At 65.4% G+C, this 50,528-nt stretch carries 73 protein-coding genes and 2 pseudogenes (2 of these 75 cut by a window edge); 31 read left to right on the forward strand and 44 right to left on the reverse strand.

The window, feature by feature from the left end:
- The 6 genes in view from ACWPMZ_RS08335 to ACWPMZ_RS08360 are tightly spaced (at most 19 nt apart) and all read right to left on the reverse strand, a layout consistent with a single transcriptional unit that may run on beyond the window.
- A protein-coding gene (locus ACWPMZ_RS08335) for a portal protein (RefSeq protein WP_455703541.1) crosses the window boundary here: on the reverse strand, positions 1 to 1,177 show its 5' portion. The gene continues 779 nt to the left of window position 1, outside the view; 1,177 of the gene's 1,956 nt are visible here — the first part of the coding sequence; the start codon lies at positions 1,175 to 1,177; the stop codon falls past the left edge of the window.
- Entirely contained in the window at positions 1,170 to 1,475 is a 306-nt protein-coding gene (locus ACWPMZ_RS08340) for a hypothetical protein (protein WP_455703542.1), read from the reverse strand. The genes ACWPMZ_RS08335 and ACWPMZ_RS08340 overlap by 8 nt, the downstream gene beginning before the upstream one ends.
- Entirely contained in the window at positions 1,475 to 1,903 is a 429-nt protein-coding gene (locus ACWPMZ_RS08345; protein WP_455703543.1) for a phage tail fiber protein, read from the reverse strand. The genes ACWPMZ_RS08340 and ACWPMZ_RS08345 overlap by 1 nt, the downstream gene beginning before the upstream one ends.
- Positions 1,900 to 2,265, reverse strand: coding sequence for a hypothetical protein (locus ACWPMZ_RS08350; protein ID WP_455703544.1), 366 nt, complete (start codon positions 2,263 to 2,265; stop codon positions 1,900 to 1,902). Before ACWPMZ_RS08350 ends, ACWPMZ_RS08345 begins: the two co-directional genes overlap by 4 nt.
- Position 2,266: 1 nt before the next feature.
- Complete coding sequence (locus tag ACWPMZ_RS08355; RefSeq protein WP_455703545.1) at positions 2,267 to 3,493, reverse strand: PBSX family phage terminase large subunit; 1,227 nt, start codon at positions 3,491 to 3,493, stop codon at positions 2,267 to 2,269.
- A gap of 19 nt (positions 3,494 to 3,512) precedes the next feature.
- The gene (locus ACWPMZ_RS08360; protein WP_455703546.1) at positions 3,513 to 3,911 is read right to left on the reverse strand and encodes a terminase small subunit-like protein; all 399 of its coding nucleotides are present in this window, start codon (positions 3,909 to 3,911) and stop codon (positions 3,513 to 3,515) included.
- Between the two features lie 252 nt (positions 3,912 to 4,163).
- On the opposite strand from ACWPMZ_RS08360, the gene ACWPMZ_RS08365 reads away from it, so the two are divergent.
- Positions 4,164 to 4,340 carry a hypothetical protein gene (locus tag ACWPMZ_RS08365; RefSeq protein WP_455703547.1) on the forward strand — a complete coding sequence of 59 codons (177 nt, stop codon included), beginning with the start codon at positions 4,164 to 4,166 and terminating at the stop codon, positions 4,338 to 4,340.
- A gap of 6 nt (positions 4,341 to 4,346) precedes the next feature.
- Entirely contained in the window at positions 4,347 to 4,541 is a 195-nt protein-coding gene (locus tag ACWPMZ_RS08370) for a helix-turn-helix domain-containing protein (protein ID WP_455703548.1), read from the forward strand.
- Here the strand turns inward: ACWPMZ_RS08370 and ACWPMZ_RS08375 are convergent.
- Positions 4,522 to 4,716, reverse strand: coding sequence for a hypothetical protein (locus ACWPMZ_RS08375; protein ID WP_455703549.1), 195 nt, complete (start codon positions 4,714 to 4,716; stop codon positions 4,522 to 4,524). The genes ACWPMZ_RS08370 and ACWPMZ_RS08375 overlap by 20 nt on opposite strands.
- A 225-nt stretch (positions 4,717 to 4,941) precedes the next feature.
- On the opposite strand from ACWPMZ_RS08375, the gene ACWPMZ_RS08380 reads away from it, so the two are divergent.
- From ACWPMZ_RS08380 to ACWPMZ_RS08390, 3 genes are read left to right on the forward strand one after another with little or no spacing between them, the layout of a single operon-like run.
- On the forward strand, positions 4,942 to 5,106 hold the full coding sequence (locus ACWPMZ_RS08380) for a hypothetical protein (protein WP_455703550.1): 165 nt from the start codon (positions 4,942 to 4,944) through the stop codon (positions 5,104 to 5,106).
- A gap of 12 nt (positions 5,107 to 5,118) precedes the next feature.
- Positions 5,119 to 5,268, forward strand: coding sequence for a hypothetical protein (locus ACWPMZ_RS08385; protein WP_455703551.1), 150 nt, complete (start codon positions 5,119 to 5,121; stop codon positions 5,266 to 5,268).
- Positions 5,258 to 5,452, forward strand: a complete 195-nt coding sequence (locus ACWPMZ_RS08390) for a helix-turn-helix domain-containing protein (protein WP_455703552.1) — start codon at positions 5,258 to 5,260, stop codon at positions 5,450 to 5,452. The genes ACWPMZ_RS08385 and ACWPMZ_RS08390 overlap by 11 nt, the downstream gene beginning before the upstream one ends.
- A gap of 28 nt (positions 5,453 to 5,480) precedes the next feature.
- On the opposite strand, the gene ACWPMZ_RS08395 is transcribed toward ACWPMZ_RS08390, so the two are convergent.
- The 16 genes and pseudogenes from ACWPMZ_RS08395 to ACWPMZ_RS08470 form a co-directional block, all read right to left on the reverse strand.
- Positions 5,481 to 5,723 (reverse strand): hypothetical protein, encoded by a 243-nt coding sequence (locus tag ACWPMZ_RS08395; protein ID WP_455703553.1) that lies wholly within the window; start codon positions 5,721 to 5,723, stop codon positions 5,481 to 5,483.
- A gap of 169 nt (positions 5,724 to 5,892) precedes the next feature.
- Positions 5,893 to 6,597, reverse strand: coding sequence for a hypothetical protein (locus ACWPMZ_RS08400; protein WP_455703554.1), 705 nt, complete (start codon positions 6,595 to 6,597; stop codon positions 5,893 to 5,895).
- The gene (locus ACWPMZ_RS08405) at positions 6,590 to 6,793 is read right to left on the reverse strand and encodes a hypothetical protein (RefSeq protein ID WP_455703555.1); all 204 of its coding nucleotides are present in this window, start codon (positions 6,791 to 6,793) and stop codon (positions 6,590 to 6,592) included. Before ACWPMZ_RS08405 ends, ACWPMZ_RS08400 begins: the two co-directional genes overlap by 8 nt.
- The gene (locus tag ACWPMZ_RS08410) at positions 6,777 to 7,118 is read right to left on the reverse strand and encodes a hypothetical protein (protein ID WP_455703556.1); all 342 of its coding nucleotides are present in this window, start codon (positions 7,116 to 7,118) and stop codon (positions 6,777 to 6,779) included. Before ACWPMZ_RS08410 ends, ACWPMZ_RS08405 begins: the two co-directional genes overlap by 17 nt.
- 4 nt (positions 7,119 to 7,122) lie before the next feature.
- Positions 7,123 to 7,677 carry a hypothetical protein gene (locus ACWPMZ_RS08415; protein ID WP_455703557.1) on the reverse strand — a complete coding sequence of 185 codons (555 nt, stop codon included), beginning with the start codon at positions 7,675 to 7,677 and terminating at the stop codon, positions 7,123 to 7,125.
- 44 nt (positions 7,678 to 7,721) lie between these two features.
- Complete coding sequence (locus ACWPMZ_RS08420; protein WP_455703558.1) at positions 7,722 to 8,165, reverse strand: hypothetical protein; 444 nt, start codon at positions 8,163 to 8,165, stop codon at positions 7,722 to 7,724.
- A complete protein-coding gene (locus ACWPMZ_RS08425) occupies positions 8,162 to 8,821 on the reverse strand; it encodes a hypothetical protein (protein ID WP_455703559.1) in 660 nt (219 codons plus the stop codon). The genes ACWPMZ_RS08420 and ACWPMZ_RS08425 overlap by 4 nt, the downstream gene beginning before the upstream one ends.
- A gap of 18 nt (positions 8,822 to 8,839) precedes the next feature.
- Positions 8,840 to 8,965 (reverse strand): hypothetical protein, encoded by a 126-nt coding sequence (locus tag ACWPMZ_RS08430; RefSeq protein ID WP_455703560.1) that lies wholly within the window; start codon positions 8,963 to 8,965, stop codon positions 8,840 to 8,842.
- Positions 8,962 to 9,402 carry a hypothetical protein gene (locus tag ACWPMZ_RS08435; protein ID WP_455703561.1) on the reverse strand — a complete coding sequence of 147 codons (441 nt, stop codon included), beginning with the start codon at positions 9,400 to 9,402 and terminating at the stop codon, positions 8,962 to 8,964. The genes ACWPMZ_RS08430 and ACWPMZ_RS08435 overlap by 4 nt, the downstream gene beginning before the upstream one ends.
- Entirely contained in the window at positions 9,399 to 9,686 is a 288-nt protein-coding gene (locus ACWPMZ_RS08440; RefSeq protein WP_455703562.1) for a hypothetical protein, read from the reverse strand. The genes ACWPMZ_RS08435 and ACWPMZ_RS08440 overlap by 4 nt, the downstream gene beginning before the upstream one ends.
- 275 nt (positions 9,687 to 9,961) lie before the next feature.
- A pseudogene (gene ssb, locus ACWPMZ_RS08445) lies at positions 9,962 to 10,354 on the reverse strand (single-stranded DNA-binding protein); the annotation flags it as partial.
- A 1-nt stretch (position 10,355) separates the two neighbouring features.
- Positions 10,356 to 11,267 (reverse strand): ERF family protein, encoded by a 912-nt coding sequence (locus ACWPMZ_RS08450; protein ID WP_455703563.1) that lies wholly within the window; start codon positions 11,265 to 11,267, stop codon positions 10,356 to 10,358.
- Positions 11,268 to 11,292: 25 nt separating this feature from the next.
- Entirely contained in the window at positions 11,293 to 11,430 is a 138-nt protein-coding gene (locus tag ACWPMZ_RS08455) for a hypothetical protein (RefSeq protein ID WP_455703564.1), read from the reverse strand.
- Complete coding sequence (locus ACWPMZ_RS08460; RefSeq protein WP_455703565.1) at positions 11,427 to 11,822, reverse strand: hypothetical protein; 396 nt, start codon at positions 11,820 to 11,822, stop codon at positions 11,427 to 11,429. The genes ACWPMZ_RS08455 and ACWPMZ_RS08460 overlap by 4 nt, the downstream gene beginning before the upstream one ends.
- Before the next feature lie 10 nt (positions 11,823 to 11,832).
- The gene (locus tag ACWPMZ_RS08465) at positions 11,833 to 12,045 is read right to left on the reverse strand and encodes a hypothetical protein (RefSeq protein ID WP_455703566.1); all 213 of its coding nucleotides are present in this window, start codon (positions 12,043 to 12,045) and stop codon (positions 11,833 to 11,835) included.
- Positions 12,046 to 12,171 (reverse strand): hypothetical protein, encoded by a 126-nt coding sequence (locus ACWPMZ_RS08470; protein ID WP_455703567.1) that lies wholly within the window; start codon positions 12,169 to 12,171, stop codon positions 12,046 to 12,048.
- 134 nt (positions 12,172 to 12,305) lie between these two features.
- Here ACWPMZ_RS08470 and ACWPMZ_RS08475 point away from each other — a divergent pair, with 134 nt between their 5' ends.
- Positions 12,306 to 12,503, forward strand: a complete 198-nt coding sequence (locus ACWPMZ_RS08475) for a hypothetical protein (RefSeq protein ID WP_455703568.1) — start codon at positions 12,306 to 12,308, stop codon at positions 12,501 to 12,503.
- Here ACWPMZ_RS08475 and ACWPMZ_RS08480 read toward each other — a convergent pair.
- Complete coding sequence (locus ACWPMZ_RS08480; RefSeq protein ID WP_455703569.1) at positions 12,500 to 12,691, reverse strand: hypothetical protein; 192 nt, start codon at positions 12,689 to 12,691, stop codon at positions 12,500 to 12,502. The two genes, ACWPMZ_RS08475 and ACWPMZ_RS08480, sit on opposite strands and share 4 nt — an antisense overlap.
- Before the next feature lie 54 nt (positions 12,692 to 12,745).
- On the opposite strand from ACWPMZ_RS08480, the gene ACWPMZ_RS08485 reads away from it, so the two are divergent.
- The 16 genes and pseudogenes from ACWPMZ_RS08485 to ACWPMZ_RS08560 all read left to right on the forward strand — a co-directional run bounded on the left by ACWPMZ_RS08485 (position 12,746) and on the right by ACWPMZ_RS08560 (position 21,870).
- Complete coding sequence (locus ACWPMZ_RS08485; protein WP_455703570.1) at positions 12,746 to 13,090, forward strand: helix-turn-helix domain-containing protein; 345 nt, start codon at positions 12,746 to 12,748, stop codon at positions 13,088 to 13,090.
- A 119-nt stretch (positions 13,091 to 13,209) separates the two neighbouring features.
- Positions 13,210 to 13,554 (forward strand): hypothetical protein, encoded by a 345-nt coding sequence (locus ACWPMZ_RS08490; protein WP_455703571.1) that lies wholly within the window; start codon positions 13,210 to 13,212, stop codon positions 13,552 to 13,554.
- Entirely contained in the window at positions 13,551 to 14,039 is a 489-nt protein-coding gene (locus ACWPMZ_RS08495) for a hypothetical protein (protein ID WP_455703572.1), read from the forward strand. The genes ACWPMZ_RS08490 and ACWPMZ_RS08495 overlap by 4 nt, the downstream gene beginning before the upstream one ends.
- A 58-nt stretch (positions 14,040 to 14,097) precedes the next feature.
- On the forward strand, positions 14,098 to 14,769 hold the full coding sequence (locus tag ACWPMZ_RS08500) for a DNA cytosine methyltransferase (RefSeq protein WP_455703573.1): 672 nt from the start codon (positions 14,098 to 14,100) through the stop codon (positions 14,767 to 14,769).
- Positions 14,766 to 15,077 (forward strand): hypothetical protein, encoded by a 312-nt coding sequence (locus ACWPMZ_RS08505; protein WP_455703574.1) that lies wholly within the window; start codon positions 14,766 to 14,768, stop codon positions 15,075 to 15,077. Before ACWPMZ_RS08500 ends, ACWPMZ_RS08505 begins: the two co-directional genes overlap by 4 nt.
- Entirely contained in the window at positions 15,070 to 15,273 is a 204-nt protein-coding gene (locus tag ACWPMZ_RS08510; protein WP_455703575.1) for a hypothetical protein, read from the forward strand. Before ACWPMZ_RS08505 ends, ACWPMZ_RS08510 begins: the two co-directional genes overlap by 8 nt.
- Positions 15,274 to 15,433: 160 nt before the next feature.
- The gene (locus ACWPMZ_RS08515; RefSeq protein WP_455703576.1) at positions 15,434 to 15,709 is read left to right on the forward strand and encodes a hypothetical protein; all 276 of its coding nucleotides are present in this window, start codon (positions 15,434 to 15,436) and stop codon (positions 15,707 to 15,709) included.
- Between the two features lie 130 nt (positions 15,710 to 15,839).
- Positions 15,840 to 16,187 (forward strand): HNH endonuclease signature motif containing protein, encoded by a 348-nt coding sequence (locus ACWPMZ_RS08520; protein ID WP_455703577.1) that lies wholly within the window; start codon positions 15,840 to 15,842, stop codon positions 16,185 to 16,187.
- The gene (locus tag ACWPMZ_RS08525) at positions 16,177 to 16,836 is read left to right on the forward strand and encodes a hypothetical protein (RefSeq protein WP_455703578.1); all 660 of its coding nucleotides are present in this window, start codon (positions 16,177 to 16,179) and stop codon (positions 16,834 to 16,836) included. Before ACWPMZ_RS08520 ends, ACWPMZ_RS08525 begins: the two co-directional genes overlap by 11 nt.
- A 20-nt stretch (positions 16,837 to 16,856) precedes the next feature.
- Positions 16,857 to 17,012, forward strand: a complete 156-nt coding sequence (locus tag ACWPMZ_RS08530; protein ID WP_455703579.1) for a hypothetical protein — start codon at positions 16,857 to 16,859, stop codon at positions 17,010 to 17,012.
- A 258-nt stretch (positions 17,013 to 17,270) separates the two neighbouring features.
- Positions 17,271 to 17,417 (forward strand): annotated as a pseudogene (locus ACWPMZ_RS08535) (helix-turn-helix domain-containing protein); the annotation flags it as partial.
- Between the two features lie 17 nt (positions 17,418 to 17,434).
- Positions 17,435 to 18,472, forward strand: coding sequence for a tyrosine-type recombinase/integrase (locus ACWPMZ_RS08540; RefSeq protein ID WP_455703580.1), 1,038 nt, complete (start codon positions 17,435 to 17,437; stop codon positions 18,470 to 18,472).
- 190 nt (positions 18,473 to 18,662) lie between these two features.
- A complete protein-coding gene (locus ACWPMZ_RS08545) occupies positions 18,663 to 19,004 on the forward strand; it encodes a GIY-YIG nuclease family protein (RefSeq protein ID WP_455703581.1) in 342 nt (113 codons plus the stop codon).
- Positions 19,005 to 19,232: 228 nt separating this feature from the next.
- Positions 19,233 to 20,705 (forward strand): amidophosphoribosyltransferase, encoded by a 1,473-nt coding sequence (gene purF / locus ACWPMZ_RS08550; RefSeq protein ID WP_455703582.1) that lies wholly within the window; start codon positions 19,233 to 19,235, stop codon positions 20,703 to 20,705.
- Positions 20,705 to 21,427, forward strand: a complete 723-nt coding sequence (locus ACWPMZ_RS08555; protein WP_455703583.1) for an SDR family NAD(P)-dependent oxidoreductase — start codon at positions 20,705 to 20,707, stop codon at positions 21,425 to 21,427. Before purF ends, ACWPMZ_RS08555 begins: the two co-directional genes overlap by 1 nt.
- Before the next feature lie 95 nt (positions 21,428 to 21,522).
- The gene (locus ACWPMZ_RS08560) at positions 21,523 to 21,870 is read left to right on the forward strand and encodes a PilZ domain-containing protein (RefSeq protein WP_455703584.1); all 348 of its coding nucleotides are present in this window, start codon (positions 21,523 to 21,525) and stop codon (positions 21,868 to 21,870) included.
- On the opposite strand, the gene ACWPMZ_RS08565 is transcribed toward ACWPMZ_RS08560, so the two are convergent.
- Genes ACWPMZ_RS08565 through ACWPMZ_RS08575 form a run of 3 tightly spaced genes read right to left on the reverse strand, consistent with a single transcriptional unit; the run spans position 21,858 to position 25,671 of the window.
- Positions 21,858 to 23,042: a serine hydrolase domain-containing protein gene (locus tag ACWPMZ_RS08565; RefSeq protein WP_455703585.1), complete on the reverse strand. Its 1,185-nt coding sequence runs from the start codon at positions 23,040 to 23,042 to the stop codon at positions 21,858 to 21,860. The genes ACWPMZ_RS08560 and ACWPMZ_RS08565 overlap by 13 nt on opposite strands.
- A complete protein-coding gene (locus tag ACWPMZ_RS08570) occupies positions 23,039 to 24,277 on the reverse strand; it encodes a class I SAM-dependent methyltransferase (protein ID WP_455703586.1) in 1,239 nt (412 codons plus the stop codon). The genes ACWPMZ_RS08565 and ACWPMZ_RS08570 overlap by 4 nt, the downstream gene beginning before the upstream one ends.
- A 38-nt stretch (positions 24,278 to 24,315) precedes the next feature.
- Complete coding sequence (locus ACWPMZ_RS08575) at positions 24,316 to 25,671, reverse strand: cryptochrome/photolyase family protein (protein WP_455703587.1); 1,356 nt, start codon at positions 25,669 to 25,671, stop codon at positions 24,316 to 24,318.
- A gap of 20 nt (positions 25,672 to 25,691) precedes the next feature.
- Here ACWPMZ_RS08575 and ACWPMZ_RS08580 point away from each other — a divergent pair, with 20 nt between their 5' ends.
- Complete coding sequence (locus ACWPMZ_RS08580) at positions 25,692 to 26,504, forward strand: phosphatase PAP2 family protein (protein ID WP_455703588.1); 813 nt, start codon at positions 25,692 to 25,694, stop codon at positions 26,502 to 26,504.
- On the opposite strand, the gene ACWPMZ_RS08585 is transcribed toward ACWPMZ_RS08580, so the two are convergent.
- The 3 genes from ACWPMZ_RS08585 to ACWPMZ_RS08595 all read right to left on the reverse strand — a co-directional run bounded on the left by ACWPMZ_RS08585 (position 26,470) and on the right by ACWPMZ_RS08595 (position 30,676).
- The gene (locus tag ACWPMZ_RS08585; RefSeq protein WP_455703589.1) at positions 26,470 to 27,417 is read right to left on the reverse strand and encodes a metal-dependent hydrolase; all 948 of its coding nucleotides are present in this window, start codon (positions 27,415 to 27,417) and stop codon (positions 26,470 to 26,472) included. The genes ACWPMZ_RS08580 and ACWPMZ_RS08585 overlap by 35 nt on opposite strands.
- 161 nt (positions 27,418 to 27,578) lie before the next feature.
- Positions 27,579 to 28,676 (reverse strand): 2-oxoacid:ferredoxin oxidoreductase subunit beta, encoded by a 1,098-nt coding sequence (locus tag ACWPMZ_RS08590; protein WP_455703590.1) that lies wholly within the window; start codon positions 28,674 to 28,676, stop codon positions 27,579 to 27,581.
- Entirely contained in the window at positions 28,673 to 30,676 is a 2,004-nt protein-coding gene (locus tag ACWPMZ_RS08595) for a 2-oxoacid:acceptor oxidoreductase subunit alpha (protein ID WP_455703591.1), read from the reverse strand. The genes ACWPMZ_RS08590 and ACWPMZ_RS08595 overlap by 4 nt, the downstream gene beginning before the upstream one ends.
- A gap of 159 nt (positions 30,677 to 30,835) precedes the next feature.
- Between ACWPMZ_RS08595 and ACWPMZ_RS08600 the strand changes: the two genes are divergently transcribed.
- Together ACWPMZ_RS08600 and ACWPMZ_RS08605 are read left to right on the forward strand one after the other, a co-directional pair.
- Positions 30,836 to 31,774, forward strand: a complete 939-nt coding sequence (locus ACWPMZ_RS08600) for an alpha/beta hydrolase (protein ID WP_455703592.1) — start codon at positions 30,836 to 30,838, stop codon at positions 31,772 to 31,774.
- Positions 31,771 to 32,253 carry an RNA pyrophosphohydrolase gene (locus tag ACWPMZ_RS08605; RefSeq protein WP_455703593.1) on the forward strand — a complete coding sequence of 161 codons (483 nt, stop codon included), beginning with the start codon at positions 31,771 to 31,773 and terminating at the stop codon, positions 32,251 to 32,253. The genes ACWPMZ_RS08600 and ACWPMZ_RS08605 overlap by 4 nt, the downstream gene beginning before the upstream one ends.
- 3 nt (positions 32,254 to 32,256) lie before the next feature.
- Here ACWPMZ_RS08605 and ACWPMZ_RS08610 read toward each other — a convergent pair whose 3' ends face one another.
- From ACWPMZ_RS08610 to guaB, 4 genes are all read right to left on the reverse strand, one after another.
- Entirely contained in the window at positions 32,257 to 32,760 is a 504-nt protein-coding gene (locus ACWPMZ_RS08610) for a tetratricopeptide repeat protein (protein ID WP_455703594.1), read from the reverse strand.
- Between the two features lie 59 nt (positions 32,761 to 32,819).
- Positions 32,820 to 34,001, reverse strand: coding sequence for an RsmB/NOP family class I SAM-dependent RNA methyltransferase (locus ACWPMZ_RS08615; protein ID WP_455703595.1), 1,182 nt, complete (start codon positions 33,999 to 34,001; stop codon positions 32,820 to 32,822).
- 106 nt (positions 34,002 to 34,107) lie between these two features.
- The gene (locus ACWPMZ_RS08620; RefSeq protein ID WP_455703596.1) at positions 34,108 to 34,428 is read right to left on the reverse strand and encodes a hypothetical protein; all 321 of its coding nucleotides are present in this window, start codon (positions 34,426 to 34,428) and stop codon (positions 34,108 to 34,110) included.
- Between the two features lie 57 nt (positions 34,429 to 34,485).
- Positions 34,486 to 35,937 (reverse strand): IMP dehydrogenase, encoded by a 1,452-nt coding sequence (guaB, locus tag ACWPMZ_RS08625; protein ID WP_455703597.1) that lies wholly within the window; start codon positions 35,935 to 35,937, stop codon positions 34,486 to 34,488.
- 106 nt (positions 35,938 to 36,043) lie between these two features.
- Between guaB and ACWPMZ_RS08630 the strand changes: the two genes are divergently transcribed.
- The gene (locus tag ACWPMZ_RS08630; protein WP_455703598.1) at positions 36,044 to 36,391 is read left to right on the forward strand and encodes a DUF2200 domain-containing protein; all 348 of its coding nucleotides are present in this window, start codon (positions 36,044 to 36,046) and stop codon (positions 36,389 to 36,391) included.
- Between the two features lie 8 nt (positions 36,392 to 36,399).
- On the opposite strand, the gene ACWPMZ_RS08635 is transcribed toward ACWPMZ_RS08630, so the two are convergent.
- Positions 36,400 to 36,747 (reverse strand): hypothetical protein, encoded by a 348-nt coding sequence (locus ACWPMZ_RS08635; RefSeq protein ID WP_455703599.1) that lies wholly within the window; start codon positions 36,745 to 36,747, stop codon positions 36,400 to 36,402.
- Positions 36,748 to 36,827: 80 nt separating this feature from the next.
- Positions 36,828 to 37,583 (reverse strand): 3-hydroxybutyrate dehydrogenase, encoded by a 756-nt coding sequence (locus ACWPMZ_RS08640; protein WP_455703600.1) that lies wholly within the window; start codon positions 37,581 to 37,583, stop codon positions 36,828 to 36,830.
- 92 nt (positions 37,584 to 37,675) lie between these two features.
- Between ACWPMZ_RS08640 and ypfJ the strand changes: the two genes are divergently transcribed.
- The gene (ypfJ, locus tag ACWPMZ_RS08645; RefSeq protein ID WP_455703601.1) at positions 37,676 to 38,524 is read left to right on the forward strand and encodes a KPN_02809 family neutral zinc metallopeptidase; all 849 of its coding nucleotides are present in this window, start codon (positions 37,676 to 37,678) and stop codon (positions 38,522 to 38,524) included.
- 99 nt (positions 38,525 to 38,623) lie between these two features.
- Here ypfJ and ACWPMZ_RS08650 read toward each other — a convergent pair whose 3' ends face one another.
- Both ACWPMZ_RS08650 and ACWPMZ_RS08655 read right to left on the reverse strand, forming a co-directional pair.
- Entirely contained in the window at positions 38,624 to 40,219 is a 1,596-nt protein-coding gene (locus ACWPMZ_RS08650; protein ID WP_455703602.1) for a M56 family metallopeptidase, read from the reverse strand.
- Positions 40,216 to 40,605 (reverse strand): BlaI/MecI/CopY family transcriptional regulator, encoded by a 390-nt coding sequence (locus ACWPMZ_RS08655; protein WP_455703603.1) that lies wholly within the window; start codon positions 40,603 to 40,605, stop codon positions 40,216 to 40,218. The genes ACWPMZ_RS08650 and ACWPMZ_RS08655 overlap by 4 nt, the downstream gene beginning before the upstream one ends.
- A gap of 114 nt (positions 40,606 to 40,719) precedes the next feature.
- Here ACWPMZ_RS08655 and ACWPMZ_RS08660 point away from each other — a divergent pair, with 114 nt between their 5' ends.
- The 4 genes from ACWPMZ_RS08660 to ACWPMZ_RS08675 all read left to right on the forward strand — a co-directional run bounded on the left by ACWPMZ_RS08660 (position 40,720) and on the right by ACWPMZ_RS08675 (position 44,162).
- Positions 40,720 to 41,886, forward strand: coding sequence for an alpha-hydroxy acid oxidase (locus tag ACWPMZ_RS08660; protein WP_455703604.1), 1,167 nt, complete (start codon positions 40,720 to 40,722; stop codon positions 41,884 to 41,886).
- A 13-nt stretch (positions 41,887 to 41,899) separates the two neighbouring features.
- On the forward strand, positions 41,900 to 42,532 hold the full coding sequence (locus tag ACWPMZ_RS08665) for a peptidylprolyl isomerase (protein ID WP_455703605.1): 633 nt from the start codon (positions 41,900 to 41,902) through the stop codon (positions 42,530 to 42,532).
- Complete coding sequence (locus ACWPMZ_RS08670) at positions 42,529 to 43,521, forward strand: winged helix-turn-helix domain-containing protein (RefSeq protein WP_455703606.1); 993 nt, start codon at positions 42,529 to 42,531, stop codon at positions 43,519 to 43,521. The genes ACWPMZ_RS08665 and ACWPMZ_RS08670 overlap by 4 nt, the downstream gene beginning before the upstream one ends.
- Positions 43,522 to 43,610: 89 nt before the next feature.
- Positions 43,611 to 44,162: a hypothetical protein gene (locus tag ACWPMZ_RS08675; RefSeq protein ID WP_455703607.1), complete on the forward strand. Its 552-nt coding sequence runs from the start codon at positions 43,611 to 43,613 to the stop codon at positions 44,160 to 44,162.
- On the opposite strand, the gene ACWPMZ_RS08680 is transcribed toward ACWPMZ_RS08675, so the two are convergent.
- The 6 genes from ACWPMZ_RS08680 to sdhC form a co-directional block, all read right to left on the reverse strand.
- Positions 44,159 to 45,022 carry a glycoside hydrolase gene (locus ACWPMZ_RS08680; RefSeq protein WP_455703608.1) on the reverse strand — a complete coding sequence of 288 codons (864 nt, stop codon included), beginning with the start codon at positions 45,020 to 45,022 and terminating at the stop codon, positions 44,159 to 44,161. The genes ACWPMZ_RS08675 and ACWPMZ_RS08680 overlap by 4 nt on opposite strands.
- Before the next feature lie 2 nt (positions 45,023 to 45,024).
- Entirely contained in the window at positions 45,025 to 45,984 is a 960-nt protein-coding gene (locus tag ACWPMZ_RS08685) for a C13 family peptidase (protein WP_455703609.1), read from the reverse strand.
- An 87-nt stretch (positions 45,985 to 46,071) separates the two neighbouring features.
- Positions 46,072 to 48,015: a PAS domain-containing protein gene (locus ACWPMZ_RS08690; protein WP_455704183.1), complete on the reverse strand. Its 1,944-nt coding sequence runs from the start codon at positions 48,013 to 48,015 to the stop codon at positions 46,072 to 46,074.
- Positions 48,016 to 48,242: 227 nt separating this feature from the next.
- Entirely contained in the window at positions 48,243 to 50,054 is a 1,812-nt protein-coding gene (gene sdhA, locus ACWPMZ_RS08695) for a succinate dehydrogenase flavoprotein subunit (protein WP_455703610.1), read from the reverse strand.
- Positions 50,054 to 50,443 (reverse strand): succinate dehydrogenase, hydrophobic membrane anchor protein, encoded by a 390-nt coding sequence (gene sdhD, locus ACWPMZ_RS08700; RefSeq protein ID WP_455703611.1) that lies wholly within the window; start codon positions 50,441 to 50,443, stop codon positions 50,054 to 50,056. The genes sdhA and sdhD overlap by 1 nt, the downstream gene beginning before the upstream one ends.
- Positions 50,436 to 50,528, reverse strand: partial view of a succinate dehydrogenase, cytochrome b556 subunit gene (gene sdhC / locus ACWPMZ_RS08705; protein ID WP_455703612.1) — the 3' end only. It continues 303 nt past the right edge of the window; 93 of the gene's 396 nt are visible here — the last part of the coding sequence; its start codon lies off the right edge, out of view — the gene reads right to left on this strand; it ends in the stop codon at positions 50,436 to 50,438. Before sdhC ends, sdhD begins: the two co-directional genes overlap by 8 nt.

The raw sequence follows: 50,528 nt of genomic DNA on the forward strand, positions 1-50,528 counted from the left end.
CCTCGACCATGCCGCCCTGCTGCTGGGCAAGGATGGCGCGCCCGCTCATGTCGTTCTCGTTCTTGCCTGCGAGTGCCGCGTTGGCGCCCAGCAGGTCGATCTCGTTTTTCGCTTCCTGCAACAGTTGTAGGTTGGCCGCCGCCATGTCGTTGGTCGGCAGGATCTCGAACTCGCCATCCTCGGCAAGCACGATGCCGTCGGGCTTCGCCATCTCGCGGCGAATTTCCTCAGGGTCTTCCGCCACCGTGCGCGAAGCGCGGACCTGCCGCATGGTAATCAGGTGCAGGCCCTTCGACCGGCGTTTGTTCACCTCGTCCTGCGGGCTGATAAGCACCCTGACGGCGCCATAGCGGTTGTTATCGCGGTCGATGTAGAGCGAACGGGCCTTGAGCGGGTTTTCCGGCTTGCCGTCTTCGTCCACGAAGGGCGATGGCGCCTTGGGCTCCAGATAGCCGCCGTAGGTGAACACGCAGCGCATCCACTGGCCGCGCTCCTTGTGGTAAAGCTCGATGGCCCTGAACCGCTTGCGCGAATAGTCCGCCCACAGGTTGTCCTTGGGCTTGTCGTCGTATGTCTCGAAGTCCTTGGCCTGGGCAATGGTGGACTCCACCACCTCCTTGGGCCAGCCCTTTTCCTCGGCAACGTCGGCGTCGTACCACGTCACGATGCCCATGTAGCGGGCGTCATCGAAGTCGGTGCGGCTCGATGCCGGGTCGTGAAAGAACCGATCCCACGGGATATGGGCAAGCATCGGGTCGTAACCCTCGCGCCCCTGCTGCACACCGACGAACACGATGCCCGTGCCCTCGATCAACAGGTTGTCCCATGCAGCCGAGCGAATGTCGTCCCACTCGGCATCGTCGCACACGAAGCGGATCGCATCGGTTGCAGCGTCGGCCGCGTCCTCGTCCTTGGGCGTGCGGGGAAAGGCCTTGGGATCCTTGCGCTGTTGGCGCTCAAGGCCGCTCAGAAAGTCGATCTTGCGCTGAATACGGTTGTAGGTGACGACGGGCTGCTTGCGGCGCTCAAGGGCCTGCACCTCGTCCGGCGTCCACTGCTTGCCGTCGTAATAGTCGCGGTCGCGTTCAGCCTTGATGCGGGCCTCGCGCGTCGATTGCTCGCTTTCCTCGAACATGCGAACCAGCGGCCCAACGTCCGCATTGACGGCCTCAGTCATAGTCGCGCTCCGTTCTGTCGCAGTTCGGATCGCGGACGTGAGCCCGAACCGTGGCAACCAGCGTCTCGCCAGACGCCAGGACAGCGGTGCCCGTGATGATGTGCGTGCCGGCAGTGTTGAACGTGCCGAACACGGTAGCGGTCGTGCCGCTTACAACCGGGGTGTCGAAGCTGACGTTCTGTGCTGACACCGTAAAGCTGTTGACCACGTTCAGGCCAGCGGCGGCCCCGTGCTTGAACGTCAGCTTGCGGACCTCGCCCTTGACCAGCGAGGCATCGTTTGGGCGATACGCGGCCATCAGTCGGCGGTCACGCTGAGTTCGCCCACCGGGATCAGGGGAGCGAAGTTGACCTGCATGGGAATGCTGTCGTTAAGGGCGCCTTTGAAAAGCAGGGTGCCCGCGCCGGTCTCATCCAGGCCAATGCCGAAATGCGTTAGCGTCTGGGGTGAACCAAGAGCGGTGCAGATGCCGAACTCCAGAGTTGCGGCGTTCGTCACCTCGCTCCCGCTGATCGTCCACCCGGCGTCACTGCGAGCCACGGTCTGCCGGGTATAGCCGGTGTAGCTCGTTTCGCTTGTCGTCTGACTGCCGGATTCGCCCGGATCGGCGGTATGCAGCGACACGAAGAACTCGGTGGCCGCGTTTATCGCGGTGCGCGCCGTGTCCTGAACGTCCTGGAATATGTCCTTTAGCTCGGCGACTTCGGTAACATTGGTGGCGCTCATTGCTTCACTCCAAGGAACACCAGCTCGTAGGCGTGGGCGTTGAACTCGACCGGGCCATCCACGTCGAAACAGAGGGGCATCACGGTCATGTCGAAGTTGATTGGGTTGCCCGCGAGCCGCAGGTCGGCGGTGGGCGTGAAAGTCAGTCCCGTTGTGCCGCCCGTGTGGGCGTTGACGAACAGTGTGGTGGTCGGGCCAAACGTGAGCGACGATGCGCCCCCCGTCAGGTAATATGCGCCGCCGCTGCCCTCGACCGTGAATGTAAGCGACGTTGTGCCACCCAACTCGGTCGGCGTGGCAACGATGAAGCTGACCGACACCGATGCCAGCGGATCGGCCGCCAGCGGTGAAAATCCTAGCATGTCAGGCGGTCTTCCATGATCCGCCCTCCGTCTCCCGCTTCCGGTCCCAGCGGTCGCGGGGCTTGGTCGCTGCCTGCACCTTCGGCTTGTAACCAGTGCGCCGCAGCTCCTCTAAGGCGTAGCGCAGCGCGTCGATGGTGTGGTTGTTCTTGTCGTCCAGCACCGGCAGTATCTCGCCAGTGTGTTCGTCCACCTTGTAGGCGTAGAGCGTAAGCTCCTCGATGACCTTTGTGCAGCGCGGATGCACCACGATGTCGAAGCTGCGCAGGAACTCTACGCCGTCCTCGATGCTGCCTTGGCCCTTGATCGCGGCGGTAATCCTGTAGCCCTGCCGCTTCATGTAGCTGACCGTCTCAGGCCGGGCGCTGTCCGCCCTTATAAGCCACTTGCGCGAGCCTTCGATGGTGTCGAACAGCGTAGGCAGGTGGTCGATCTCGCAACCGACCTGCCAAGCTTCCCGGTCGACGTAGAGCGTCCGCCCTTCCACATGGCAGCGCACCAGCACCGTGGGATCGATGGCAAAGCCCCAATCCGCACCGAACCTGTGAACCGCGTTGGCAGCGGGCTCGAACTCCTCGACCTTCCAGTTGCGAAACACCCGCGCCTCGCTGTTGAGCGAGTAATGGCCTTCCCACACATGCAGGAACTTGTCCGGGTCGCGGCGCCTGTCGTCTTCCAGGTCGGCGCGCAGCTCGGCAGGCAGCTTTGTGTTGTCGTTGTAGTTTACTTCGATGACCACGCTGTCGACCGGCGGCTCAGGCCCGCGCAGCAGAGCGTCCACCGGGTCGCTCGGCTTGTTGGGGTTCCAGCTAAACCAAAGCTCGGACCCGGCCTTGCGGATTGTCGGCCGCAGCAGGTCGAGCGAGCGCTGGCTTAGGCTCTGCGCCTCCTCGACCCATGCAACGTCGAAGCCCTCCAGCGACTTGATGCTGTCGGCCGTGTGGTTCTGCATCCCCTGGAACATGATAACGCCGCCGCCGGGCGTCTTGATCTCGGCTTCCAGCACCGTGAACAGGTGCGAGACACCGAGCGACTTGATCTTGTCTTCCACGAGCAGCTTGACGCTGTTCTTGAGCGACTTCTGCACCTCGCGGACACAGGCAGCTCGAAACCCTGGCTGCGATGTCGCCCTGATGACCAGCATCTCGGCAAAGGCGTGGGACTTGCCCGATCCGCGTCCGCCGTGCGCGCCCTTGTAGCGCTTCTGCGCCCACAGAGGCTTGAACACCTCCGCGATCTTGTGCGGCTTACGATCCGAAGGTGATGTCCCAGCCCTTGAAGGCAATGGGGTTGTCGTCGTCGTCGCCGCCAACGTGTTTCACCTTGTCGCTGTATTTGCCCTTGAGCTTGCCGGCCATCCACTTGCGCGTGTCGATCTGGAGCTTGCGCTCGTTCACGTCCTCCGCAGCCTTGAGCGTGGTCTTGTCCGCAATCGCCAGGCAGTCATCGAACAGCGCGTCGGCCTGCAATTCCCTCGCGTGCGCGTACTGTTCCGAGAACGTCTTATCCAATGACAGCCAACGGCAGACTGTGCTTGTCGCCGGCATGTCGGGATCCGTGCAAATGGCCCTCAGGCTTTCGCCGTCCGCCAGGCGCTCGCAAATGCTGTCAGCGATCTCCTGGGTGAAGGCGCTTGGCCTACCCATCGCTCTGCATCTCAGCCAGCGCATCCAGTGCCTCGCCTATGCAGGCAAAGCCCATTGCATCGGCACGGGCGCGCAGTTCGGCGTAGGCTTCGATCTTGTCGGTGTCGGTCATTTACCTAGCCCCCATCTTGTCGAGACAGCCGCAAAAAATGCGACGAACCGTTGAAAATAGTTGTTGCCAATGCGGACCAATGGTCCTATCTATGGTGCATCAGCAAGGGGCCAGTGGCCCACCACGAAAGGGAAAACGAAATGACCTTCACCGCCACCCAGATTCGCCTTCCGGCCAATGTCTCGGTTCGTCCCGGCCAGATCATCCGCTTCAACGCGCTCGGCCACTTCCTCCGCGTTGAGGACTATGTTTCCAACGGCCTCGGCACGCTCTACAAGGCCAACAATGACGGCACGTTCAGCCGGTTCTTCTTCTGAGGTTCCATGACCGCCAGTGAGTTAAAATCCATTCGCGAAAGGGCCGGGCTTACACAGTCCGGCCTTGCCGCTTTGCTCCGCCTGTCAGACAGCCGCACGATCCGCCGTTACGAGGATGGCAGCCGCGAGATTAGCGGGCCTGTCGCAATGCTCCTTGAAATGCTCGATGCGGGCGAACTGCCTAAGCGCTTCCGCCCATAGCTTGCAGACAGCCGCCGCAGATGCCGCTGCATCCGTTCTCGACGTACTCCTGGAACATCATGGCTATGTTAAGCGCCATCTGGTCGTCGTCGGCGTAGGTGCAGGCCATTTGCAGGCAGGCAAGCCTTATCGCCTCGTCGTGGTCGAGTTGGGCAACTGCCGTTGGCTCGTCCATTCGTCCGCTTCCTTGTCTGCGATCTCGATAAGGCGGGACTCGCGACGGTCTGGCTTTACCTGTGCGCGGTAGTGACGAAGGCTTCCGGCCATTGGGTTGCGGCTCACAGATGCCTCCAAAAAAAATCGACCTAAGGCGCATTTTTCCTATTGACGACGTGACATTCTGGCCCTAAATGTAGTTCATCAACTGGCCCACGGGCCAACCTGACAAGGGAGAATGAAAATGACCGAAGCCACCATCGTTCGCTACGAAGTCACCAACCGCATCAGCGGCAAGACCACTTCGTTCAAGACCGGCACCGCCGCCACCAACGCCTGCGACCGTATGGACCGCGCCTATGGCGCCGTTGTCTGCACCCGCCGCGCCATCTGGTCCGATCAAATCTAAGGAGAGAAACCGATGCTTGATAAACCAGCTACCGAGCGCGAGGCCGACAAAGCTATCGCCCACCTCAAGAGGGCGATTGACGCCGCCGAGAACTCAAATCAGTATGGCGAGGATGCGGTCGTCGAAGCCGCAATGGCCATAGGGTTCAAACGTGACGCCTAGCGAACTTAAAGCCACTCGCAAGCGCTACGGGTTGTCAGTTGAGGAACTGGCAGCCCTGTTGCGCATCAGCTCCCGCCGCACCGTTATGCGTTGGGAAGCCGGTGAAGTGCCTATCAGCGGCCCAGCGTCGATTGTCCTGGAACTGATGGACAACGACGAATTGCCAAACCGCTTCTGGCCCTGAATTTACGCTCCCCGAGTACGAGGAGAGGCTACTTTCCCTCGGGCCGCTTATCCAATCCGCTGGTCGCGAACAGTTCAGCCACATCATCAATGTGCAGACAGTCGCACATGCACGCATAATCGGTCGCACTTTGAATGACGGCGATGCTACCGTTGCAGTAATCGTTGCCCGGCGTGGCGCTGTGTAGGGCGCCGAAGGAAACGATACGGCCACCTTCAAGCTTTACGATCTTGTCGCCATTGTGAGCCTCGCGGCCATTCCGGTAGTGCATGATTGCTCCTTTCGAGCGTGAATTACGCTCCCCGACCACGCAGCGCTTGGATCGCTCCCGAAGGCGATTCCTGACTTGGCAAGCGGGGGTCGGGGAGGTCCGACGGGAAGGGAGTTAACCCGCCGGATGTGGAAACGCCCGCTCACCGTCTCCGGCTGCGGGCGCAATTCTAACCATATAACGTGTGCGCGTTATCACGTCCCCCATCATAAGTCAACCCCCTTTTGTTCCCATTCGAATCACGATACGTTCCCAGCGCATCGAGGGCCTTGAGGTTGATCTCCAGGATCATTCGCTCAACGCCGGTAGCAGTGCCATCTAGCAGGTTGTCGAGCCACCACGGGCCGCAGTCGGGATGCTCTGCAAGAACGAGCTGGTGGAACCACGAGCCGTAGCCATTGGCATCGAGGAACGCGACCTGCCCACGCATCTTGTGGTAGGCCGCGACCTGAGCGTCCGTCTCGGTAATCACGGTGGCGCCGCGCGGGTTGTCGTTGAGTGCCGAACGGAACCCCTGCCGGTATGCCTTACGCCAAGCTGATTGCAGGCGAACGGCTACGTCGTAGCGCTCCTTCCCCCGCGTGTCGTCCAGAGGATCGCGCAACAGGCCGGCAGCGTATGCCCGGCCCAGCGCTTCGCTGGCGTGCTGCCCGTATTTCTCGAACCTCGCCATCGCACGCTCATTGCCGCGAATGATGCTTGGCCCCTGCCCGGCGCGCGATAGCCGCCCGCTTGCTGTCCGCTTACCGCTCTTGCGTTTGCCCCGTGCCATAACCCCGATCCCCTGTGCTGAAACTAGTTGCAGCTTGTTAGAAATTAGGCCCCCAATTTCTAACAAGCACTCGCCCCCATTTGCCTTCTGTTCGTCATTCATTCCCCACCACCCCCTTAACCGCAATGATGTCGCCACAACTGCCGTCGTGGATGAAATTGAGATGGTCCCGCTCGTAGATGACCCGCGTGTCCACGAACCCGCAGCGCAGCGCGATGTAGCCCCGCCAGCCCACTGGTGGCTTGCGCTTGCCGCTGATGCGCTGGAAGCCGGGCGGTAGGTCATCGTCCTGCGGCAATCCGTTCGGCCGCCTCACGCTTGATGCGCTCAATCTCGCCCTCCTGCGGTGTCCAGCGGTTCTCGATGCGCCGCTCCCTCGGGATGCGCTCGGCCGGCAGTGTCGCCCGGCGCCAGTTGATGCGCTGGTCGGCCATCTCCCGGATCTTCGGCACGATCTGGCCGTGATGGGTGCAGACCTTGCGTGCCTCGGTTGCCGCGTCCCGCAGGATGTCGAGCGGGATGTCCGTCAGCGATCCGGCGGCCACGGTCAGCCATTCCTCGGCGGCCTCGCTGCCCATGCCGGCCGGGCGGACCAACGCCAGGTTTGCCGCCAGCGTCGTCACCACGTCAGCCGGGCGGGCAGGCTCCAGTGAGGCGGGCAAGTGCGCCTGCCGCTGCGCTCGCTGTGCTGGAAGATTTGCGGTTGTCATTTCGCTTGTAGGTCCCTTCATCGTCTCGGCGCCTCAGCCAGTTTCGCCATGCGGCGTCCCAATCGTTTTTCAGGGCGGATTTGCCGGTCGCGCCCTTGGCCCAATCCCGAAACCGGGCCAGCTCCCGCTCGATTGCGCCCTCCGGCCAACGGGCAACGATTGCGGCGACTTCGGCGGGAAGCGGCTTGGGCTGCCAATCCAACGGCAAGCGGTGCCCCTTACGTGCGCGGGGTTGTATTTCCGGGTGGGTATGGGTGGGGTAAGGGGGGGTTTGGGGGGGAAAGGGGCGGGAAAGGGAGGGGGCCAGCTCGTCTGTCCCGTCTTCGTCCCGTGACTGTCCCGTGACTGTCCCGCAGTCATCCTCGGCCCGCGCCCTCTGGCGGCGCTTGCGGTCGCGTTCATTCGCACGGCGGGCCTCGATGGCTTCGTCGCGCTCCTCGATGGCCTTCAAGGCGATCAGGACGGCCTCCATCGGCGCCCCCGCCTCGCTCATGGCCTGGACTAGTTCTGATGCCCTCATGCCGCCTCTCCAATTTCTGGCGGCTTTCCATCTACAGCATGAGAAGCACCCAAGGCAGGGCCGGGTGCTGTGGAAAACTCGGGGAAAAACTGGACGACAATCCGCCCACCCTTGACGGGCTCCTCGAAGAAATAGTGGGGCGCGAACCGCCGGTCATCGACCTTGAGCGCGTCTGCGATCCCATCCCGCAAATGCTTGAACGCGCCTATCATCCCGTCATCGTCCCGGTGGCGGCGGTCAGGCGGGAAGAAAGACACCTTGAGGGGAATCTTGCCCTCGCCCGCTGCTATAACCTCGCGCGCCAAGGGCGGCAGCGCGGCCCATGCCAGCACAGCCCCGGTTTCCCGGTCTGACTTGATCGCGGGCTGATAGGTCCGCCAGTGCGTCCGGCGCTTGGCGTTGGGCGTGACGCGCTTGTCAGGCCACGGGAGGATAATCACGCGGCCCTCCGGGAATGCTCGCAGCCGATGTCGCTCCGTGCGCCGCAGTGCGGGCAGATGGTGCGGTTGACCCGCAGGGTCTCGATGCGCTCCCACTTAGCCTGACTCGCGGCGGCGGAACGCACTTGGCGCTCAGGCAGCGAACCCCGGCTAGGGAGGATGTGGCTCTCGACCGAAACGTCAAAGACCACGGACGGCGCGCCGATTGCCCTGCGCCAGCGCGCCATCTCGGCCTCGTGCCGCTCAAGGATCATCGTGCGCGCCTCGGCCGCCTTGATGCGCTTGGTGCGGATCAGGTACATGTAGTCATCGCGCAATTCCGGCGGGCACCACGCCAGCTTCGTCGCACGGCTGCGGGCGCCTGCCAGCTTGCGGCCCTCGGGGGTTACAGCGGCGAGCCCCTTTTCCCAGATGCGGTCCCTGATGGCCCTTTCGCGGCGAGCCTTCACAGCCTGCGGCAACTTCCCAATGGCCCGCGCCTGTTCGCGCAGTCTTTCGCGCTGCTCGGGGTCCATCATGCGGCGCTTTTGCCCGGCGCGAATGTTCGCCGCGTGTTCGGCGGTCATGCAGTGCTTGGCGTAGTGGCGCTTGCAATATCCAGAGGCGTTCCCCCGCCCCAGCGTGGTCTCGCAGCCTTCGTGCGCGCAGACGTTCATGTTACCCCTCCCCTGTGTCTATGTGTGCCGGCGGACGTGCGCGGCGATGTAGATTTTGCCCTCGCGGCGGGCGCGTTTGCGGGCGGCTAGATTGCGCTCCAGGACGAGCTTGAAGCGGTAGATTTGGATCATCCGGCGGATCATGCTGCCTCCGCCTCTTGGCGTAGGGTCGCCACGTCCACGCCGAGCCGGGCCGAAAGCTTCTCACACGCGAAGTCCACAAAGGACGCGCGTTGGTCTTCAGTCATGCTGGCAAAGCTGATGGAGTCGTAATCGTAGTCGATCACCTCGCCGGTCTTGCGAGAGACAATCGGGGTAGCCAGTCCAGCCTCGCGCTTGAGCCAGCGGTGCAGCGACTTCGTTGTCACCGGCCCGTCGAAGGCGTCGGCCAAGTTGTCGAGGGCGATCTTGAGCATCACCCAATACCAGGCGAGGCGGCGGATATTGCCGGATGTGCGCTTGATCTCGATGCGGACAGTCTGCCCGTTGCCGATGGCCTTCATGGCATCCTCGGACGCGCCGTTCAGCGGGCGCAGGTTGCCGAGGACCGTGCGGAACAGTAGGGGTTCGGTGTCGCTCATAGCGCCCCCGCGTCGATCCCGTAGGACCGATATTGCCAGGCCTTCCCTGCGAACTCGTCGCTGCCATGGCGGTGCAATTCCATGTGGCAGAAGCCATCCATGGGCACGACAAACTCATGGTCGCGGCGCCAGCGCTGTTCCGGGTGCCGCTGCAACGGATGGTGGACCACCGTGGCGGGCTTTCCGCAGCCGCAGGCGCACGGGTAGGCGTCCATCAGCCAGATATGGAACCGCCTCTCACGCGCTGTGGGTGTGGGGTTATACTTGGGCTTGATGCGGGCCATCAGTCTTTGCTCCAAGGGTGAGGCGGCTTCCTGCCGGATTGCAGGCCTGCCGCCGCCGATCCCCTCGCTATTCCCCCAATTCACCGGGCAATCCCCGTGGCCCACCCCAACCGGATTCACTCGCGCGCCGCATGAGTTCATGGGGACGGCGCGCAACTGCATTGGGGGCGTCTTCGCGGTTACGGAGCGACCGCAAACCGAAGGAGAAGGGGTGGGCCTGTTCATTAGAACGGGATGTCGTCGTCGAGGTTGTCAGCGACGTTCCCGGCGGGCGTATCGCTGTAGGACTGCTGGCGCTCACCGCGCCCATCGCCCTGGGGTCCGTCGAGCATGGTCAGGACACCGCCGATGCCACCGACGTTGACCTCTGTGCTGTATCGATCGTTGCCGCTCTGATCCTGCCATTTGCGGGTGCGAAGCTGGCCCTCGATGTAGACCTTGCTGCCCTTGCGCAGGAACCGCTCGGCCACGCCTACCAGCCCATCACTGGACAGGGTGACTTGATGCCACTCGGTGCGCTCCTTGCGCTCGCCGGTCTGCTTGTCCTTCCAGTTTTCGGACGTGGCGAGACGCAGGTTGCAGACGCGCCCGCCGTTCTGGAAGGATTTGACCTCTGGGTCGGCGCCTAAATTGCCGATGAGAATTACCTTGTTGACGCTACCTGCCATGTCACTTGCCTCCCTGTGGTTCAGCAGCCCGGCCACCGCGCAACGCGATCAGGTCACGGGCACGCTGTTCGAGCGAAAAGATGGATTGAAATTCCTCGGGAGCGGGCGGCCCGCCTTCGAGGTAGTGGGGCGCGTGTTCGCCAGCGACCTGGACGAACTCGGCATATTCCGGCGAGGTCAGGTAGCTTTCGAGGTCATCCATCGCGCCCTCGTCGCCAATGCGGCGAAGCTCGGCAGCGTGAGCCGTCAGCCCCTTGTGGAGCGCCGCCTTGCCCGAATAGAACTTGCCCCACGGCTCCTTGCGCGCATCGTGCTTGGGGCTGTCAGGGCCAATCGCGCTCTCCCTAGCTGTATCCCTGACAACCCCAACCTCGACTTCGGGCGTTGACGCATCTGCGTCGTTGTCGCCCTCGGTCGGGATCGCAAACGCCATGAAGGCGGCGTATTTGTAGGCGGCAGACATGGCCTTGTTGGTGGCCTTATCGCTGCGGTCCATGGCCTCGCCATAGGTGCGGACGGTGTGGACAGAGCCATCATCGGCGGACACGAAGTCGAACTCCGCAGTCACCGTGACGTAGAACATGGGGTCGCCCTTCTTGCTGACCCGCTCGATGCTTTCGCGATCGATGATGCGGGGCAGGACGCAAAGGCCGTGCTTCGCCAGCAGCGGTGCCAGGGCATTGTAAACCGCGTCGATCCCGCGAAACTTGTAGCGGTCGAAGCTGTTCTCGCTGTCCTTGCCGATGCCGGTGTGTGCAAGTTCGCCCTGCACGGCGGCAATCTTGGCATAGACGCCCGCGTTAGCGATGCCCGCTGTGCCGGAGACTGCTTGCAGGCTCCGCTCCGTAGGAGGGGCAGCGCGGGCCGCGTCAGCGGCAACGCCCCCCTTCAACTCCTTCAACTGAGTAGCCATCAAAAAACTCCCCTTTCGTATTGGTTCAGAACAGCATCCACACCACCGCCATCCCGATCAGCAGGACAGCAGCAGCGAGGCAGGCAATGGAGATTTTGGCCCCGCGCGTGTCGCCACGGACACCAGCGTGCCAGTCGATCTCGTCGTCGTAGGGGGCGGTCATGCTGCCCTCCCAACCGGGAACGCGACCACGATGGATTTGAGGTCATCGTCCTCGCAGGGGGCAATCACAGGCCCCATCGGGCTGTCTTCGCGGTGCGCAGCCATCTTGCGGGCGGCGAACTTTTCGGCCCACTCGCAAATCTCGTCGTGATTGATCTCAGACGGCATCGAGACGATTGCCCGCCCATCGGGAAGCAACAGGCTCAGCAGTTCGTCGGGAATGACACCGATCATCTTGATGAGCGAAGCGGCCGACATGGCGGTCTCGCCCCGCGCATACTGGCCGATGACCGAGACGCTGAGGCCGGTCTCCAGGTGGATGACCTTCTGCGTCACGCCCTTGGTCGCGGCGAGGCGGAAAACCGTCTGCTGCTGACGCAGGAGCGCCTGCACTATCCCGCATTCAGCGTTCATGATCCTGCGCCTCCCTCGCGCTAGTCAGGATGTCGTGGCCCACACGTCCCTCGCCCCCGGCATCGCCCACCCCTCCCGCGAAGCCGGGGGCAATTTCGAGACCGTCGCAGCCATCGCCGCTCGGATCGTCGCTAGGTGCCAGCAGCACAGCGATGCCGATCAGGAGCGAGATGCTGCCCACGATGATGAGATGCGGATCCATTCAGGCTCTCCCGCCGATGATTGGGTTGTCGTTGGCGGGCACGAAATGCCGCTGTCCGCAGAAGCGGGTGAGCCAGACAGGTTCGTAGCTGAGCGCCAGAAGGGCGACGTCGCGCGGGCGGATCATGCCACGTCCCCGCACATGCCTACCGAAGCGCTAATAATCCCCGGTAAGCGCTTGCAAGTTACGTGCTTTATGTTGCACCCTTCCACTTGGGGGAGGGACGCGGCTTGCCGATTGTATACTTGGAGCAATTGCCCTTGGTCGCACTCGACGGCGAAGGGGTCACGATCATTGCCAGGTCCGGCGATCAAATCAGCCGATTCCGCGTGTCCCGAAGCTGGTGGCGCAAATACCTTGAGCGCGAAATCAGACGCCTCGCTGAATACGAGATCATCGAACGCGCCGAGCGAGGCCGCATCCTGCCCTTCAAGAAGGAAGGCAACGGGCACCACTAAGCCGCCCGCGCCGCAGCGGCGATCAGCTCGTCAGCCGTCGTCAGGTCAGCCGCGATCAGCTTCTGCCAGTATTCCGATGGAATGCTGTTGCGCTGCTGCCATGAGCGGACCGCGTGTATAGTCTTGTCCGTCAGCGTGGCGATCCGCCCCGCTCCGGCGTCCCTAACGATGTCGCTGTGAGTTCGCATAACGGTGTTATGCAATATGCGTCACAGGAATGCAAGCGCCTTTTGCATAACAGAATGCATTATTCCCGGCACATGTCCGATCCCGCCGAGAGACTTCGTATCGCCCGCCTGCGAGCTGGCTACAGCACCGCGAAGGAAGCCGCCGAAGCGATGGGCTTCCCGGTGTCCACCTACCTCGCGCATGAGAACGGCAGTCGAGGCTACCCGGCCAAGAAAGCGTTCACCTACGCGCGCAAGTTCAAGGTGCGAGAGCAGTGGCTGCTATACGGCGTCGGCCCCGGCCCAGGTGAGACCGATGATCCGAAGGCGGAAGTTGTGAACATCTGGGATCGTCTGCCTGCCTTGGAGCGTGCAGAGGCGCTAGGCTATCTCAGGGGCCTCGCTCGCGGGCGAGATTGACCACACGATTCGCGTAATCTGGAAAAATCTTCTCGGCATTATGCATTTTGCGTTGACTTAGCGTAACGCAATCTGCATAACCGTCTCAACAGCCCGATTGTCGGGCAGGAGTTGAGACGATGGCCCACAAGCTGCCGATTGCCGACATCCGGTTCATCCAGGAGTTTCATGCCTACTGCCTGACGCGGGGCGATGATGCCTATGACTTCCAGGACACCACGAACTGCGCGACGTGCCAGTTCCTGAGGGGCACCGGAAGAGCAGTCGAACCTGATGTAGACTACGGTGGCTGGAAAGCGTCGGTGGACGCAGAACGCAACGCATTCCCCGGCGGCGAGGACTTCAACAAAATCCTTGGGGGTGAGGACTACTGGGTCGAATGCAGTGATGGCTGGACCTTCTCCGCCCTCGCCACCCGTCTCGAAGCCCTGCTTGCCGATGCTCCGGCTGTGGTGTCGGCATGACCCCTCCAGACTCTCCCCAAGCTACTGACCGGGGCAATCAGGGCGATGCCTTGCAGGCCCAGGCTACCGCTGCTGACGCAGTGGAGCCCGTCCCGGTCTCCAGCAAAGCCGGTATCGCTATCGCGCCGGGCACTCCGCTGCCGTGGTCGCTCGAAACGAGCGATGTCTGGCCGTTCGATCTGCACATTGTCGGTCCCGGCATCGACCTTCGCCGCATTGCTCACAGTAGCCGCGCCAATACGATTGAGGATGTCCGAGACGCGGTGGGGTTCGGCCGGGAGGACGTGAGCAAAGTGAGGCAGATGGTCGAGGCGCAAGAAGCCGACGCCGCCTACATCGTCCGTGCCTGCAATGCATTCCCTGAGCTGGTCGAGGCTCTGGAGCGGTGCCAGAATTTCATCGCGAACACTGAGGGCGAAATTGGCGACACCCTTGAGTGCGGTGAACTCGCCCGCGCCGCCCTCGCAAAGGCACGCGGTCAATGAGCGCCGCCGAACGCATCACCCCCTCTGCCCCGGCAGACGGTATCGTGGGACGCGGCCAATGAGGCTGCTCGACCTCTTCTGCTGCGCGGGCGGCGCTGGCATGGGCTATCATCAGGCCGGCTTCGAGGTTGTGGGCGTCGATATTCGGCCACAGCCGCGCTATCCGTTCGAGTTCATTCAGGCCGATTGCCTGACGCTGGACCCAACCTTTGTCGCCAGCTTTGACGTAATCCACGCGAGCCCGCCGTGTCAGGCGCACACGGCGCTTAAGGCCATGCCGGATGCGCGGGTCCACGCCGACCTAATACCAGCTACCCGCGCAATGCTTCGCGATAGCGGCCTGCCCTATGTAATTGAGAACGTGGTTGGCGCACCACTATGCGACGCGATAATGCTTTGCGGCACGATGTTTGGGCTGGGCGCGCAAGGCTGCGAGCTGCACCGCCATCGGCTGTTTGAGAGCAATATCGCACTGGAGCAGCCTGTCTGCCAGCACGAAGGCGGGCCTGTCGTGGGGGTCTATGGCGGCCATGCCCGCAAGCGCTCCGCAAAGCACGGCGGCCGGGGAACGCGGGACATCTGGGAGGGCGGGCATAAAGCGGCTGCATCTGCCGCAATGGGCATCGATTGGATGACGCTTGGCGAAATGAGCGAAGCGATACCGCCAGCATACACCGAGTGGCTTGGCGGGCACCTGGCTTGGCATGTCCAGCAGCGGAGGGCGGCATGAACCGCCCTGCCACCTTCACCCCCTCTGCCCCGGCAGACGACGCCCTGCATGTGCGCCTGATCGCCAGCCTGGTGCTGGAAGGCAATGTGTCCGGCCTGCCTCGCGTCGATCACCAGTTCTACGACTTCGGGGAGTGGATCCAGGCAGCGCAATACGTCGCTGACACGGGCGACACCTCCGAGTTTGCCCACATGCTCGCCACCGAGCGCGGCTTCGACCGCTGGATGCGTCTGTCCGATGCCGTGAAGGATCGCTGGATTTCGTTCGGGGACTGGCTGGCTGCTCACAAGGAGACTGCGCATGTCTGAGTTACCGCAGAACACTGCCTGGCAGCGATATGCTGCTGACTTCAACGCAATGACCGATGCGGAGATCGCAGAAGAAGCCGAACAGGCACGCGCTTTGCTCGAGGAGCAGGAGGATTGGCTTGAGGCCGTCGCTTCTTGGGAGGCCGCCGGCAAGCCCCGCTCAACCGCCCTCGCCAAGCTGGGAGAGCAGCCATGATCCCCGTCCGCGTCGTCACGGACTTGGACCCCGCAGAAGCCCTGCTTGATGCCCTCAGGTTCGCAGCAGCCAACCGTGCCCGTCTCGATGCCGAATGGGATGCCCTGCCTGATTGCAGGCCCTGGAGGCTTGCTGACCATATTGCTGGAAGGAAATTGCCGTGAGCGCGCATACGCCGGGGCCGTGGTTGCTTGGGCAAGGCGGGGGAGATGGAGCAACCTTAGCCGCTTACACAACGAACGAAGAAGGCCGTGCAGGAGCCATTGTCGCAAACTGTGGCGGTTTCAGGTTCGTTGTTCGCGGCTATGAAGAATGTCGCGCCAATGCCCGCCTGATAGCCGCCAGCCCTACGCTCTATGAGTATGCCCGTAAGCGGGCGGCAGCGGGTGACGATGAGGCGCAGCAGATCGTGGAGGCCATCCATGCCTCGCGCTGAACGTCCGACCGCCGACCTCACAGACACTTGGGGCCGACGCAATCGCTCGCTGCCGGACCGGGATTGTCTATCCTGCGGAACGACCTTCCGCCCCCTGCGAGCAACCTCGCGCTACTGCTCACGGCCTTGCATGTGGGCCAACAACGGCAAGCACCAGATCAAACAGTTGGCCGTATGGTGGACAACCCAAAAGGGCTACATCGAGGGACGCGTTCTCACTGCGCAAGGCGAGCGGCGGGTCAAGCAACATCGCTTCATCATTGAACTCCATCTTGGGCGCTTGCTCCGTGAGGATGAGGACGTTCACCATCTGAACGGGAACAAATCGGACAACCGCATCGAGAACTTGCAGGTTCTCACTCACTCCGAACACTCGCAGATCACGAACAACGAGCGGTGGTCCCGAGCCGCCATTTCCAAAGCTCGCGGTGCGCCCACCCCCTCCATCTCGTCACAGGAGAACAACGATGGCGAGTGAACCCAATGGGGCGCTGGTGGACGGTCTGGCAATGCTCGAACGGCATGGCATACTGCCCGACGCTCTGGCCGCTCGCTTGCCAGAAGACGCGCAACAAGCCTGGTATCTCCTGACCTCGATGTATTCACATCGGGGCGACGGCATCCCAACCCAATACACCTATCCGCAGGTGATCCGTGACGCAGCCAAGGCGCTCGTTGGGGCCGCCCTCCGCTCCACTGATACCGAAGGGCTGTTGCGTGAAGACTTCCAGGCGCGAGTTGCCGACTGGATGGGCAGGTGCTTCCCGCCCAAGGTGTGCAACGACAGGCTGGAGCGGCGCGATAGGCTGGTAGAGGAAGCACTGGAGCTTGCGCAGACCTTACCGGACTTCACGGCCGATCGGGCGCACGCCCTCGTCGAGTACGTTTTCGGCCGGCCTGTCGGCGTGACCGAGCAGGAGATCGGGGGCGTGTCCGTCACCCTTGCGGCGCTCTGTGTCGCCGAAGGGGTGGACCAGCAGCATTGGGCTGAAACCGAGCTGGCCCGCATCGACGCGCCCGAGACGATCCAGAAGATACGCGCCAAGCAGGCCGCGAAACCCACTGGCTCGGCCTTGCCGGTCGCCCATCTTTCCACCCATCCAAAGGGAGCCGGTGGCGGCCAATAATCGCCCCGGTAGCTATTCGCATGACTGAAGCATTCCACATTGTAGCGCTGGCTTGGTTGGCCGCTCTCGCAGCCATTTGGTCGAGCAAGGGCTGGATCAACATTGCTATCAAAGTGGCCGCCGCTGGAAGCGCCGCCTGGGCCGCTATCGTCGTTGCGCTGGATTACGTCGCATGACCGCTTATTCATCCGCACAGCCAAAGCCAGAGGGTAGGGTTCCGTCTACATCGGCCACGTTCCTGGTCAAAACACCCGCCGGCCGGACGGTCATGTCGCTCAACACGAAGGATGCGGCGGTGCAGTTCCGCGATCGGCAGCAGGCCAAGCTCGGCATCCCGCTCCATGTGACGCGCCAGATTATCTACGAACGGAAGGTGGCATGAACGCTGAACGGATAGCCTATCTCCGCACCCTCCTTGAACGGGAGAGGGATGGATGACCCGCCTGCTCACCGCGGAACAGGTCTGCGAGCACTTCGGCGTTCCCAGCACTCGCACCTTGCGCACGATGCGCGCTCAGGGGCTTGCAGCGGTGCGCCTGGGTAAGTCATATCTATTCGACGCGGCCGACGTAGCAGCGTTCATCGAGGCCAAGAAAGAATGCCCCGCCCAAACACAGGCCCCCGCCTCAAGTGGATCGAGGCGCGCGGCGTCTACTACATCCTCGAGTACGAACGCGGCGCCAAGCGCGTCCGTTCGACGGGCACAGCAGATCAGCGCGAAGCTGAGGCAGTCCTCGCCGCGCACATCGGCGACCGTCACAGGGATCGGGCAGGCCCGCGAGAACCGGGCGAAGTGACCGTGGCAGACGCTCTTGCCTTCTACGCGGAAGAGCGGGCCCCGATGACTGCAGATCCGCACCGCATCTCCTACGCGATCGATGCGCTTCTGCCGTTCTTCGGGGAGATCAGGCTCGGCCAGATCAACCAAGCGATGTGCGAGCGCTATGGCAAGCAGCGGGCCAAGAAGCCCGGCACTGTGCGCAAGGAGCTGGGCACGCTGTCGACAGCCATCAACTTCATGCACAAGGCGGGGAAGTTGACCACGCCTGTTGCCGTTACGCTGCCGGCCAAGCCGGAGAGCAAGGATCGGTGGCTGACCCAGGCCGAGGCGGCGCGGCTGCTGTCAGCCGCTCGCAACGCTCCGAAGGCTCGCAGCTACCTGCCGCTGTTCATCCTGATCGCCCTCTACTCAGGCGCGCGGAAAGAGGCGATCCTGAGCCTGCGATGGCCCCAAGTCGACCTCGAGCGTGGCCGCATCGATTTTCAGGGAGAGCGAGAGCGGACGAAGAAGGGCCGGGCTCACATCCCGATCCCGGACAAGCTGGCTCGCTTCCTGCGCTACGCATGGAATCGTCGCTCGAGCGATACAGGCACCGTCCTGCACATCGACGGGGCGCCGATAAAGCGGGTCGACAAGGGCTTCCGCGATGCGGTCAAGCGCGCCGGCCTGAGCGGAGTCTCGCCGCACACTCTGCGGCACACCTGCGGCACCTGGCTCGCACAGAAGGGCGTGGACCTGCATCAGATCGGCGGATGGCTGGGCCACACCGATGCGCGGACCACCGAGATTTACCGCCACCACTCACCCGACTTCATGGAAGAAGCGCGCCGGGCCGCGAACAGGGGGCGCAAGTGACTTTGCGTTTCCGCTTTGAGCACGTTTCCGCTATGGTTCAGCCATGCCAAGAACCAATCACGGACCCCGCCTCGTCTTCCTCAAACCGCGGGGCAAATACTACATCGTTTGGTATGTGCTTGGCTGCAAGAGGGTGCGAACGACTGGCACTGCTGACCCCGAAAAGGCTGAGCGAGTATTTCGGGATTTCATGGATTCAAGACCCGACCTGCCGCCCGAACGTAGGCATGTCGAACCCGCCTATGACGAAGTCGGACCAGTCAGGAAGGCGCGCGAAAGCTTCGTCTACTTTGTTCAAGCTGAGACAGGGCAGATCAAGATTGGTCTGGCTGACAACGTGGACAGACGTTTCGCCGTTCTTCGGAGTCATTCGCCTGTCCCTCTGCGCTTGCTCGCGACCAAACAGGGCAACCACGAACAGGAATGGTTCTACCATCAGATCTTCCATCGGCACCGGTTGCACGGGGAATGGTTTGACCCTCACCAGTCGATCCTCGACGAGATCGCCGCGATCAGCCAAAAGGCCGGGTAACGGAAACAAGTTTCCGCTACGAGCGTCAGTTCCCGTCACGTTCCGCGAGAAACTACCCGTAAACGCAGCCAAATACGGCGAGCGAGCCGTGGCGATCAGTCTTCGGGAGGCAGGGGCCGGAGGTTCGAATCCTCTCTCCCCGACCACATCTTTCTGCCGCAACGCACTTGTCATAGGGGCGCGCAATCGCCATTGGGGCTGCGCGCCCGGCAACCCTTGCGGAACAGGATGAACCTCACCCACCCCTTCCTCGATCCGGATGGCGACAAGCTGCGCGAAGAGTGCGGCGTTTTCGGCATCATCGGCGCGCCAGAGGCGGCCGCGGCGACTGCGCTTGGCCTTCACGCCCTGCAGCATCGCGGCCAGGAAGCCGTGGGAATCACCAGCTTCGACGGGCAGGAGTTCTTCACCCGTCGCGGCCTTGGCCACGTGGCCGAGAATTTCGCTTCGGGCGAATCCATCGCGGAGCTGCCCGGCATCATGGCGGCTGGCCACGTACGGTATTCCACGACCGGCGGCGCCGGCCTGCGCAATGTCCAGCCGCTCTACGCCGATCTCGCGAGCGGCGGTTTCGCCGTGGCGCACAACGGCAACATTTCCAACGCAGGCCATCTGCGCCAGGAACTGGTCAACAAGGGGGCCATCTTCCAGTCGACCAGCGACACCGAGGTGATCATTCACCTCGTCGCGACCAGCCGCTATCCGACCATGCTGGACAAGCTGATCGACGCGCTGCGCCTGGTCGAGGGTGCTTATTCACTCATCGTCATGACTCCGCGCGGCATGGTCGTCTGCCGCGATCCGCTGGGAATTCGCCCGCTGGTCATGGGCAAGCTGGGCGATGCGACCGTATTCGCCAGCGAGACGGTCGCACTGGACGTCGTAGGTGCGGATTTCGTACGCCAAATCGAACCGGGCGAGTTCGTCGAGGTCGATTTCGACGGCCGCCTCAGGAGCCATCGGCCCTTCGGCGTGCAACCGTCGCGCCCGTGCATCTTCGAGCACGTCTATTTCAGCCGTCCGGATTCGATCTTCAACGATCGCTCGGTCTACCGGTCCCGCCGCGAGATCGGCGTCGAGCTGGCGAAGGAGGAACCGGTCGAAGCGGACTTGGTCGTCCCGGTGCCCGACAGCGGCGTTCCCGCGGCGATCGGGTACAGCCAGGAATCAGGCATCCCGTTCGAACTGGGGATCATTCGCAGCCACTATGTCGGCCGGACGTTCATTCAGCCGAGCGACGGCGCACGGCATTCGAGCGTCAAGCGCAAACACAACGCCAACCGTGCACTGGTCGAAGGCAAGCGCATCGTGCTGATCGACGATTCTATCGTGCGCGGCACCACCAGCCTGCAGATCGTGCAGATGATGCGCGACGCCGGCGCGCGCGAAGTTCACTTCCGGGTCGCCAGCCCGCCCACCGGGCACGGCTGCTATTACGGGGTCGATACGCCCGAACGTTCGAAGCTGCTTGCCGGCCGGATGGACGTGAAGGCCATGTGCGAGTTCATCCAGGCGGACAGCCTTGCGTTCGTCTCGATCGACGGTTTGTACCGCGCCGTCGGACTGACCGGGCGCAACGATGCGAGCCCGCAGTACTGTGATGCCTGCTTCACCGGCGACTATCCGACCAGCCTGACCGATCTTGCCGAACGGCACCGGGGCGATGCGCAGCTGATCCTGCCGGTCAACAAGGTCGCCTGATGTCCGAGGGCAAACCTCTTACCGGGCGCGTCGCGCTCGTGACAGGCGCGAGCCGCGGGATCGGCGCCGCGACGGCGCGCAAGCTCGCGGCCGAGGGTGCCCATGTCGTGCTGACAGCGCGGACGGTGCGTGACCTGGAAGCCGTTGAGGAAGCTATCCACGAGGCAGGCGGCACCGCCACGATCGCGCCGATGGACCTTGCCGAGAGCGATTCGATCGCGCGCCTGGCCAATGCCGTCTCGGAACGGTGGGACAAGCTGGACGTGCTCGTGATCAACGCCGCCATGCTGCCCCAGCTCACCCCGGTCACCCAGATCGACCAGAAGCAATTCAACCAGGCGCTGACGCTCAACGTTCTCGCCACCCAGGCACTGCTGGCCAATTTCGACCCGCTGCTGAAGCGATCGGACGCCGGCCGGGTGTTCGGCCTGACGAGCTCCGTCGGCACGGAAGCCCGGGCATACTGGGCGGCATACGGATCCAGCAAGGCGGCTTTCGACAATCTCCTCTCTGCCTACGCGCAGGAAGTGGAGAGGATCAGCGATGTTCGCGTTGCAATTGTCGATCCCGGCGCCACTCGCACGAAAATGCGCGAGCGTGCCTACCCCGGGGAAGACCCTCAGTCGGTAAAATCGCCCGAAGTCGTGGCGGAAAAGATCTTCGCGCTCGTCGCAGGCGAATTTGCCACCGGCGCACGCATTCGCCTGGAAATTGCGCCTTAACCATCTTCGCTAGCGAAACGGTAAGTAACTTCGGCAATGGTCCTCGATGCACGGCGCCTCTGCCGTGTGGGGGCATCGCCAGAGGGATAGGCGCGATGAGCTTGCATAATGTTGTCGGTCGCTATGAAATTGCCGCGCAGGAAGACCGCAGCGCGCCACGGACCAAACTCCTCATTCCGGCGCAGCTGCGCCAGTCGGGGGGGCGTGCCTTCCAGACGGTGGTTCACGACCTGTCGCTATCGGGATTCTCCGCCACGTCGGTCAGCCGCATGCACATCGGCACGGTCTGCTGGCTAACCTTGCCGGGCCTGGAAGCCTTGCAGGCCGAAGTCGTCTGGTGGGAAGACAACCTGGCCGGGTGCGCCTTCGCCAAGCTCCTTAGCCCTATCGTTCACGACAACATCCTGGCCCGTTATCGCGGGGACGGAACCTACCGCGGCTGATTCTCGGCCGCGACGGACGCGGCCACCTGGGCAAGCATCGCCGTCCGCGGGCGCGTCAGATCGCTGCCCGCGGGCCTTGGCCAGTTCGACAGGATGACGATCACCAGCTTCTGCGCGGGGAAGATCGTGATCGACTGCCCGAAGATGCCGACCGCACCGTAGTTGCCGCCGGGATACGTCCACCACTGATAGCCGTATCCGAAGCCTTCGCCGAAATCGGCATGGGGTCTGGTCGCCTGCGCGAACCATTCCGGACCGACACTGTCGCCGCCACCGCCCAACACGAACTGCCCGACGCGCGCGTAGTCTCCGAGCGTCATCGACAGGCAGCACCCCCCGACATTTCCGCCAGCCACTTCCGTCTGCCAGAACACGCTTCCGGCAAGACCCGCGGGATCGACGATCTTGCGCTTGGCGTAGGCGGCCAGCGTTTCGCCGGTCGCTTCCTCAACCAGGGCGCCGACAAGGTTCGTTTCGCCGGTTTTGTAGACCCACTTCTCTCCGGCCGGAGCTTCGCGCGGCAGGCGCTTCATGTAGGTCACGATTTGCGACAGGCCGGGCTCCGGCGCGATCGCAAACTCCTGCGCGACATCGCTCTTTGGGTCGGAATAATCCTCGTTCCATTTCACGCCCGACTTCATCGTCAGAAGCTGCTCGACCGTCACGTCGTCGTAAGCGCTTCCCGCAAGGCCGGGGATGTAACGCGAGACCGGATCATTCAGGCTGGTGATCTTCCCGTCTTTCAGGGCTGCGCCGGCAAGCGTCGACGTAAGGCTCTTGGCCATCGAGAAGCTGGTCCAGCGCTGCGTCGGCCCGAACCCCAGGCCATAGCGCTCGTACCGTACGCGGCCGTCTTGCAGGACCATGACGCCGGCGACGTTCCCCCGGTCCATCGCCGCGTCGAGCAACTCCGCCGCCGCTGCGGGTAGCGGCTTTCCTTGCTCCAGCACATCGGGGCGGGGGGACGGGGAAATCTCGATCCCGGGGAAGAAGTCTTCCATACGGCGAAAGCGGTCCGCTCTGGTCGCGTCGTCCCAGAAAAGCACCTCGGTCGACTGGCGCATGAGCGCCTCGGCCCCGCCCGGAGGAGACGTGCGCTGCACGTCCGGCGTCGATGCGCAGCCCACCAGGCCCAAAGCCAAAACGAGACCGCGCAGGGCTCGGCCGATCATGCGCGGCCCTTCACCAATGTGACCTGGCTCACCGTGATGCCGCCTCCACGAAACCCGCCTTCGCAGTATTGCAGATAGAAGCGCCACAGGTTGCGGAAGCGCTCGTCGAAATCGCTCGGCAGACGCCGCTCATCGGCAGCCCGGTCGAAGTTTTCCCGCCAGATGCGCAGCGTTTCGGCATAATCGAGGGGGAAGTCTTCCTGCTCCTCCCAGCTAAGCCCCCTCGCCTCCGCCAGCGCGCGGAATTCGCTCGTCTTGATCAGCAGTCCGCCGGGGAAGACGTAGGCCTGGATGAAGTCCGCGTTGCGGGCATAGGCTTCGAACAGGCTGTCCTTCATCGCGATGTACTGGATCGCGGCGCGACCGCCCGGCTTCAGGTTGCGGGCAACGCAATTCATGAAGTCCGGCCAGTATTCCCGGCCCAGCGCCTCCACCATCTCGACGCTTACGATGGCATCGTACTGGCCCGCGGTGTCCCTATAGTCCTGCTTGCGGAAGTCGACGCCGGGGAAACGTTGGCGACACCACGCGAGTTGCTCGTCCGACAGGCTGATCCCGGTGACCCTGGCGCCGTGCTGTGCGAAATGGCCGCTCAGCCCGCCCCACCCGCAACCGATCTCGAGGACCGAACCGGCCGCTCCCACTCTCTCGGCCAGCCTTGCCCATTTCCGGTGCTGCGCGGCCTCCAGCCCGTCGCCTGCGAGGCGATAGGCGCTGGAATAGGCCATCGTCGGGTCGAGCCACTGGCGATAGAAGTCGTTGCCGAGGTCGTAGTGCGCGTGGATGTTCTTCTGCGCGCCGCCCTTCGTGTTTCGGTTGAGCCAGTGCGCGAAGCGGGCGGCAATCCGGAACGGCCCCTTGGCACGCCCAGTTTCGCCCAGCGTCTCTCCGTTGGCGATGAACAGGGCGAACAGCGAAACCATGTCCGGGCTCGACCACTCGCCGGCCTCCCACGCCTGGTACCACCCGACCGACCCGCCCGTCGCCAGGCGCAGCAGGGCGCGCCAGTCGCGCAGGTGGACGACGGCGTGAAACCCGGGCGCGCGGCCACCGAGCAGTCGCGTCGTGCCATCGGGCAGCAAGGCTTCGATCGAACCTGTGGCGAGGCCGGCATCGATACGGTCGACCACGCGGTGGAAACCGCCGGCATAGAGACGCGCGAAAAGCCCCGGCTTGCGGCCGAATCGCTCCCCGCCCGTAAGCAGGGTTTCTCCCCTGATCGCCTGCCCCGTCATCGCCAGCCTCTATGCGGCGCATCGGCGGCCGGTTCAAGTTACAGGGCGCGATAGGCGGCCAGTGCGCGCTCGCGCGCTTCCTTGTGCCCGATAATTTTTGCCGGGTAGGCAGCGGGGCGCGCGTCGTCCGACGGATCGTGGATTGCATCGTCGGACAAATCGGCCAGTTCCGGCACCCATTTGCGGATGTAATCGGCCGCATCGAACTTGGGGCTTTGCGTCAGCGGCGCCATGATCCGGGGGAACATCTGGCTGTCGACGCCGGTGCCGCTGACCCACTGCCAGTTGGTCGCGTTGTTGCCGTAATCGGCATCGACCAGCGTATCCCAGAACCATTGCTCACCTTCGCGCCAGTCGATGAGCAGGTGCTTGATGAGGAAACTTGCCGCGATCATGCGCACGCGGTTGTGCATCCAACCCAGCGTCCAGAGCTGGCGCATTCCCGCATCGACGATGGGATAGCCGGTGCGGCCTTGCTGCCATGCCTCCAGGTCGGCTTTCGACCGGCGCCATTTCAGACCGTCGAACTTCTCGCGGTAATCGCCGTCCGGGTAATCGGGAAACTGGCAGATCACGTTCTGCGCGAAGTCGCGCCAGGCCAGTTCGGAGCGAAAGGTTGCCGCGCCCTGCCCCCTCTGCCCCTTGAGCGCATCCCAGACCTGACCCGGGGATATCTCGCCGAAATGCAGGTGAGGCGACAGGCGGCTCGACCCGTCGATCGACGGAAGATTGCGGGCCTCGTCGTAGTCTCCGACGCGATCGAGGAAGTCTTCAAGCTGCGCGTGCGCCGCCGCTTCGCCTGGGTCCCACTCTTCGAAGCCCTTAGCCCAATCGGGCTTCGTAGGCAGGAGTTGCCAATCTGCCAGTTCGTCGGAAACCGGCCACTTGGATAGGTGCGACAGTTTGGGCGCGGGTAGCGGATCGTGCGGGGGCATGTGCGATTGCAGCGCGCGCCAGAAAGGCGTGAAGATCTTGTAGGGATCGCCCGACCCGGTCGTCAGCGAACCAGGCGGGGCGAGGTAGTTGCCGTCGTAGAGATGCAGCGTGGCCTTTGCATCGAGCGCCTCTTCCGCCTCGCGCCACCACGGCTCGAAATGCCGGATGGCGTGGATCGCCTCCGCCCCGGTGGACTGTGCCAGCTTGGCCAGCACGTCGGCCGCCTTGCCCCGTTTCAGGATCAGCCGCGATCCCTTCGCGCGCAGCGCCGTGTCCAAGGCCGACAGCGAATGGTGCAGCCACCAGCGCGAGGCGCCGCCCAGCTTGCGGTTGCCCGGCGTCTCGTCATCGAGCACGTAGACCGGGATGACCGGCCCTTCGTTGGAAGCTGCGGTCAGGGCGGGCTGGTCGGCGAGGCGCAGGTCGCGCCGGAACCAGACGATCTGGGGAGAAGGCATCGTCAGGGGAACGTGACCTCGTGCAGCGGGTTCCTGCCTTCGTGGATACGCCTGCGCAGGACGACATTCCCGGCCCTGCGCCGATCCCGACCGAGACGGTCAACATCGCCGCGCGCGGTTTTTCGATAAACCGGCGCAAGGCCCTGATCGCGGCCGCCGTTTGCTGGGGCGGTTGGGCGCTGATGGTCTACCTCGTGACCAACGGCCTGACCGACGGCTTCGATCGATGGGGCCTGCTGTTCCACCGCACCGGCGAGGGGATGGTCCCGCGCGGGCCCGAACTTCTGCTCGAATCGGTTCGCGACGTGACTGCGCTGGGCGGAGTGTTCCTGCGCAACCTGTTCGCCGTGGCCGCCGTCGTCGCCCTGCTGTTCCTCAAGCTCCGGCGCGAGGCCGTGCTCTTTGCGCTGACGGTGGCGACGGGATGGATCGCCAATTCCGCGGTCAAGGCGCTGGTCGGCCGGCCCCGCCCCGAGATCGTGCCCCACCTGACCGACGCCGGCGGAGCGAGTTTCCCGAGCGGTCACAGCTTTTCCGCGGCGGTCGTCTACATCGGCATGGCCATCGCCTTCGCCGCGCTCAGCCGCCGGCATTCGGTGCGCTACACCGTGATCGGCACGGCGATGGTCCTGTCCGCCATGGTCGCCTGGAGCAGGGTCATGCTCGGCGTCCACTTCCCCAGCGACGTGACCGCCGGTTGGCTCGGCGGCGCGGGCTGGGCCTTCCTTGCCGCCGCGCTGCTCTACACCCCGGCCAAGGCGGCGGCGGACAGCGAAACGGCTCACGCGATCGAGGCCGCTACGGACAGCCGGGTCCGCGAACCGGGAGGGTGACCACCGTCCCGAGTCGGCCGCCCTGCGCCGTACGGCCGTAGCGCGCGTCGCCGAATTGCACCGTCGTGCGGCATTTGCCGGGGCTGACGGCAGCGAACGGCATCGTCGACCAGCGGGCGAAGGTCCTGGCTTCGGGTGCCAGCAAGGCTCGCCGCACAAGGGGAAGGTCCATGTTGTTGGCGACCGGACCCACGTAGGGCCCAATTCCGCCCGACGGGCTGTAGTCGGCCCAGACAAGCTCGCCCGCCTTTTCCATCGCGATCTCGCGGTGCCAGAACAGCACCGGTGGCGGGGATGTGTAGACGACATCGGGCCTGTCATCTGCCAGTCGGCTGCGGACCATCGTCGACAACACCGCATTGCCGCCGATGTAGGCGAGCGTCCCCGCCACCGCCGCAACGGCCGGCATCCGCCAGTTGCCCCGCCCGCTCGCCTCGCGCCGCCGCGAGAGCCAGATGGCGAAGGTCAGCCCGGTCCACAGCCAGACGTCGATGATGAACAGGCTGTCGTTGTGGAACCACAGGTTGCTGAACGGCGAGAGCAACTGGACCGAATAGGTCGTCTGCCAGTCGAGCAGCGGATGGGTGAGGCAGCCAAGAAAGGCCAGGAACAGCAGCCAGCCGGGGCGCATCTTCAGGCCGGACTTGAACTCCGCCCCGCGCGAGACCTGCCAGCGGTCGATCAGCCAGAGCATCCCCGCAGTCAGCACCGGCATGACCCACAAGCCCGCCACCAGGCTGTGCGTCACCCCGCGGTGCGTAGCGAGCGGCTGCCAGGCGACCCAGCCGAAGAACACGTCGATATCGGGTGCGTTGGCGCCCAGGATCAGCGCGGCGAGGCCCTTGCGGCTCTTGCGCTTGAGGCCGGTCTGCCCGAGCGCCCAGCCGGCGAGCGAATGGGTAAAGTTATCCATCGGAGCCGGTCGTGGTCGCAGACATGGACCGCATGTTACACGGTCCAGAGAGCAAAAAATTCGTCCGCCGCAGGGGCGCCATTGCGCATGGCACGGGCTGTCGGGCGGCGAGCGTCATGCAGCGGTGGTAACCGGCCGTCACCGTGTAGGAAAACGCAAACTCAGAGCGGCGGCTCGGCGTTCGGAGCACCCTGCCCCGGCGGGCGGCTGCTGACGGGATCGGCCGCCGTGTCGCCCACGGTCCAGGTCTGGCCCTTGGCAAGCAACTTGGCGAGATTGGCTTCCTTGCCCGCGCTTGCCTGCTCTCGTTCGGCGATGACACCGCTCTCGAAAGTCGGCCGCGGATCGTCGTAGATTACGCCCAGCGCCATCGGAAACGGGCCGAACGGCATTTCGACCAGCATGTGCGCGATCGAGCGGTTGCGCGCGTTGTGGACGATCACGCCGGCGGCTTCCCAGTCGCCGGTCCCGTCTTCCTTGGCCGCCACGTCCACCACCTTAAGCTCGAGCAGGTCGAGATCGAGCGCCAGGCCCTTCGTTCCGGCCGCGAAGAGCATCGGCTGCCCGTCCTCGAGCCAGAGCTGCTGCGCCTCGGCCCCCTTCGGTGCCGCGAAGGCATCGAACACGTCCTTGTTGTAGACGATGCAGTTCTGGAAGATCTCGACGAAAGCGGCGCCCTGGTGGGCATGGGCCGCGACGAGGACTTCGGGCAGCCTCTTCGACACGTCGAAACCGCGGGCGACGAAGCGCGCACCGGCGCCGAGCGCGAAGGCGCACGGGTTGGCCGGGCGGTCCACCGAACCCAGCGGCGTCGAGGGGCTCTTGGTGCCGATGCGGCTGGTCGGCGAGTACTGGCCCTTGGTCAGGCCGTAAATCTCGTTGTTGAAGAGCAGGATCTGCAGGTTCACGTTGCGCCGCAGGACATGCATCAGGTGGTTGCCACCGATGCTCAGCCCGTCGCCGTCGCCGGTGACCATCCACACGTCGAGGTCCGGGTTGGCCAGTTTGATGCCGGTGGCGAACGCCGGCGCGCGGCCGTGGATCGTGTGGAAGCCGTAGCTTTCCACGTAATAGGGGAAGCGACTGGAGCAGCCGATGCCGCTGACGAACACCGTGTTCGCCGGGTTGGCGCCCAGCGTGGGCAAGGTGCGCTGCACGGCCTTGAGGATCGCATAATCCCCGCAGCCCGGACACCAGCGGACTTCCTGGTCGGTTTCCCAGTCCTTCAGTGTGGTCGTGATGGGGGTCATGTCGTTCATGGGTTCACCGTATCGCCCTGCGGCGATGAATGCTCGTGCCGCAGGGACCCGTCGTCATGGCCCTGCTCGGACGAAGGAAGCTGCTGCAGGTTGGCCGCGACCTCCCCGCCCTCGTTGCCGGTCTCGCCGTCGAAAAACTTGCCGATGGCTGTCTCGAGCTCGGCGATCTGAAACGGCTGGCCGCTGGTCTTGGTCAGGCTTTCGCAGTCAATCAGCAACTGGTCGCGCAGCACGGTCTTGAACTGGCCGGTGTTCATTTCGGGAACGAGCACGCGGTCGAATCCGGCAAGGAGCTCGCCGAGGTTCTGCGGCAGCGGCCAGATATGGCGCACGTGGATGTGGCTGACCTTGCGCCCCTTCTCCGCCCAGCGGCGGACCGCCTGGCGGATCGGGCCGTACGTGCTGCCCCAGCCCACCACCGCAAGCTCACCGGTCGTGTCGCCGAACGAAACCTGCTGGTCGGGCACCGCAACGCCCAGGATCTTGTCGCGCCGGGCGTCGGTCATCTTCTGGTGGTTGTCGGGCGAATAGTCGATGTTACCGGTCTGCTCGTGCTTCTCGATCCCGCCGATGCGATGCATCAGGCCCGGCGTGCCCGGCTTGATCCACGGCCGCGCGCCCTTGGCGTCGCGCTTGTAGGGCAGCAGCGTGTCGCCCCCTGTAGCGTCTTTGGCATTCTTCTGTTCGAGGAACTTCGCGGGAAACGGCTCGAAAGCGGATGGATCGGGCACCTTCCACGGTTCGGCGGCATTGGCGATATACCCGTCGGTCAGCAGCATGACCGGGGTCATGTACTGCGTCGCGATGCGGCAGGCCTCGATCGCCACCTCGAAGGCGTCGGCCGGGCTGCTGGCGGAGATGACCGGCATCGGCGCATCGCCGTTACGGCCATAGACCGCCTGATAGAGGTCGCTCTGCTCGGTTTTGGTCGGGAGGCCGGTCGACGGCCCGCCGCGCTGGCTGTTGACGATGACCAGCGGCAGCTCGGTCATGATCGCCAGGCCCATCGCCTCACCCTTGAGCGCGATGCCCGGGCCGGATGACGACGTGACGCCAAGCTGGCCGGCGTAGCTCGCGCCGATGGCGGCGCAGATCGCGGCGATCTCGTCCTCCGCCTGGAAGGTGGTAACACCGAATTCCTTGAGCCGTGCGAGGTGGTGCAGGATCGCCGAGGCGGGCGTGATCGGATAGCCGCCGAAGAACATCGGCAGCTCGGCCAGCTGCGCGCCCGCCACTAGCCCCAGGCTGACCGCTTCGGCGCCGGTGATGGTGCGGTAGAGGCCCGGCTCGCTCTGGACCGGCGGAATGTGGGTCTGCTTGAGCGGGCCCGACAGCTCCGCCGTCTCGCCATAGGCATGGCCGGCGTTGAGCGCGGCGATGTTGGCGGCGGCGATGTCCGGCTTGGTCTTGAACTTGGCGTTGAGCCAGTCGATCAGCGGCTGCCGGTCGCGGTCGAACATCCACAGCGCCAGGCCCAGCGTCCACATGTTCTTGCAGCGCAGCGCGTCCTTGTTGCCGAGGCCGTACTCCTTGACCGCCTCGATCGTCAGCGCGCTGATGTCGAAAGCCAGTACCTGCCACTTCGCCAGGCTGCCGTCGTCCAGCGGGCTGACGTCGTACTTCGCCTTGTCGAGGTTGCGCTTCGAGAACTCGCCGGTGTCGGCGATGATGAGGCCGCCCGGCTTCAAAGCCTGGACGTTTACCTTCAGCGCGGCCGGGTTCATCGCCACCAGCACGTCGGGCGCGTCGCCAGCGGTGTTGATCTGCCTGCTGCCGAAGTTGATCTGGAAGGCGCTGACGCCGAACAGCGTGCCCTGCGGGGCGCGGATCTCGGCCGGGAAATCGGGGAAGGTCGCCAGGTCGTTGCCGGCCAGCGCCGTGGAAAGCGTGAACTGCCCGCCGGTCAGCTGCATGCCGTCGCCGGAATCGCCGGCGAAGCGGACCACTACCGCATCGGGTGTGGTGTCGTCGGCCGGCCGTTCGGCCGCCTGGGTTGCCATGTTCAAGTCCTGCTCGCGCCGCATCGGCGTCGTCTGTTCACTGTGGCGGGCACGTAGGTCCCACTCCCCTGCGCGGCAATCAAGTTTTTCTGTCGCCTATCGAAATTGCCGCGTGAAAACGCGAGGCCGTTCGCTAGGGTGCCGGCCAAAGGAGAGACCATGGCAGACCATTACGTGCGCGACGACGTGCGCGCCTTTCTCGATTATCTCGCGTCGCTCAACCAGCCAGCACTCTACGAGGTGCCGCTGGCGGACGCGCGGATGGGCGCGCGGGCGATGGGACCGATGGTCGACGCCGAACCGCGCGAACTGGCGGTCATCCGCGATCTCGCCTGCCAGGGCCCTGCAGGGGACATTCCGCTGCGGCTCTACGATCCGAAGGGAGACGGCGCGGCGAGTCCGGTCATCGTGTTTTACCACGGCGGCGGGTTCGTGGTCGGCGATATCGAGGTCTACCACTCGCTGTGCAGCGAGATCGCGGCGGAAACCGGCCTGCCGGTCGTCTCTGTCGATTACCGGCTCGCGCCGGAGGCTCCCTTCCCCGCCGCGCCCGACGATTGCGAGGCGGCGACGCGCTGGGTGGCCGGCAGTCCGCCCGAACTGGGGTTCGCTGTCACCGGCCTCGTGCCGATGGGCGACAGCGCGGGCGGCAACCTGACCATCGTCACCACCGCGGCGCTGATCAAGGAGCCCGCCGCAGTGCCGGTTCTGGCGCAGGTCGCGATCTATCCGATCGCGGGCGAGATCGCCCATCACGACAGCTTCCGCGATTTTGCCGAGGGGTTCTTCCTGACCAGCGAGTTGATGAACTGGTTCACCCAGGCCTATGCGCCCGACAGAACCAGCCCGCGCAACTATCCGCTGCTCGAGGCCGACCATTCGCGTACCCCGCCAACCGTGGTGCTGACCGCCGGACTCGACCCGCTGCGCGATTCGGGGCGTGAATATGCCCAGCACCTGATCGGCCAGGGGGTCGACGTGGTTTGCATCGAGGCCAAGGGCATCCATCACGGCTTCGTCACCATGCGCAAGGCAGTGCCCAGCGGCCGGGCCGATCTGCAGCGGGTCTACCGGGCGCTGGCGGCGGTCCTGCCATGAGCGAGACCGATACCGCGCTCTACCGCCCCTGCGTGGGCGTGATGCTGGTCAACCGCGCGGGCCAGGCGTTCGTCGGCAAGCGGATCGACAACAAGGAAGGCGACTGGTGGCAGATGCCGCAGGGCGGCGTTGACGAGGGCGAGGACCTCGAAACCGCCCTCTTGCGCGAACTCGCCGAGGAAACCGGCGCGCGGGCCGAGCATGTCGAGGTGCTGGGCCGATTGCCGGGCGAGCTGTTCTATGACCTTCCGCCCGAGCTGCAGGGCAAACTGTGGCAGGGCCGGTATTGCGGTCAGCGCCAGACGTGGTTCTGTTGCCGCTTCACCGGGGCCGATGGCGACATCGACCTTGAAGCGCACGATCCGCCCGAGTTCTGCGAATGGAAATGGGTCGCGCCGGAATTGCTGCCGGAGCTCATCGTCCCGTTCAAACGTGAGGTTTACCGGACGGTTGTGGAGGGTTTCGCAGACCTTCTGTGAAGGTCAGTTCTGGGTCACCACCGGTTCGGGCATGACCGCCTCGGCGCTCAGCGTCGCCGTCTGCGGGCCGGAAGCGATGGCCGCGGCGAGCTGCTTGCTCTCGTCGCACGATGCGCCGCACAGCCCTTCGAGCTGAACGAGCTTGCGCTTGGCCTTCTCGACCGCGCCCTTCTCCATCAGCGCCGCGCCCTCACCCGAAAGCGCCGCGAAGTTGTTGGGCTCGCGCTTCAGCGCCTCGCGGTAATAGTGGATCGCCTTGCCCTGCAGGCCCTGGTTGCGCGCCGCCTCGCCGAGTTCGAGGTAGACGTCGGTGTTGCTGGGATCGATCGCCAGCGCGGCTTCGAACGTGTCGATCGCGTCCTGCACCTGGCCCGCGGCGAGCAGGCTCTTGCCCTGTGCGGTCAGCGCGGCCGACCTGGGATCGGGTGCCTGCTGCTGCGCGCTGCCGACGCTGGCGGTCACCGCGACGAGCAGCGACAGGGCAAGGGCGGCGGGGGCGTAACGCATCGCGAACTCCTTGATTGCGGGCAGCGAAACTGGCTGGATCCCGTCCATCGAATCGAAAGCTAACATGCCTTTTCTAGACGTGCGATGAAAAATCCGTCCGTTCCGTCGTGGTACGGGGTGAGCCGAATGCCCGAGCCACGCGAGCGGCCGAGCGGCAGCGCAGTGGGTGCGGCGCGCCAATCGGAATGGGCGGCCAGGAAGGCCGCAACGCGGTCCGCCCCTTCGGCATCGAGCAGCGAGCATACGACATAGACCAGCCGCCCGCCGGGCTTGACCAGCGGGGCGGCGACATCGAGGAGGTGCGCCTGGGTGGCGCCAAAGCGCTCCACATCGGCGGGGGTAAGCCGCCAGCGAGCCTCGGGGTTGCGCCGCCAGGTTCCGGTGCCGGAGCACGGGGCATCGATCAGCACCGCGTCGGCTTCGCCCAGCCAGCCGTCCAGCCCTTCGAGTTCCTGGCCTGGATTGAGCAAGACAGTCCGGTCGACGACCGCACCGGCGCGCGACGCGCGCGGCGCAAGCTGTGCCAGGCGCGTGCGGTCGGTGTCGGCGGCGACCAGCGTCCCGCCGTTGTCCATCGCGGCGGCAAGGGCGAGCGTCTTTCCGCCGCCCCCTGCGCACAGGTCGATCACCGTTTCGCCCGCCGTCGCGGCGACCGCTTCGCAGGCAAGCTGGCTGCCGCCGTCCTGGATTTCGATCAAGCCGTCCTGATACTCGGGCCACTGGTCGACCGGCGTCCCGGCCGCCGCGCGCAGGCCGTTGGGAGCGTCCAGCGGCTCCAGTTCGCGCTCGGCGTTGATCGCGTCGCGGTTCGCCTTGAGCGTATTGACCCTGAGATCGAGCGGCGCCCGCCCGAGCAGGGCTTCCGCCTCCGGCCCCGCAATGTCGGAAGCGGCGAGCGCGGCTTCGAGCCATGAGGGCGCGATACCGCCGGCCGCCGGTACTTCCCCCTTGCCGACCACCGGGGGGCCATAGCGCGATCCGTCGAACAGCGCGGCCAGCGCCGGATCGTCCTGCGCGAGGCGCAGCATCGCGGCCCGGCCGCTGTGCGGAACGGGCCCGCAGGCGCGGATCGCGGCGAACACGATATCGCGGATCGCGCGCCGGTCCTTAGATCCGGCAAACCGGTGGGTCTTGAACCATTCCGCCAGAATACGATCCGCCGGCGCGCCATGGCGCTGCGCCGACTCGATAACCCGATCGATCAGCTCAATGGCCGACTGGACGCGTGCCGCGGGGGTCACGAGACCTCACGCGGGCGGCTGGAGTTTTCACAATGTAAGGGCATGGCGGGGCATTGGCAGACCCGGCTGCCGGAGGGAAGCGCTACCGCCCGCAGCGGCGCCCGGATCAGACGGAGAAGAGCTGCTCGTCCCCCTCGCGCGGTTCGGCGTAGGCCGACGCCGGCAAGGGCTCGAAACCGGTTTCCTCGAGCGCGACGTTCGACAACCCGGCCAGCTTGAACTGGCCCAACCGCCGCTCGCTGTCGTCGCGCCAGGTCTTGGCGGTGTTCAGCGCGCTGATGAACAGGTCGCCGTGCCGGGCGAAAAGCTGGTGCGGCGCCAGGAGCATCCGGTTGCCGTTGTAGTCCACCGCCAGCAGACGCTTGCGGGCGATCGCTTCGATGCAGGTACGCTGGACGGCAGGATCTAATTCGGAAGAATTGTGCATTGCAGCATAATGGGAGCGCCGCGGCCGGTGCGCAAGCCCCCAGGCAGTCGGACCATCCTACCGCGTGGGGTAATTCGGCGCTTCCCGGGTGATGCTCACATCGTGGACATGGCTCTCGCTCAGGCCCGCGTTGGTGATGCGGATGAAGCGCGCTCCCCTCTGCAATTCCTCGATGCTGGCGCTGCCGGTGTAGCCCATCGCGGCCTTCACACCGCCGACCAGTTGGTGAACCACGTCGCGAGCCGAGCCCTTATAAGGCACCTGCCCCTCGATCCCTTCGGGCACCAGCTTCATCTGGTCCTTGATGTCCTGCTGAAAATAGCGGTCGGCGCTGCCGCGGGCCATTGCGCCCACGCTGCCCATGCCGCGGTACGACTTGTAAGCCCGGCCCTGGTAAAGGAAGGTGTCGCCCGGCGCTTCCTCGGTCCCGGCGAGCAGGCTGCCGACCATGACCGTGGAGGCCCCGGCCGCCAGGGCCTTGGCCGCGTCGCCGCTGGTGCGCAGGCCGCCGTCGGCGATGATCGGAACGCCGCCCGAAGCGGCCGCGCTCTCCATGATCGCGGTCAGCTGCGGCACGCCCACGCCCGCGACGATTCGCGTGGTGCAGATCGAACCCGGGCCGATGCCGACCTTGACCGCGTCCGCCCCGGCACCGACCAGCGCCCTGGTCGCCTCGGCCGTGGCGACGTTGCCGGCGACGATCTGGACCGAATTGGACAGCAGCTTGGCCCGTTCGACCGCGCGGGCGACTTCCTTGTTATGGCCATGCGCGGTGTCGATGATCACCACGTCGCACCCGGCATCGACCAGCGCCTCGGTCCGTTCGAAGCCCTTGTCGCCCACGGTGGTGGCGGCGGCCACGCGTAGCCGCCCCCCTGCGTCCTTGGTCGCATCGGGGTTGAGCACGGCCTTCTCGATATCCTTGACCGTGATCAGGCCGACGCACTTGAATGCGTCGTCCACCACCAGCAGTTTCTCGATCCGGCGCTGGTGGAGGATCCGGCGCGCTTCCTCCTGGCTGACGCCCTCGCTCACGGTGGCGAGGTTCTCGTGCGTCATCAGCTCCTTCACCGGCTGGTTGGGGTTCGCGGCGAAGCGCACGTCGCGGTTGGTCAGGATGCCGCACAGCTTGCCGCCGCCGTCGACCACGGGAATGCCGCTGATCGAATGGTGCGTCATCAGCGCCTGCGCCTGGCCCAGCGTGGCGTCGGGTTCGATGGTGATCGGGTTAACCACCATGCCGCTCTCGAAGCGCTTGACCCGGCGGACCGCGTCGCACTGTTCCTCGATCGTCAGATTGCGATGGAGCACGCCGATGCCGCCCAACTGCGCCATCACGATGGCCATGTCGGCCTCGGTCACCGTGTCCATCGCGGCCGAAAGCACGGGAATGTTGAGCGCGATCTCGCGCGTCAACTGCGTGCGGGTATTGGCCTGCGAAGGCAGAATGTCGCTCTCGCCCGGCCGGAGCAGGACGTCGTCGAAAGTGAGGCCGGTTTCGATTTCCATGGGGTGCCACCAAGTGTTGTGCGGTTCGATTCGTGGCGGCCCATGTAACCGCACTATGTTGCGCCTGCTAGGGGGGCGAGTAGGATAGCGGCAAAGGAGCCAACACATGCCGCGCATGTCGATACGCGAGATGAAGTTCGCGAAGATCTACCCGATGTACGTCCAGAAGGTGGAGCGGAAGGGCCGCACCAGGGCCGAACTGGACGAGGTGATCGGCTGGCTCACCGGTTTCGACGAGGCCGCCATGGCCGACCAGATCGCCCGGGAAACCACCTTCGAGACGTTCTTCGACGAGGCTTCGCTCAACCCGAATGCGGGCGAGATCAAGGGCGTGATCTGCGGCTACCGGGTGGAGGAGATCGAGGATCCGGTCGAACGCCAGGTGCGGATGCTCGACAAGGTCGTGGACGAGCTGGCCAAGGGGCGCAAGCTGGAGAAGATCAAGCGCGCCTGAGTGCCGGGTCAGTCCTCACGCCTGTCCGGCAGGTGGCGCAAGGCCTCGATCTCGCGCGCGGTTCGCTCGGCCGGGTCGGTCGCAATCGCTTCCAGGGTTCCCACGCGCTCTTGCAGCTTGGTCACCAGGCTGCGCAGGCGCTCGTTCTCCTCGTCTATGGACTTCAGCGTCTTGACCGGTTCGGACCGCGTATCGACGTAGAATTCGACGAAGCCGCACTCGCCGCACCGGCGGGAGAGCATGTCGGCCGTGTTGGACTTCAACGCGCCCATCACCGACTTCCAGAAGCCAGGCTCGCCATCCATCCATTTCACCCGGCCGCCGGTATCCGGCAGATAGAGATAGCCTTCGGTCATCCGTCCGCGGCATTTCGGGCAATCTGCCAAGTCGGCCTCCGTAGGTTGCTGTCCTAGTCCATCAACACACTAGGCAGGGACTACTTCGCCGTCCAGCCGCCATCCATCGAGTAGTTGGCGCCGGTGATGTTGCGCGCCTCGTCGCGGCAGAGGAACACGGCCAACGCGGCGACCTCCTCCGGCTGCACGAACTGCTTCGTCGGCTGGCCGGCCAGCAGCACATCGTTCATCACCTGCTCGCGGGTCATGCCGCGGGCCTTCATGGTGTCGGGGATCTGGTTTTCCACCAGCGGGGTCCAGACGTAACCGGGACTGATGCAGTTGGCGGTAATGCCGTGTTCGGCCAGCTCGAGCGCCAGCGTCTTGGTCAGGCCTGCAAGGCCGTGCTTGGCGGCAACGTAAGCCGCCTTGAACGGGCTTGCCGCCTTCGAGTGGGCGCTGGCGGTGCTGATGATCCGGCCCCAGCCTTTCGCTTTCATGTGCGGAACCCCGAGGCGGGCGGTGTGAAAGGCGCTCGACAGGTTGAGCGCGATGATCGCGTCCCACTTCTCCGGCGGGAAACTCTCCACCGGGCTGACGAACTGCATGCCGGCGTTGTTGACCAGCACATCGACCGGCCCGGCTGCGGCCATCAGCGCCTCGCAACCAGCGGTCGTCGTCAGGTCGGCGGCGACATGGCGGGCGCCCAATTCCTCGCACAACGCCGCGATCTCGCCCGCATCGCCAAAACCGTTGAGGACGATCTCGGCCCCTTCGGCGTGCAGAGCGCGGGCGATCGCGAGACCGATGCCAGAGGTGGAGCCGGTGACCAGGGCGCGCTTGCCGGACAGGAACATTCTCGACTCCGTGGAATTATCAGGTCAGGCTCTGGCAAGAGCGGCTGGGACCGGCAAGGTCCAGCCCTTTTGCGCATCACGGGGGAATTCGCATGAGGCTCAATCCGTTCAATGCCGACAACATCAGCGTGCGCGGCGGGGGCGGCGGCGGATTTCCCGGCGGCGCGGGCGGCGGCGTGGGCTGCGGCACGCTGGTCATCGCGGCGATCGCCTATTTCGTGTTCGGCGCCGACCCGATGTCGACCATCGGCACGGTCGAGAGCATGGGCCAGGGAGGCCAGGTCGAGCAAAGCGGATCGACCGACGTGCAGGCGCTGTGCACCGCCAACGAGTACGCGACAGAGAGCTGCAACGCCCTCTCCTCGCTCAACGACACCTGGGCGCCGATCTTCCAGCAGGCGAACATCCCGTTCGAGGGGCCGACACTCGTGTTTTACCAAGGCGGCACGCGCTCGGGCTGCGGCAGCGCGTCGTCGCAGATGGGTCCGTTCTACTGCCCGCAAGACATGGGCATCTACATCGATACCAGCTTCTACGACCAGATGGCCCAGCAGATGGGCGCGCGCGGCGACTTTGCCCGCTATTACGTCATGGCCCATGAGTACGGCCACCACATCCAGCGGCTGACCGGCGTGGCGCAGCAGGTGCAGAGCGCCATGCAGTCGAACCCGCGGCAGGCAAACCAGCTATCGGTGCGTCTGGAGTTGCAGGCCGACTGCTACGCAGGCGTCTGGGCGGGCAAGAACCGCAATCTGATCGAGCCGGGCGACCTGGAGGAAGGCATGAACGCCGCCACCGCGGTGGGCGACGACACGATCACGCAGGGGCGCGTCAGTTCGGAGAACTTCACCCACGGCACCGCCGCGCAGCGGCGGCAGGCGCTGGAGCTGGGCATCAACTCCGCCAACGACGTGCAGTGCGACCAGATCGTGCAGATGTAGCAATCGCACGCGCGAACGGCGGAAGCGCCCGCGCGCTCCCGCCGCCGTGGGGCACGATGCCGTAGCCGGGAGGAGGGAACTCTCCCGGCCAGCGGTGGGTCAGCCCTCCTTCTGCTCGATCCGCACGATCTCGGAATCCAGCTCGCGCAGCACCTCGTCGCGCACTTCGGGGCTCATGTCACGATTGTTGGCAATGGCGTTGCGCGCCTGGCGCAGGCCCATGGCAGCCCCCGCGACCATGTTGCGACGGCAGATGACGATGCGCTTGCGGCCGTCCTCGTCGGTCCAGCTGCGGCTGCCCTCGCCGCCCGCCTTGTCGCAGTTGGCCTCGACCAGCGGCATGTGCTTGTCGATGTCGGCGAAGCGCAGCGCTAGCTGACGGTGCCGTTCACCCAGCGCCTCGCCGCGCTTGGCCAGTTCCTCGCCGCGCAGGGCCAGCAGTTCGCCGCGCTTGGCGAGATCGGCGAATTCGCGATCGCCCACCTTGGCCATCATGTCGTCGAGCTTCTTGCGCTGCTCGTCTGACAGCGGCTTGTCGCCGCTCCATTCGAACACCTGCACTTCGCCATCGGCGATATCGGGGCGCCGGATGCGCACGATCCGCTTGCCGCCCGGTTCGTCGGCGGCGGCAGCGGCGGCATCATCTCCCGTCGGGTGCTCGCCGCCCTTGCGCTCGAACCTGAACACGCGGACCTGCTTTTCGGCCGCCTCCGCCTCGCCCGAAGGGGCTGCCGCCGAGGGTGGCATCTCCGCCTCGGCAACCTCGCCCTGGGCGTAGCTGACCGACGCGGTGAGCGGCAGCGCCACGGCGGCCGCTCCGAACAAGGCGCGGCCCAGCCAGCGGCGGCGCATGGAAACATCAGACATCGAAAGACTCCTCAAACGGTGGATTATCGATTTCTCGCCGATTATCGGGCAGGCCATCGGGGCGGCGAGTGCGAGGCGGGGCCCGGCGGCGAAGCCGGTGATCAGGCGGGCGTAGGCGACCCGCTCGCTGGCATCGCGCCCTTCGAGCACGCGGGCGTCGCAGGCAGCTTCCTGGTCGCGACGCATGGCCCGCCAGCCGGCCCAGGCCAGCGGATTGAACCAGTGCATCGCAAGCAGGGGCTGCGCGGCGAAGTTGGCGAGGATGTCGCGCCCGCGGTGATGCGCCAGCTCATGGGCGATGGCGAGGTCGCGCGCGGTGCGGTCCTCCATCGCCATGAAGCGCGGCGGCAGGGCGACGACCTTGTCTACCACCCCGAACGCCACCGGCGAGGCGATCGCAGGCGTTTCGACCAGCCGCACGCGGCCCGCCTCGCCCACCGGCTTCGCCATGGCCAGGAGGTCGCGGCGCATCCGGTGATAGCTCGCGATCCGCCAGGAAAGGAGGAGTACTGCCCCGGCGATCCAGACGGGCAGTACAAAGTCCATCCAGCTCCAGACCGGCTCGGCCGGGACCGCGAGAAGCATCGCTGCATCGGCTGCGGAGGAGGCACCGGACGCATAGGCAAGCGCCGGATCCGCGGCCGGCGTCTGCGGCGCGAGGCTCGCGGGCAGGACGATCGGCGGCAGCACGAAGCGCAGCAGCGGAAGCGCCCACAGCGCATAGGCCATGCCCGGCCCGAAGGCGCGGCCCACCGGGCGGCGCAGCACCAGCACCGCGCCGATCAGCAGGCCGGTGTAGAGCGCGGTGTCGATCAGCCAGCCGGTCACTTGCGCAACTCCCGGATGAGCCTCTCGATCTCGTCGAGATCCTCGTCGGACAGCCCTTCCGCTTCGGCCAGGTGGACCAGCAAGGGCGCGGCACGGCCGCCGAACAGGCGGTCGACCAGCCGGCGGGATTCGCCGCCGACGTAATCGGCGCGCTCGACCAGCGGGGAATAGAGGAACCGGCGGCCGTCGGGCTTGGCATCGATCGCCTGCTTGGCGACAAGACGGCTGAGCAGCGTCTTGACGGTTGCCAGGCTCCAGCCGCGATCCTCGCAGACCTCGTCGCACACCTCGGTCGCGGTGCGCGGGTGCTTGCGCCACAGCGCCTCCATCACCGCGTGTTCGGCATCGCTGATCCGTTCGCCCGGATCGCCTTCTGGTTTCGCCACGGCGAACCTCCCTCAATCTGTCCCTGGCACTTACGATTACGTTTGTAATCTGAATTCTGGATGAATGCGGCGCGCCGGCTTGCGTGGCGGAGATGCTGCGGTAAGGATCGCGCCATGCAGATCGGCACGGTCAAGTCGCTGGGCGATGTCCGCAATATCGCGGATTTCCGCGAGCTTGCCCGGCGCCGCCTGCCCTTCCCTGTGTTCCACTACATCGACGGCGGCGGCGACGACGAGCGGACCAAGGACCGCAACACCGCCGCCTTCGACGATGTGGATCTGGTGCCCGACGTGCTGGTCAACGTCGAATCGCTCGATACTTCCGTCGAGATCATGGGCCGCAAGAGTGCGCTGCCGCTGATGCTCAGCCCCACCGCGCTGCAACGCCTGTTTCACTGGCACGGAGAGCGGGCGGTGGCGGCCGTGGCCGAAAAGTACGGGCTGTGGTTCGGCATCTCCAGCCTCTCGACCGTGGGCATGGAGGAAATAGGCGCGCACTATTCCGGGCCCAAGATGCTGCAGTACTACTACCACAAGGATCGGGGGCTGAATGCTGCGCTGGTCGAAATGGCGAAGGAGGCCAGGTTCGACGCCATCGCGCTGACCGTGGACACCATCGTGGGCGGCAACCGCGAACGCTGCGCCCGCACCGGCTTCGCCAGCCCGCCGCGCTTCACGCCCGCGAACATGCTCAGCTATGCGACGAAGCCCCGCTGGGCGCTCGACTACCTGCTGCGCGAGAAGTTCTCGTTGCCAAACCTCGAACGCCACGTGGCCGAGGGGACGCGCACCTCGAAATCGATCCAGTCCTACTTCAGCGAGATGCTCGACCAGACGATGGACTGGACGGCGGCCGAGAAGCTGCGGTCCGATTGGGGCGGCAAGTTCGCGCTGAAGGGCGTCATGTCAGTCGGCGACGCGCGCCGCGCGGCCGACATGGGGTGCGACGCGATCTTCGTTTCCAACCACGGCGGCCGCCAGCTCGACGGGGCGCGCGCGCCGTTCGACCAGCTGGCCGAGATCGTCGACGCGGTCGGCGACCGGATGCAGGTCATCCTCGACGGCGGCGTGCGGCGCGGCACGCATGTCCTCAAGGCTTTGAGCCTGGGTGCGACGGCGGTTTCGGGCGGCAGGCTCTATCTCTACGCGCTCGCCGCCGGGGGCCAGGCCGGGGTCGACAAGGCCATCGGCATCCTGTCGGACGAGATCGTGCGCGACATGAAGCTGATGGGCAAGACCAGCGTCGGCCAGCTCACCCGCGACAACCTGCGCTTTCGCTGACTATCCTGCCGTCATGTTCAAACGATTCGGCTTCGCCCTCGCCCCGCTGCTTGCCCTGTCCGCCGTGGCGCCCGCCACCGCGCAAGAGGCCCCACCCAGAACCGACCTGGTGGTGCTCGAAACGGAGATGGGGCCGATCAAGGTCGCGATCGAAAGCGAACGCGCCCCCAAGACCGCGGCGAATTTCCTGCGCTACGTCGACGAGAAGCGGTTCGACGGCGTGGCGTTCTACCGCGCGATGAGCCTCGACTGGGGCAAGCAGCCCAACGGGCTGGTGCAGGCCGGCGCGCAGATGGACCCCAAGCGCATCCTTCCCCCCGTCGCCCACGAGCCGACCAACGTGACCGGAGTGAAGCACCGCGAAGGCACGCTGTCGATGGCGCGTTACGAGCCCGGCACGGCGACCGGCGACTTCTCGATCATGCTGTCGGACGACATGAACGGGCTCGACGCCAATCCCGCCGGTGAGACCGAAGATGCCAAGGCCGGCTATGCCGCCTTCGGCCACGTCGTCGAAGGCATGGAGGTCGTGCGGGCGATTTTCGCCTCTCCCACGGACCCGGAAAAGGGCGAAGGCTGGATGAAAGGGCAGATGCTCGCGAAGCCGGTCAAGGTGCTGCGGGCCCGCCGCGTTGCGGGGGAATGACCGGCGGCGTCTACAGCTTCGGGCCGTTCACGCTCGATACCGGTGAACGCCGGCTGCTGCGCGACGGCGAGCCGGTCGAGGTGACGGCGCGCTATTTCGACGCGCTGGTTCTGCTGGTGGGCGAAGGCGGCCGGCTGATCAGCAAGGAGCGTTTCCACGAGGAAGTGTGGCACGGCATTCCGGTGACCGACGAGGCGCTGACCCAGTGCGTGCGCACCTTGCGCCGCGCGCTGGGTGACGACGCGGCCACCCCGCGCTTCATCGAAACCGTGCCGCGCCACGGCTATCGTTTCGTGGCGCCGATCGACGCCCGGCCCGAGGCGGCCGCGACAATGCGCCGCGCGTCCGGCGTCCTGCCCGACATCGCGGCCGCAGCGCTGGGTGGCGGACTGGCGGGAATCGTCGGGGCGCTGGGCTATCTCACGCTCGGCCTCGCAGGTCCCGGCATCGGCACCGCGTCAACGCTGCTGGTGCTGCTCAGCGTCAACTTGCTGCTTGGCGTCGTTGCCGGGGCGGCGGTCGGCGCGGGCATCGCCGCGCTGGGCGACCGGGGCGCGTGGAGCATCGCCGGCGGCGCGCTCGGCGGATTGGTGATCGGCGCGGTCGGCCGCATGGTCGGGACCGACCTGTTCCAGTTGTTTTTCGGCCGCGCGCCCGATGCGGCCACCGGGGCGTGGGAAGGCCTCGTCCTGGGCACAGCGGCCGGCACAGGGGTCTGGCTCTCATCGCGCCTGAATGCTCGCCCTGCTCCCTGGCGGATGGCCCCGGGATTCATCGCAGGCGCGCTTGCCGGGCTCGTCCTTATCGCCACCTCCGGCCGCCTGATGGTCGGCAGCCTGGTGGCGATGGCGCACCAGTTTCCCGACGGACGCCTGCGGTTCGACGCGCTGTCGCCCGGCCTCGTTGCTGCCGCGACGATTGCCGAGGCCGCGCTGTTCGCCGGTGGGGTATGCGCTGCCATCGTGCTCGGGCGCCGCATGCGCGGCTAAGCCATTCCTCAGGCATCCCTCATCCATCGCTCATGACCCGGCACTGCGCCCGCGGGCATGGTGCCGGCTCCACGGATGAGGAACGAGAGATGGTTTCCAACAAGGACATGAGCGCGCGCTCGACCCGTTACCTGCGGATCGCCGGCTGGTCGCTCGTCGCGCTGGTGCTCGGCGGCCACGCGGCCGCCATGGCGCTGGGCGTCGAAGGGGTGAACTGGAGCGCCGGCGATTTCGTCTTCGCCGCGGTGGTCTTCGGGATAGTCGGGGGGCTGTTCGAGATCGCGGCGCGGGCGAGCAGCAACCTGGCCTATCGCATCGGCACGCTCGTCGCGGTCGCCTGCGGCTTCGTCCAGATCTGGGTGAACCTCGCCGTCGGGATTATCGGCAACGAGGATAACCCCGCCAACTGGACCTATTTCGCGGTCGTCCTCATCGCTGCTGGCGGGGCCATCGTGGCGCAGGGCAGCGCCAGGCTGCTCGTGCGGGCCATGTATGTCGCTGCCGGCGCGCAGGCGCTATTTTCGGTCCTCCACGCGATCGACGGGACACCCACGCCGATCATCGACGCCTTCCTGTGCCTGCTGTGGATCGGCGCGGCGCGGCTGTTCGCACGGACGGACCGGCAGATCCTGGCCGCCTAGCACTCCTCTGCGGTGTTGACCGGGACCGGACCGGGCGGGACGCGCGCCGGGTGGTTCGCGAAAGGATCGCCCGGCAGAACGTGCCGGTTGCCATACGCCCGCGCCAGCACCGCATGAAGCGGCGGATCGTAGGCCGCCAGATCGCGATCGGACAGCACCTGCCGCCCCTGCATGACCGCCAGCTTGTTGGAGTTAAACCAGAACTGCGTCCCTTCGGCCCAGTATTCGTGGACCGTGGTCAGCGCGTATTCGTCCTTCCAGCGCCCCTGCGCCCGGGCCGCTTCATAAGCCGCTTCGACGGCGCGGTAGAGGTCGGGATCGGCGATCTCGATGGCGTAGAGCACGTCGTGGGCGAACTCATGGACGAAGATCGTCTCGCCGTACCAGCGCGAGGTTTCGCGGCCCATCAGGTCCTCTTCCGCTCCGCTGGTCAGCTTGCCGGCCATGCCGCGCGCGCGCGCATCCCAGTATTGCCGGTCGGTCAAGCTCCCGATCCGCTCTGCATAATGCTTGCGTTCGCAGCGGGTCAGCCGCGGATCGTCCTCGCCCGGCTTGGTCCAATGGGCCTGTTCCGGCAGGTCGAGCACGCCCTCGCTCTCGGCCAGCACGGCAACGCGATATCCCTCGCGCGCCAGGGTGGCGCGCAGGTCCGGCCGGTGCGCCAGCATCCCGTCGATCAGGCCCTTCGCGCGGACCAGCGCCGCGTCCGGCACGCGCGCCGAGGAGACGAGCGGGATGCCGCCGACGTCCAGATATTTGGTGTAGAACGGGTCGAGCCGGAGCCCTTCGGGTGGCGCCGCGGGGACGGTCGCGCACGCGGCGAGCAGGGCCGCAAGGGGCAGGAACGCCGCGCTACGCATGGTCAGCGCTTGAAGGAATCGATCGAGGGCGTGCCCACCGGAGCGGTCGCGGCCTTTGGCGTCCGCGCCTCGAGCGCGGGGAGCCAGTTGGCCACCAGGTCGCCGATCACCACCTGCGGCTGCGAGGGTTCGAGGCGGTAGATGCCTTCCCAGCCCGAGATCATTCGTGTCGCTTCGGTCGAGGCCGTGCTGAACGAAGCGGGCTTGCGCAGAGCATTGTTGATCAGCGCGTCGCCGAAGAACGTCCAGTCGTTGTCCGCCTGGCAGCCGAACGAGGTCTTGTCGGATGCCGCCGCCGTGACCAGCGCGGTATCGCGGCCTGCGATATAGGGTACGAACACGCCGGTATAGCAGGCGCTCAGCATGATGATCCGGCGGTTGATGCCCAGTTCGCTCAGCACGCTGCCGAGCCGGAAGGGGGAGAGCACGCCGTAACCGGTGTCGCCTTCGTGATAGGCCAGCCCTTCCGGCGCGCCGTGGCTGGTGGTGTAGAGGACCAGCACGTCCTCGGCCGGGTCCATCAGCTCAGCCACGCGGGCCAGCACCACAGTCAGCGAGCCGATCGAGCCGCGCGGAAATTCTCCGCTGCGCCCGTCTGGCCCCGCCAGCGTCACCGCGCGTCCCTTGGCATCGTAACGCCGTTCGAGCACCCTGCCCGCCTCACGTGCCTCGCGCGCGAAGACCGGGTCGCTGTCGAGCGCCACGCTGACGACATAGGCGTCGACCGTGCCCTTGCGCTGGGGCTGCAGCGCATCGAGCGCCTTTTGCAGCTTGCGCCGGTCGGACAGCATTTCCTTGGCCGACCGCCCGCGCTGCAGTTCCGGCCCGAGCGCGTAGCTGGCCGAGACCATGCCGGGCGTATTGCCGGTGCCGAGCGAGGGCCAGGGCGAGGTATGGGGCGGCGGATGGACCGGCTCTGCCGCGTCCTGCGCGTGGGCGAGAGCGGACAGCGCCAGGGCCATCGCACCCGCCACAGCATGAGGAATTTTCGTGCCACCCATCCCGCCGCGATGATCGACGAGTGGGCGCGGTTGTCAAGCACCGGCGGCTCAAACCTGGTCGAGCAGCCCGCGCACGCGTTTCACCAGGTCGCTGACCGCGAACGGCTTGGTCAGGACGCGGGTACCGGGTCCGATGTGGCCGTGGTTGAGCGCTGCATTTTCGGCATAGCCGGTGACGAACAGCACCTTGAGGCCGGGGCGCAGTTCGCGCGCGCGGTCGGCCACCTGGCGCCCGTTCAGCCCGCCGGGAAGGCCGACGTCGGTCACCAGCAGGTCGAAATCGTCCGCCTGTTCGAGGATCGCCAGCCCGCGCGGACCGTCACCCGCCTCGGCGACGTCGAACCCCAGGTCCTCCAGCGCCTCGACCATCAGCATGCGGATAAGCGGCTCGTCGTCGATCACCAGCACCCTGGTCGTCCCGGGCGAAACCGCTTCGACCGATTCGACTGCTGGTGGCTGCACGGCCTCTCCGGCCTCGCCGGCGAAACGGGGCAAATACATGCAGACCATCGTGCCCTGCCCGACCTCGGAATAGATCCTGACCTGGCCGTGGCTCTGGCGGGTGAAGCCGTAGACCATCGACAGGCCCAGGCCCGTCCCCTCGCCGGTCGGCTTGGTGGTGAAGAACGGATCGAACACCTTGTCGATCAGGTCCTTGGCGATCCCCGTCCCGGTATCGCTCACGCAGATCGTCACGTACTGGCCTTCGTCGAGTTGGCGCACCTCGGCCGTATGCGCATCGATCCACTTGTTCGCCGTCTCGATCGTCAGCGATCCGCCCCCGTGCATCGCGTCGCGCGCGTTAAGGCACAGGTTGAGCAGAGCGTTCTCGAGCTGGTTCTGGTCTACGAAGACCGGCCACAGTCCCGCCGAGGCAACGGATTCGACCTTGATCGAGGGGCCTACGGTTCGCCGCACCAGTTCGACCATGTCCGGCAGGAGATCGTTGATCACCAGCGCCTGCGGCTCCAGCGTCTGGCGCCGCGCGAAGGCGAGCAGGCGGTGGGTCAGCGCCGCTGCCCGCCGCGTAGCGCCTTGCGCCGCCTTCACATAGCGCTCGACATCCGACGTGCGCCCTTCGGCAAGGCGCGCCTGGATCATCTCGAGCGAACCGGAAATGCCCGCCAGCAGGTTGTTGAAATCGTGCGCCAGGCCGCCTGTAAGCTGGCCAACGGCCTCCATCTTCTGGGCCTGGCGAAGCGCTTCTTCGGTTTCATGCAGACGTTCCTGCTCGGCCAGTCGTTCGGTCACGTCATAGACGAACTGGAATGCTCCGATCAGGGCGCCGCTCTCGTTACGCAGACTGTTGAAGCGCATTTCGTAACTGCGGCGGTGCCGGCCCGCATCGCCGAAAGTCTCGACCTTGATGAATTCCTCGCCATCGAACGCACGTTCCCAATTGGCCCGCACCTGGGCCTGCGATTCGGGTTGGTCGGCCAGCACCTCGAACATGTTGCTGCCGACCTCGGGGACAACGCCGAACACCCTTTCGAACTCGGCGGTTGCCGACGCATTGATCGCCAGCCAGTTGCCTTCGAGATCGGACGCCTGGACGAACGCGTTGGTGGTCTGGACGAGTTCGGCGAGAAGCCGCTTTTCTTCCAGCGCCGCCGCGACCCGCCGCTCCAGATTGCGGTTGAGGTCGCGCAGCTTATTTTCGGCCAATCGCCGCTGCGTTATGTCTTCGAAAAGGACCGCAACCTGGCGCAATTCGGGCGGCTCGATACGGAACGACGATAGCGACAGGTAGCGCCCGGTCTCCTCCAGTTCGCGTTCGAATCGTGTGGGATTTCCAGTGACGAGGACTCCGCGATAGTGGGCGGCCCAGTCGTTGGCGGCCTGTTCAGACACCATCTCGCGCAGGCGCTGGCCCACGACGTTGGGGATTCCGGCGTTCCTCTCGTAAGCCGGGTTGGCCATGATGTGCACGTAGTCGCTCAGCGGGCCGTGGGGCCCATCCTCGAATTCGATGACGCAAAACCCTTCGTCCATCGAATCGAAGAGCTGCCGATAAAGGCGCTCGCGCTGCGTTTCCGGGTCGCTTTCCGGCGGAATGCCGTCGGAGGGGCCGTCGATATCGCTCAAGACGTGAACCCGCTCCCGATGCCCGCGACATGCCGGGGCAAGTTGCCGCGGCAGCCAATCAACTTAAATCAATTATCCTCGAGCGGTTCCAGCTCAAAAGAGAAATATCGCAACCGACGGCGATTGCGCGCTGATTAGTAAACCCGCTTCTTGGGCTGGATGTATGCAACGTCGTCGGTCATCGTGAAGGCGTGTACCGGGCGATAGTCGATCTTGATCTTGCCCCCCGTGCCGCCCCAGCCGTCGAACCAGACGGCGGTATGCTTCATCCATTCGGCATCGTTGCGGTCAGGGAAATCCTCGTGAGCGTGGGCGCCGCGGCTTTCCTTGCGGTTGTGCGCCGAATGCATCGTCACGCTGGCCTGTGCGATCAGGTTGTCGAGCTCCATCGTCTCGACCAAGTCGCTGTTCCAGATCAGCGAGCGATCGGTCACCGAGATGTCCTGCATCGAGGCGTAAATGTCGCCGAGCGCCTGGACGCCCTCTTCCATAAGTTCGTCGGTGCGGAACACCGCCGCGTGCCTGCTCATGGCGCGCTGCATTTCGGTGCGGATCGCCGCCGTTGGCTTGCTGCCGGCGGCGTTGCGGAAATGGTCGAGCCGGGCGAGCGCGAAGTCCGCGCTGTCCTTGGCCAGTTCGGCCTGCTTCTCGCCCGGTTTGATGATCTCGGCCAGGCGATGCCCGGTCGCACGGCCGAACACCACGAGGTCGATCAGCGAGTTGGAGCCAAGCCGGTTGGCACCGTGGACCGAAACGCAGGCCGCTTCACCCACTGCGAACAGGCCGGGGACAACCGTCTCGGGATCGCCGTCAGCGCCAATGGTCACCACTTCGCCATGATAGTTCGTCGGGATACCGCCCATGTTGTAGTGCACGGTCGGCACCACCGGCAAAGGCTGGCGCGCCAGGTCGACGCCGGCGAAGATCTTGCCGCTTTCGGTGATGCCGGGCAGCCGTTCGGCCAGGACCTTGGGGTCGATATGGTCGAGGTGCAGGTAGATGTGGTCCTTGTTGGGACCCACGCCCCGCCCTTCGCGAATTTCCAGAGCCATCGAACGGCTGACGACGTCGCGGCTGGCGAGATCCTTGGCGCTGGGCGCATAGCGCTCCATGAACCGCTCGCCTTCGGAATTGGTGAGGTATCCGCCCTCGCCCCGTGCGCCTTCGGTAATGAGCACGCCGGCGCCGTAGATGCCGGTGGGATGGAACTGGACGAACTCCATGTCCTGCAGCGGCAAGCCGGCGCGCAGGACCATGCCGCCGCCGTCGCCGGTGCAGGTATGGGCGCTGGTCGCGGTGTAGTAACAGCGGCCATAGCCGCCCGTCGCCAGAACCACGGCCTTGGCGCGGAAGCGGTGAATCGAACCATCGTCCATGCACAGCGCGCTCACGCCCACGCAGGCGCCGTCGCGCATGATCAGGTCGATGGCGAAGTATTCGATGAAGAAGTCCGCGTCGTATTTCAGGCTCTGCTGGTAGAGAGCATGGAGCATCGCGTGACCAGTCCGGTCGGCCGCAGCGGCGGTGCGCTGGACCGGCGGGCCTTCGCCCATGTTCTGCATGTGGCCGCCGAACGGCCGCTGATAGATCGTCCCGTCGGCGTTGCGGCTGAACGGAACGCCCGCATGCTCGAGTTCGTAGACCGCGGCCGGCGCTTCGCGGACCATGTATTCGATCGCGTCCTGGTCGCCGAGCCAGTCGGATCCCTTGACGGTATCATACATGTGCCACTGCCAGTGATCGGGGCTGTTGTTGCCCAGCGAGGCGGCGATCCCGCCCTGCGCCGCCACCGTGTGACTGCGGGTCGGGAAGACCTTGGTGATGCAGGCCGTGCGCAGGCCAGCCTCGGCGCTGCCCATCGTGGCGCGCAGGCCCGATCCTCCCGCCCCCACGACGACCGTGTCGTAGGTGTGGTCGACGATCTTGTAGCTGCTGGTGTCGGCCATCAGACGGCTCCTCCGCCAAGTGCCATGCGCACGATGGCGAGCACCCCGAAAGCCGCCCCGGCCAGCGCCGCGATGTTGAGGACGAGCATCGCGGCGAACCTGTTGCCGTCCGAGTGGACGTAATCCTCGATCAGGACCTGCAATCCCAGCCGCGCGTGCCAGAAGACCGATACGACCAGCAGCGCCATCGCCGTTGCCGGGATCGGACCCGAAATCCACGTCCGCAACGAGGAATAGGACAGATCGGGTGCCATGAGCAGGCTGGCGATCAGGAATAGGCCGCCGAGCAGGTTGCCCACCGCGGTGAAGCGCTGGACGATCCAGTGGTGCGTGCCGCCGCGCGCCGAGCCAAGGCCGCGCACGCGGCCAAGCGGGGTGCCGTTACCCATTGAGGAGCCCCTTCGCGGCCATGATCAGCCAGAACCCGGCGGTGAGCAGCGGTGCGATCCCCATGACCAGGACCGCCACCGTCTT

It is taken from the genome of Tsuneonella sp. HG222, assembly GCF_053819185.1.

Coding starts and splice junctions, on each gene's coding strand:
- ACWPMZ_RS08640 (WP_455703600.1), bottom strand. CDS start 37,583: ATGTTCCTGTCCGGCAAGCGCGCCCTGGTCACCGGCTCCACCTCTGGC.
- ypfJ (WP_455703601.1), top strand. CDS start 37,676: ATGAGGCTCAATCCGTTCAATGCCGACAACATCAGCGTGCGCGGCGGG.
- ACWPMZ_RS08440 (WP_455703562.1), bottom strand. CDS start 9,686: ATGGCCCGCATCAAGCCCAAGTATAACCCCACACCCACAGCGCGTGAG.
- ACWPMZ_RS08455 (WP_455703564.1), bottom strand. CDS start 11,430: ATGACCGCCCCCTACGACGACGAGATCGACTGGCACGCTGGTGTCCGT.
- ACWPMZ_RS08415 (WP_455703557.1), bottom strand. CDS start 7,677: ATGGAGGCCGTCCTGATCGCCTTGAAGGCCATCGAGGAGCGCGACGAA.
- ACWPMZ_RS08345 (WP_455703543.1), bottom strand. CDS start 1,903: ATGAGCGCCACCAATGTTACCGAAGTCGCCGAGCTAAAGGACATATTC.
- sdhA (WP_455703610.1), bottom strand. CDS start 50,054: ATGGCCGACACCAGCAGCTACAAGATCGTCGACCACACCTACGACACG.
- ACWPMZ_RS08380 (WP_455703550.1), top strand. CDS start 4,942: ATGACCGAAGCCACCATCGTTCGCTACGAAGTCACCAACCGCATCAGC.
- ACWPMZ_RS08495 (WP_455703572.1), top strand. CDS start 13,551: ATGACCCCTCCAGACTCTCCCCAAGCTACTGACCGGGGCAATCAGGGC.
- ACWPMZ_RS08605 (WP_455703593.1), top strand. CDS start 31,771: ATGAGCGAGACCGATACCGCGCTCTACCGCCCCTGCGTGGGCGTGATG.
- ACWPMZ_RS08610 (WP_455703594.1), bottom strand. CDS start 32,760: ATGCGTTACGCCCCCGCCGCCCTTGCCCTGTCGCTGCTCGTCGCGGTG.
- ACWPMZ_RS08600 (WP_455703592.1), top strand. CDS start 30,836: ATGGCAGACCATTACGTGCGCGACGACGTGCGCGCCTTTCTCGATTAT.
- ACWPMZ_RS08370 (WP_455703548.1), top strand. CDS start 4,347: ATGACCGCCAGTGAGTTAAAATCCATTCGCGAAAGGGCCGGGCTTACA.
- ACWPMZ_RS08575 (WP_455703587.1), bottom strand. CDS start 25,671: ATGCCTTCTCCCCAGATCGTCTGGTTCCGGCGCGACCTGCGCCTCGCC.
- ACWPMZ_RS08680 (WP_455703608.1), bottom strand. CDS start 45,022: ATGCGTAGCGCGGCGTTCCTGCCCCTTGCGGCCCTGCTCGCCGCGTGC.
- ACWPMZ_RS08520 (WP_455703577.1), top strand. CDS start 15,840: ATGTGGGCCAACAACGGCAAGCACCAGATCAAACAGTTGGCCGTATGG.
- ACWPMZ_RS08385 (WP_455703551.1), top strand. CDS start 5,119: ATGCTTGATAAACCAGCTACCGAGCGCGAGGCCGACAAAGCTATCGCC.
- ACWPMZ_RS08675 (WP_455703607.1), top strand. CDS start 43,611: ATGGTTTCCAACAAGGACATGAGCGCGCGCTCGACCCGTTACCTGCGG.
- ACWPMZ_RS08540 (WP_455703580.1), top strand. CDS start 17,435: ATGCCCCGCCCAAACACAGGCCCCCGCCTCAAGTGGATCGAGGCGCGC.
- ACWPMZ_RS08525 (WP_455703578.1), top strand. CDS start 16,177: ATGGCGAGTGAACCCAATGGGGCGCTGGTGGACGGTCTGGCAATGCTC.
- ACWPMZ_RS08635 (WP_455703599.1), bottom strand. CDS start 36,747: ATGACCGAAGGCTATCTCTATCTGCCGGATACCGGCGGCCGGGTGAAA.
- ACWPMZ_RS08630 (WP_455703598.1), top strand. CDS start 36,044: ATGCCGCGCATGTCGATACGCGAGATGAAGTTCGCGAAGATCTACCCG.
- ACWPMZ_RS08510 (WP_455703575.1), top strand. CDS start 15,070: ATGTCTGAGTTACCGCAGAACACTGCCTGGCAGCGATATGCTGCTGAC.
- ACWPMZ_RS08690 (WP_455704183.1), bottom strand. CDS start 48,015: ATGGACGAAGGGTTTTGCGTCATCGAATTCGAGGATGGGCCCCACGGC.
- ACWPMZ_RS08425 (WP_455703559.1), bottom strand. CDS start 8,821: ATGAACGTCTGCGCGCACGAAGGCTGCGAGACCACGCTGGGGCGGGGG.
- ACWPMZ_RS08350 (WP_455703544.1), bottom strand. CDS start 2,265: ATGCTAGGATTTTCACCGCTGGCGGCCGATCCGCTGGCATCGGTGTCG.
- ACWPMZ_RS08570 (WP_455703586.1), bottom strand. CDS start 24,277: ATGACGGGGCAGGCGATCAGGGGAGAAACCCTGCTTACGGGCGGGGAG.
- ACWPMZ_RS08585 (WP_455703589.1), bottom strand. CDS start 27,417: ATGGATAACTTTACCCATTCGCTCGCCGGCTGGGCGCTCGGGCAGACC.
- ACWPMZ_RS08340 (WP_455703542.1), bottom strand. CDS start 1,475: ATGGCCGCGTATCGCCCAAACGATGCCTCGCTGGTCAAGGGCGAGGTC.
- ACWPMZ_RS08665 (WP_455703605.1), top strand. CDS start 41,900: ATGTTCAAACGATTCGGCTTCGCCCTCGCCCCGCTGCTTGCCCTGTCC.
- ACWPMZ_RS08505 (WP_455703574.1), top strand. CDS start 14,766: ATGAACCGCCCTGCCACCTTCACCCCCTCTGCCCCGGCAGACGACGCC.
- ACWPMZ_RS08375 (WP_455703549.1), bottom strand. CDS start 4,716: ATGGACGAGCCAACGGCAGTTGCCCAACTCGACCACGACGAGGCGATA.
- ACWPMZ_RS08450 (WP_455703563.1), bottom strand. CDS start 11,267: ATGGCTACTCAGTTGAAGGAGTTGAAGGGGGGCGTTGCCGCTGACGCG.
- ACWPMZ_RS08555 (WP_455703583.1), top strand. CDS start 20,705: ATGTCCGAGGGCAAACCTCTTACCGGGCGCGTCGCGCTCGTGACAGGC.
- ACWPMZ_RS08685 (WP_455703609.1), bottom strand. CDS start 45,984: ATGGCCCTGGCGCTGTCCGCTCTCGCCCACGCGCAGGACGCGGCAGAG.
- ACWPMZ_RS08435 (WP_455703561.1), bottom strand. CDS start 9,402: ATGAGCGACACCGAACCCCTACTGTTCCGCACGGTCCTCGGCAACCTG.
- ACWPMZ_RS08395 (WP_455703553.1), bottom strand. CDS start 5,723: ATGCACTACCGGAATGGCCGCGAGGCTCACAATGGCGACAAGATCGTA.
- ACWPMZ_RS08485 (WP_455703570.1), top strand. CDS start 12,746: ATGCATTATTCCCGGCACATGTCCGATCCCGCCGAGAGACTTCGTATC.
- guaB (WP_455703597.1), bottom strand. CDS start 35,937: ATGGAAATCGAAACCGGCCTCACTTTCGACGACGTCCTGCTCCGGCCG.
- ACWPMZ_RS08365 (WP_455703547.1), top strand. CDS start 4,164: ATGACCTTCACCGCCACCCAGATTCGCCTTCCGGCCAATGTCTCGGTT.
- ACWPMZ_RS08620 (WP_455703596.1), bottom strand. CDS start 34,428: ATGCACAATTCTTCCGAATTAGATCCTGCCGTCCAGCGTACCTGCATC.
- ACWPMZ_RS08400 (WP_455703554.1), bottom strand. CDS start 6,597: ATGAATGACGAACAGAAGGCAAATGGGGGCGAGTGCTTGTTAGAAATT.
- ACWPMZ_RS08360 (WP_455703546.1), bottom strand. CDS start 3,911: ATGGGTAGGCCAAGCGCCTTCACCCAGGAGATCGCTGACAGCATTTGC.
- sdhD (WP_455703611.1), bottom strand. CDS start 50,443: ATGGGTAACGGCACCCCGCTTGGCCGCGTGCGCGGCCTTGGCTCGGCG.
- ACWPMZ_RS08470 (WP_455703567.1), bottom strand. CDS start 12,171: ATGATCCGCCCGCGCGACGTCGCCCTTCTGGCGCTCAGCTACGAACCT.
- ACWPMZ_RS08500 (WP_455703573.1), top strand. CDS start 14,098: ATGAGGCTGCTCGACCTCTTCTGCTGCGCGGGCGGCGCTGGCATGGGC.
- ACWPMZ_RS08530 (WP_455703579.1), top strand. CDS start 16,857: ATGACTGAAGCATTCCACATTGTAGCGCTGGCTTGGTTGGCCGCTCTC.
- ACWPMZ_RS08490 (WP_455703571.1), top strand. CDS start 13,210: ATGGCCCACAAGCTGCCGATTGCCGACATCCGGTTCATCCAGGAGTTT.
- ACWPMZ_RS08465 (WP_455703566.1), bottom strand. CDS start 12,045: ATGGATCCGCATCTCATCATCGTGGGCAGCATCTCGCTCCTGATCGGC.
- ACWPMZ_RS08560 (WP_455703584.1), top strand. CDS start 21,523: ATGAGCTTGCATAATGTTGTCGGTCGCTATGAAATTGCCGCGCAGGAA.
- ACWPMZ_RS08660 (WP_455703604.1), top strand. CDS start 40,720: ATGCAGATCGGCACGGTCAAGTCGCTGGGCGATGTCCGCAATATCGCG.
- ACWPMZ_RS08670 (WP_455703606.1), top strand. CDS start 42,529: ATGACCGGCGGCGTCTACAGCTTCGGGCCGTTCACGCTCGATACCGGT.
- purF (WP_455703582.1), top strand. CDS start 19,233: ATGAACCTCACCCACCCCTTCCTCGATCCGGATGGCGACAAGCTGCGC.
- ACWPMZ_RS08565 (WP_455703585.1), bottom strand. CDS start 23,042: ATGATCGGCCGAGCCCTGCGCGGTCTCGTTTTGGCTTTGGGCCTGGTG.
- ACWPMZ_RS08480 (WP_455703569.1), bottom strand. CDS start 12,691: ATGCGAACTCACAGCGACATCGTTAGGGACGCCGGAGCGGGGCGGATC.
- ACWPMZ_RS08595 (WP_455703591.1), bottom strand. CDS start 30,676: ATGGCAACCCAGGCGGCCGAACGGCCGGCCGACGACACCACACCCGAT.
- ACWPMZ_RS08590 (WP_455703590.1), bottom strand. CDS start 28,676: ATGAACGACATGACCCCCATCACGACCACACTGAAGGACTGGGAAACC.
- ACWPMZ_RS08545 (WP_455703581.1), top strand. CDS start 18,663: ATGGATTCAAGACCCGACCTGCCGCCCGAACGTAGGCATGTCGAACCC.
- ACWPMZ_RS08430 (WP_455703560.1), bottom strand. CDS start 8,965: ATGATCCGCCGGATGATCCAAATCTACCGCTTCAAGCTCGTCCTGGAG.